Origin of the sequence: Zavarzinia marina, from assembly GCF_021568905.1 — a bacterium.
Taxonomy (GTDB): domain Bacteria; phylum Pseudomonadota; class Alphaproteobacteria; order Zavarziniales; family Zavarziniaceae; genus Zavarzinia; species Zavarzinia marina.
Window position 1 is genome coordinate 1 of record NZ_JAKGSB010000010.1, and the last position, 56,509, is coordinate 56,509.

Consider the following 56,509-nt stretch of genomic DNA (forward strand, 5'->3'; position numbering starts at 1 on the left):
TCGACAGCCCCTACGAACCGCCGGAAAACCCCGAGATCCGCATCGACACCACCACCCAGTCCGTCGAACAGGCCGCCGACGCCATCGTCAAGAACCTCGCCGAAAAAGGTCTCATCTGACGTCACGCCACGAAGCGCCGGCCGCCGTTCTCAAAAAAACGGCGGCCGGCGTCGTGATGCCGTCGAAGGTGGATTGACTTCCGCGCGGGCTGATTAATTCTGATCAGACTTGTCGAGATTTAATGCTCGAGATCAACACGTGGGGGCGTGATGGAATTCCTGGGTCTCGAAGCCTATGCGCCGGTGATCGCGCTCATCGTCATCGGCATCATGCTGGTCGGCTTCGCGACCGAGACCTATCCCCCCGCGACCGTCGCCATCATGGGCATGGCCCTGGTCCTCGTCTTCGGGCTGATCACGCCCGACGACATGCTGAAGGTCATGTCGAACAGCGCGCCCTGGACCATCATGCCGATGTTCATCCTGAGTGCCGCCCTGATCCGGACCGGGGTTCTGGACGCCCTGATCTTCCAGCTCGAACGCCTGCCGCTGCACCGGGAGGGCGTGGTGATCGCGACCGTCAGCCTGGTCGCCTGCCTGGCGTCGGCCTTCGTCAACAATACGCCGCTCGTCGTCCTGATGATCCCGATCGTCGTGGCGCTCGCCAACAAGTCCGGCGTCGCCATCTCGAAGCTGCTGATCCCCCTGTCCTTCTCGGCCATCCTGGGCGGCACGACGACCCTGGTCGGCACCTCCACCAACCTGCTGGTCGACGGCGTCGCCCAGGGCAATGGCCTCGCCCCCTTCGGCATGTTCGAAATCACGGCGGTCGGCCTGCCGGTCGCCCTGGCCGGCATCTTCTACATGATCGTCTTCGGACGCCGCTTCCTGCCCGACCACGGCCTGCTGACTGGGGCCGCGACCGGCCGCAACCGCTTCCTGGTCGAAGTCCTGATCCCGCCGGACAGCCGCATGATCGGCCAGAACCCGGCGTCGGTCCGGGTCTTCCAGGGGCCGGACCGGCGTGTCGTCGACGTCATCCGGGGCGACGAATCGCTGCGCCGGGACATGGATTCGGTGGTGCTCGGGGCCGGCGACATCGTGGTCCTGAAATCGGCGGTGGCCAATGTGCTGACCATCCGCGACCAGGTCGGGGTCGAGGTCGGGCGCGGCGCCCAGGCCGCGGCCGACGGCGAGGCCCTGGCCCCCGTCGCCAGCCGCAAGGCGATCGTCGCCGAGGCGGTCATCGGGCCCGGCTCGCGCCTGGTCGGCCGGCGCCTGCGCCAGATGCGCCTGCGCCGCCGCTACGGCGTCTATCCGATCGCGCTCCACCATGCCGGCGAGAACCAGTCGGACCGGCTGGAGGAGGTCGTGATGCAGGTCGGCGACAGCCTGCTGCTGGAAGGCGCGCCCGACGATCTCGCCCGGCTCGCCGCCGACGTCGGCCTGATCAATCTGAACGCCTCGAGCGAGAAGGCGCTGCGCCCCGGCAAGGCACCGGTCGCCATCCTCGCCCTCGCGCTCGTGGTGGCGGGCAGCGCCTTCGGCATCATGCCGATCGTGGCGCTGGCCTGGGTCGGCGTCGCCTTCGTCTTCGTGACCCGCTGCATCGACAGCGACGAAGCGTTCGCCGCCGTCGACTGGCAGATCATCATGATGATCTTCGCCATGCTCGCCGTCGGCCGCGCCCTCGAAGCGAGCGGTGCCGTCGAACTGGTGGTCCAGGCCGTCCGGCCCTTCCTGAAGGACCTGCCCCTGCTGGTGCTGCTCTTCGCCGTCTATTTCCTCGGCTCGACCCTGACAGAGATCGTCACCAACAATGCCGTCGGCGTGGTCGTGACCCCTGTCGCGATCGCCATGGCGAATTCGCTGGGGCTCGATCCGCGCCCCTTCGTGGTGGTGGTGATGTTCGCCGCCAGCGCCAGTTTCGCGACACCGATCGGCTATCAGACCAATACGCTGGTCTATTCCGCCGGTGGCTACCGCTTCATGGATTTCGTGCGGGTGGGCGCCCCCCTCAACCTGCTCTGTGGCCTCGTGACGGTCACCGCCGTCCATCTCCTCTGGTTCTGAGGGCCATTAATCCTTGCCAGGGCGAAGGTGGCGTCCGATAAACTCAACAGCGGGCCGTCGACCGCCCCGCCTTCGAAAGCGACAGCGAACACGCGATGAATGAAGCCGTCGAAGCGATTGGAATCCAATTTCGGGTCTTGAGTGCCGTCATCTTTCGCGAGGGCAAGGCCCGCATGGGCCGAAACTTCATGGGCCTGTTCGCCCAGATGGGCCAGTTGGGCGTCGCCATCACCATCTTCTCCCTGATCCGCTATTTCACCGGCCAGGGCATTCATCGCGGCATGGACATCGTCCCCTTCGTCGCCACGGGCGTCATCATGTTCTGGACGTTCCGCAACACCATGCAGCGCGTCGCCGTGACCTCGATGATGGCCTACAATGATACGTTCTTTCCGCAGGTGACGCCGCTGGACGTCGCCATCGCGCGCGGCGTCGTCAACATTACGCTCTTCGTCCTGCTGGGCTTCCTGGCTTTCGGCATCTTCATCCTGGTCGGCGTGTCGCATCCGATCTACCGGCCGGCCTATGTCGCGATGCTGATCCTGGTGTCCGGTTTCTACGGTCTCTTCGCGGGCATGATCCTGCATCCCGTCCTCCGCCGGTTTCGTCTGTTCCGGCCGGTGCTGACCGTCGTTCTCCGCGTGCTGCTGCTCACCAGCGGCGTCTTCTTCGTGATCCCGGAGATCCCTTACCTCTTCCACGATTACGCCCTGTGGAATCCGCTGCTGCACCTGAGCGACATCATGCGGCAGGAGTATTTCGGCACCTACAGCGCTGAATATGCCGATTTCGGCTATGCCATGCGCTGGCTCGTCGGCCTCATTCTCTTCGGGCTGATCACCGAACGCGCGGCACGGCGCTCCAAGAGCTTCATCTGATCCGGCGGCGGGCCGTCACCCGTAGAGCCTGCTTTCGATCGCCTGCGCCGTCGCCTCCAGGGCATCCAGCAGGGCGCGCCGGGCGTCTTCCGTGGCCGGCGACGCCTCCCCCGTCAGGGAGATGGCGGCCGTGACCCGGCCCTGGCCATCATGCAGCGGCACGGCCAGGCAATGCAGGCCTTCCGCCATTTCCGCATCGTCCACGGCATGGCCCGCGCACGCGATTTCGGCGAGCGAAGCGCGCAATTCCGCCGGATCTGTCATCGTCGTCGCGGTCAGGCGTACGAAGGGCCCGCCGGCGAGATAGCGTTCCCGCGCCGCCGGCTCCAGTCCCGCCAGCAGGACCTTGCCGATCCCCGTGCAATAGGCTTCGAGCTGCATCAGTTCGCGCGTGAAGAGCTTCGTCCCGCCGCCCGCCTCCTTCACCAGATAGGTCACCATGTCGGCCTCGAGAATGCCGAGATGGGCCGTTCGCTTCTCCTGCCGGGCGAGGCGCCGCAACAGGGGCCGGCTGGCCTGGATCAGGACGAGACGTCGGTCGGGCGCCAGATCCGCCAGCCCCATGCCGGCCAGATAATGGCCGCGCGCGCCGCGCGCGATCAGGTGCCGGCGTTCGAAGGCGGCGACCAGCCGGTGGGCGGTCGAAACCGGAATCTCCAGCCGCGCCGCCAGCCGGGCCAGCGGCGTGCGCCCGCGATCGCGCAGCACCTGCTCGAAGAGATCGAGCGCCCGGTCCAGAGCCTGGGTTCCACTGTCGCCCTTGCCTTTCATTCTCTCATAATGTGAGCAAATGAAGGCCGTGTAAATTGCCTGTCGCCCGTGCTTCGGCCAATCATCCGCCCATCCTGAACGGGAGGACACGTGATGAGCGAGAAAGTGAAAGCCGCCATCATCGGCTCGGGCAACATCGGCACCGACCTGATGATCAAGATCATGCGCAATTCGAAGGTGCTGGAGATGGCCGCCTTCGTCGGCATCGATCCCGAATCCGATGGCCTGAAGCGCGCCCAGCGCCTGGGCGTGGCGACCACCCACGAAGGCATCGACGGCTTGCAGAAGCTGCCCGTCTGGCCCGAGATCGGCATCGTCTTCGACGCCACCTCGGCCGGGGCCCACAAGCGCCACAACGAGATCTGCAAAGCGGCGGGCAAGGTCATGGTCGACCTGACGCCGGCGGCCATCGGCCCCTATGTGATCCCGGTGGTGAACGGCGACGACCATCTCGATGCGCAGAACGTGAACATGGTCACCTGCGGCGGCCAGGCCACCATTCCCATCGTCGCCGCCGTCTCCTCGGTCGCGACCGTCCATTACGGCGAGATCGTCGCCTCCATCTCGTCGAAGTCGGCGGGCCCCGGCACCCGCGCCAATATCGACGAATTCACCGAGACCACCCGCAACGGCATCGAGCAGGTGGGCGGCGCCGCGCGCGGCCGCGCCATCATCATCCTGAACCCGGCCGAACCGCCGATGATCATGCGCGACACGGTCTTCACCCTGTCGTCCGGCGCGGACGAGAAGACCATCGAGAAGGCGGTGAAGGAACAGATCGAGCGGGTGCAGAAATATGTCCCCGGCTATCGCCTGAAGCAGGAACTGCAGTTCGAGCATTTCGGCTCGAACAACCCGGTCCACATCCCCGGCCACGGCACCTTCGAGGGCATCAAGACCTCCGTCTTCCTGGAAGTCGAGGGTGCCGCCCACTACCTGCCCGCCTATGCCGGCAATCTCGACATCATGACCTCGGCCGGCCTCGCCACCGCCGAGAAGATCGCCACCCGCAAGATGCTGAAGGAGGTCGCGTGATGACGTTCGACCCGACCGAAACCAAACTCTACATCCAGGACGTGACCCTGCGTGACGGCATGCATGCCATCCGCCACCAATACGGGCTGGACCATGTGCGTGCCATCGCCAAGGCGCTGGACGACGCCGGCGTCGACGCCATCGAAGTCGCCCATGGCGACGGGTTGAACGGCGGCACCTTCAACTACGGCTTCGGCCGCCACACCGATTGGGAATGGATCGAGGCTGTCGCCGACGTCCTCGACAAGGCCGTCCTGACCACCCTGCTGCTGCCCGGCATCGGCACCATCGAGGAATTGAAGCACGCCTATTCCCTCGGTGTCCGTTCGGTCCGCATCGCCACCCATTGCACCGAGGCGGATGTCTCGAAGCAGCATATCGAGGCGGCCCGCAACCTCGGCATGGACACCATCGGCTTCCTGATGATGAGCCATATGATCGAGCCGGACCATCTGGCCGAACAGGCGAAGCTGATGGAAAGCTATGGCGCCACCTGCGTCTATGTCACCGACTCCGGGGGCGCACTGGACATGGACGGTTACAAGGCGCGCTGCGAAGCCTATGACCGCGTGCTGAAGCCGGAAACCCAGCGCGGCGTCCACGCCCACCACAATCTGTCGCTGGGCGTCGCCAATTCCATGGTCGCCGTGCAGGCCGGCGCGATCCGCGTCGACGCTTCCCTGGCCGGCATGGGCGCCGGTGCCGGCAATGCGCCGCTGGAAGTCTTCATCGCCGCAGCCGACCGCAAGGGCTGGAAGCACGGCTGCGATCTCTACAAGCTGATGGATGCGGCGGAAGACCTGGTGCGTCCCCTTCAGGACCGTCCGGTGCGGGTCGACCGCGAGACCCTGACCCTGGGTTACGCGGGCGTCTATTCGTCCTTCCTGCGCCATGCCGAAAAGGCCTCGAACGAATATGGCGTCGATACCCGCGCCATCCTCTACGAGGCGGGCCGGCGCCGCATGGTCGGCGGCCAGGAGGACATGATCGTCGACATCGCCCTCGACCTCGCGAAGGAGCAGAAGGCGGCCAACGCCTGATCGCCGAGCAAGGTTGCCTTTCCCCGTTCGCGGGGAAAGGAGCGGCGGAGAGGTATAGCGGGGGCCATGCCTCTCCGCCGTTTCCGGTCAGCCCCGCTGGACGCGCGGGGACTGGCCGAAACGCCGCCGGTAGGCCCGCGCGAAATGGGCCGGCGCCGAAAAGCCGCAAGCCAGCGCCACTTCGGCCACCGGCATCGCGGTCTGGCGCAGCAGCGACCGGGCCCGGTCCAGCCGAACCCCCAGATAATGCGCCGCCACCCCGGTCCCGAGGGCCACGCTGAACAGCCGTTCCAGCTGACGCAGCGACAGGCCGGCCAATGCGGCCAATTCGGCGCGCGGCACCGGATCCTCGATCCGCGCTTCCATGGCGGCGACGACGCGGGCCACCCGCTCGTCCGCGAGACCAAGGCGCAGGCGCGGATCCATGCGCTGGGCCCCGCCGCCCTGACGTATACCCGTCTGCAGGAACCAGTCGTTCACCCGGCCCGCCAGCGCGGCGCCATGATCGCCCTCGATCACCGCATGCATCATGTCGAGGGCGGCAATGCCGCCCGCCGAGGTCAGACGCCCGCGATCGATCTCGAACAGGGCCCCGGTCGGGAACAGGGCTGGAAACTCTTCCACGAAGGCGGCGGCATGTTCCCAATGGACGGTGCAGCGAAAGCCGTCCAGCAGTCCGGCGCGTGCCAGGACCACCGGCCCGCCGGAGACGCCGGCCATGGCCACCCCCCGCCGCGCGAGCCGGCGCAGCCGACCCAGCGTCGCCGCTTCCGCGAAGTCGATGCGGTCGCCACCGGCACAGACCACCAGCATGTCGAGATTGCCCGCCGCCGACAGGTCGCCGTCCACCGGCACCAGCGCCCCGGTCGATGAGGCGACCGTGGCCCCCGCCGGCGAAAAATGGCGCCAGTCGTAGACGGCCCTGCCGGCCAGCCGGTTGGCGGCGCGCAGCGGCTCGATCGACGAGGCATAGGACATCAGCGCGAAACCCGGGATCAGCAGAAAGCCGATGCGGCGCGGTGACGGAATGTCGCTTCTTGATCCGCTCATGACGCGAACAGTCAATAACGACGACCGGTTCCGGTCAATCCTGTCCCTCTCGCCGCCGGGACATGCCATGCGCCGTTCGATCTTCAGCCTCGCCCTCAATGCGCTGACCGGGCACCGCCTGTGGCGGCCGACCTGGCGCGATGCCGTGCCGAAACCCGAATACGACGTGATCATCATCGGCGGCGGCGGCCATGGCCTGGCGACGGCGCATTACCTCGCCAATGTCTTCGGCATTCAGCGTGTCGCGGTGCTGGAGAAATCCTGGATCGGCTCGGGCAATGCCGGGCGCAACACCACCATCATCCGTTCCAACTATCTGCTGCCGGGCAACAACGCCTTCTACGAGCTTTCCATGAAACTGTGGGAAGGGCTGGAGCAGGAGCTGAACTACAACGCCATGGTCAGCCAGCGCGGCATCGTGAACCTCTATCACAGCGACGCCCAGCGCGACGCCTATGCAAGGCGCGGCAATTCCATGCGCCTGCATGGCGTCGACGCGGAACTGCTGGACCGGGACCAGGTCCGTGCCATGGTCCCCTTCCTCGATTTCGACAATGCGCGCTTTCCGGTGAAGGGCGGCCTGTTGCAGCGGCGCGCGGGCACGGCGCGGCACGATGCCGTGGTCTGGGGCTATGCCGCCGCCGCCAGCCGGCGCGGCGTCGACATCGTGCAGAATTGCGAAGTGACCGGTTTCATCCGGAACGGCGATGCCGTCGTCGGGGTGGAGACGACGCGGGGCTCGATCCGCGCCCCGAAGATCGCCATGGCGGTCGCCGGGAATTCGTCGCGCGTGGCGGCCCTGGCCGGGCTGCGCCTGCCGATCGAGAGCCACGTCCTCCAGGCCTTCGTCTCGGAGGCGGTGAAACCGCTGATCCCGGGCGTCGTCACCTTCGGTGCCGGGCATTTCTACGTCAGCCAGTCGGACAAGGGCGGTCTCGTCTTCGGGGGCGATATAGACGGTTACAATTCCTATGCCCAGCGCGGCAATCTGCCGGTGGTCGAGGATGTCGCGGAGGGCGGCATGGCGCTGATGCCCATGATCGGCCGCATCCGGCTCCTGCGGTCGTGGGGCGGGATCATGGACATGTCGATGGACGGCTCGCCCATCATCGACCGCAGCCCCCTGCCCGGCCTCTATCTGAACGCGGGCTGGTGCTATGGCGGCTTCAAGGCGATCCCGGGGTCGGGCTTCTGCTTCGCCCATCTGATCGCCAAGGGCGAGCCCCATCCGACCGCCGCCGCCCTGCGCCTCGACCGTTTCGAGCGCGGTTACCTGCTCGACGAAAAGGGCCAGGGCGCCCAACCGAATCTGCATTGAGGGGATTGCGATGCGCCTTTCCTGCCCCTTCTGCGGCCCGCGCGACAGCGCCGAATTCACCATTCTTGGCGATGCCGGCGTAACCCGGCCCGACCCCGACGCGCCTGATGCGCCCGCCGCCTTCTTCGAGGCGGTCTATCTGCGCGACAATCCGGCCGGCCCGCACCGGGAATATTGGTATCACGGCGCCGGCTGCCGCCAATGGCTGGTCGTCGGCCGCGATACGGTGACCCACGAAATCTTCGACGTCACCCTGGCGAGGCGGCCATGAGCGGCTATCGCCTGCCCGGGGGCGGCGCCATCGACCGCACCCGCCCTCTCGGCTTCAGCTTCGACGGCAGGCCCTTTCAGGGCTATGCCGGCGATACATTGGCATCGGCCCTGCTGGCGGAAGGTGTCGGTCTGGTCGCGCGATCGTTCAAGTATCACCGCCCGCGCGGCGTGGTCACCGCCGGCTCGGAAGAGCCGAACGCCCTGGTCGAATTGCGCACGGGCGCAAGGCGGGAGCCGAACACCAAGGCGACCACGGTCGAAATCTACGACGGCCTGAAGGCGGCGAGCCAGAACCGCTGGCCCAGTCTCGGGTTCGACGTGGGCGCGGTGAATTCACTGCTCTCGCCCGTCTTCGTCGCCGGCTTCTACTACAAGACCTTCATGTGGCCCGCCGCCTTCTGGGAGAAGGTCTATGAACCGGCGATCCGCAAGGCCGCGGGCCTCGGCCGGGGCGCGGGCCTGCCCGATCCCGACCTCTACGAGAAAGCCAACGCCTTTTGCGACGTACTGGTGATCGGCGGTGGGCCCGCCGGCCTCGCGGCGGCGCTGGCCGCCGGACGCAGCGGCGCCCGGACCATCCTGGCGGACGAGGATTTCCTGTTCGGCGGGCGCCTGAACGCGGAACGCCTGGAGATTGCCGAAAAGGCGGGCGCCGATTGGGCCGCCGAAGCCGTTGCCGAACTGGCGTCCCTGCCCCATGTCACCCTGATGCCGCGCACCACCGTCTTCGGCGTTTATGACGGCGAGACTTACGCGGCCCTGGAACGGGTGGCGGATCACCTCGCGGTGCCGCCGCCGCATCAGCCGCGCCAGCGCCTGTGGCGCATCCAGGCCAGGCAGTCGGTGCTGGCGGCGGGTGCCATCGAACGCCCGCTGGTCTTCGGCGGCAACGACCGCCCCGGTGTGATGAGTGCCGCCGCGGTGCGCGCCTATCTGAACCGCTTCGCCGTCGCGCCGGGCCGGCGCGCCGCCGTCTTCACCACGGGCGACGACGGCTGGAAGACCGTCGCCGACCTGATCGAGGCCGGGGTCGAGATCGCCGCCGTGATCGACGCGCGTACCGGCATCGCCCACGATCACGAGGCCCTGGCGGCCGCCCATGACATCCGTCTCTTCGCCGGCGCCGTCGTCACCGGCACGCGGGGCGGCCGTGCCCTTCACGCCGTCCAGATCCGCGATGCCGGTGGCGGAACGCGCACCATCGCCTGCGACCTGCTGGCGGTGGCGGGCGGCTGGAATCCCAATGTCGCCCTCTCCACCCATCTGGGCGGCAAGCCCGAATGGCGCGCGGATATCGCCGGTTTCGTGCCGGGCCCCGCCCTGCCCCCGGGCATGGCCGTGGCCGGTGCCTGCGCCGGGCGCATGAATCTGGGCGACTGCCTGGCGGATGGTTTCCGCCTGGGCGCCGCCGCCACCGGCACCACCCCGCCCGAAGCACCCGAGACCGGGCCCGACGCCACCACCGCGACGCCGCTGTGGCGGATCGCCGGCACGCGCGGCAAATGTTTCGTCGATTTCCAGCACGACGTGACCGACAGGGATGTCGCGCTGGCGGCGCGGGAAGGCTTTCGCTCGGTCGAGCATCTGAAGCGTTACACCACGCTCGGCATGGCGACGGATCAGGGCAAGACCGCCAATCTGAACGGCCATGCCCTGATGGCCGCGCTGACCGGGCGCGGCATCGCCGAGACCGGCACCACGCGCTTTCGCCCGCCCTATGTCCCCGTCGCCATCGGCGCCCTGGCCGGGCCCCATCGCGGCCCCGACTTCAAGCCGACGCGCCTGACCGCCGCCCATGGCTTCTCCGCCGAAATGGGCGCCGTCTTCACCGAGGCCGGCCAATGGCTGCGCCCGCAGTATTATCCCCGGCCGGGGGAGAGCGACTGGCTGGAGAGCGTGACGCGCGAAGTGAAGGCGGTGCGCGGCGATGTCGGCATCTGCGACGTCTCGACCCTCGGCCGGATCGAGATCCAGGGGCCGGACGCGAGGCATCTGCTCGACCTCGCCTATTGCAACATGTTCTCGACGCTTGCCGTCGGCAGGGCGCGCTATGGCGTGATGCTGCGCGAGGATGGTTTCGTCATGGACGACGGCACCACGGCCCGCCTGGGGCCCGAACATTTCGTGATGTCGACGACCACCGCCAATGCCGCCCGGGTGATGCAGCATCTCGACTTCCTGCGCCAGGTGCTGCGCCCCGAATGGGATGTGCAATGTGCCTCCGCCACCGAACATTGGGCCATGTTCGCGGTGGCCGGGCCGCGCTCGCGCGCCCTGCTCCAGGATCTGCTGGGGGATGCCTTCGATGTCGCTGGCCTGCCGCACATGGGCGCCGCCGAATTCCGCTGGGGCCGTGCCCGGGTGCGCCTGTTCCGCCTCTCCTTCTCCGGCGAGCGGGCCTATGAGATCGCGGTGCCGGCGCGCTTCGGCCAGGCGCTGATGCGGCGCATCTGCGACCTCGGCGCGACACCCTATGGCACGGAGGCCCTGGGGGTCATGCGAATCGAGAAGGGCCATGTCTCGGGGCCGGAGCTGAACGGCCAGACCACGGCCGCCGACCTCGGCCTCGGGCGCATGATGTCGAAGAAGAAGGATTTCATCGGCCGCGTGCTCGCCGGCCGGCCGGGCCTCTGCGATCCCGCCCGCCCGGCCCTGGTCGGCCTGAAGCCGGTGGACAGGGGCCGGCGGCTGCGCGGCGGCGGCCATTTCCTCCGCCCCGGCGCCGCCCCCGTGATCGCCAATGCCGAGGGCCATGTGACCTCCGCCGCCTATTCGCCCGGGCTCGGCCATTGGATCGCGCTCGGCCTGCTGGCCCACGGCCCGTCGCGCCATGGCGAGACCATGCTGGTCCATGACCCGCTGCGCGACGGCGATACGCTGGTCGAGATCTGCGACCCCGTCTTCCTCGATCCGGAGGGGAGCCGCCTCCATGCCTGACCTCTCCCCGCTCGAGGCGCGCGACGCCTTCTCCGGCCTGTTCCGGCCCGTGGGCGATACCGCCACCGCGCGTCTGACGGTGACGCCGCTTGCCGGTCTCGGCATCGCCGGCTTCACCACTCGCCCCGGCCGGATGGCGGAAGCCGCCGGGCGTATCGCGGCGCGTTACGACGGCCTTGCCCTCGTGCCCGGCCCGCACGCCGCCTTCGCCGGGCCGCTCACCGTGGTCGGCACGGGGCCGGAGAGTTTCCTCGCCCTGATGACGGACGGTGCCGACGATTTCGCCGAAAGCCTTGCCGGCCTGCTGGGCGATACCGCCTCGGTCACGGATCAGACGGACGGTTACGCCACCCTCCGCCTCTCCGGTCCCGGCGCGATCGAATGCCTGAACAAGGGCATCGCCATCGACCTGCACCCCACGGTATTCGGCCCCGGCGCCGCGGCGGTGACCAATGCCGGCCACATCAATGTGATCCTGTGGCAGGTCGATGAGACCCCGGGCTTCCAATTGGCGGTGTTCCGCAGCCTGGCCGCCAGTCTGGCCCGTTTCATCACCGAAAGCGCCGCGGCGGGCGGCATCGCCGTCGCGGGGTAATTCGCCTTTCCTCCTGCATCATCCCGGCGGAGTCCGGGACCTCATGACGGTGAAGGCGCCTCTTCCGTCGGAAGATCCCGGCCTTCGCCGGGACGACGATTCTGGGCGGCCACGGCCAGATCCTTGCGGCAGAGATCGATGAAGGCGTCGACCACCTTCAGGGCGGTCGCGATCGTCTCTTCACGACTGACGCCCGGCGTTCGCAGCCACCATTCGGAACCGGCCTCGGCGGCGCCCAGCAGGGCATAGGCATAGGCGCCGACGATGCGCCGCGCGACCGCGTCGGGCATCGGCGGTACCCGCAGTTCGGCGAGGGTGATCAGGCTCAACTGGATCAGGGCGGAACGATAGCCGCGCGCCTTTTCGGCCACGGGGCCATCGCCGCGCACCGCCGTCAGCACCACCTGCCAATTCGCCGTCTCGGCATAGAGTTCGCCGATCAGGGCGCGCACCGTGGCACGGAGGCGGGCGGCCGGATCCGTTTCCCCCACCTGGGCCGCGAGGACGGTGAGCAGGCGGTTGCCGGTCCGTTCGAGAAGGGCGGTGATCAAGCCGTCCTTGGAGCCGAAATAGGAATAGACCATGGGCTTGGTCACGCCGCAGGCCGCCGCCACATCATCCATCGAGGTGGCGTGATAGCCCTGGGTGGCGAACAGGCCGGCCGCCGCCTTCAGCATCTGCGCCTCGCGTTCCGCGCGCGGCACGCGGCGCTGCGGCCGGCTTCTCACGCTCTCCTCCTTGATCACGGCGCCTCTCGAAAAGCCGTTGACATGACATTACTCACCAGTAACTTACCCCAGAGTAATAAGTACCGCATCAGGAAACGCGCGTCATGGCCATTGCCGTCGACATTCACCGTGCCCGCCGAGAGGTGATCCCGGCCGACTACGGCCGCATGCTCGCCCTGCTGGACGATCTGCCGGCGACCCTCGCGCATTTTCCCGCCCTCGACAATCTCGTCGCCGTGGCGCCGGATCATTTCCACTGGCACCTGGCGCCCATCGGCCCCGCCGCCTACCGCATGCCCGTCGATTTCGCCACCCGCTTCACCATCGAGCGGACGTCCGGGCGCCTGCGCTTCGAGCCGGTGAAGGGTATCGGCAATGCCAGTATCGGCGGCCGAATCGCCCTTTCGCCCGAAGGCACCGACGCCACCTCGCTGGAGATGACCATCGCCGGCACCGTCAAGGTGGCCGTGCCCTGGCTGTTGAAGACCCTGGCGGCGCCGGTGGTCGCGCGCGAATTCAACGCCCTGGTCGACGGCTTCGTCGCCAACCTCAAGTCCGCCCATCTCGATCCGGAGCCCCTGGCATGACCGTTCCCGACGAGGCGACCCGCCTCGACGCCTTCCGCAAGGCGCAGCATCTCGCCTATGCCGCCGCAGAGGCCGCGGCGGCCGAGCTTCGCCCCGGCATGACCGAGCGCGAAGCGGCGAAACTGATGGATACCTACGCCCGCGACAATGGCGTGAACGAATGGTTCCACCAGCCCTTCGCCTGGTTCGGCGACCGCACCGCCTTTCGCGGCCCCATCGCCTGGACGGCGCTGCGCGGCTTCAACCCGGCGTTCTTTCCCGGCGGCCGCCGCCTCGAGGAAGGCATGGCCTTCATCCTGGACTGCGCCCCCGTCGTCGAGGCGGCGGTGGCCGACATCGGCTATTCCGGCGCGCTCGGCGAAAACCCGGTGGCCGAACAGTTGATGGACGACCTGCAGGCCCATCGCGCCCTGATCGTCGATCGCCTGAATCAGGGCGCCACCATGGCCGAGGTTTCCCGCGCCGTCGACGCGCTGTGCCGGCGCCAGGGCGTCGAGCCGCGCCACAAGGCCTATCCCTACAATGTGCTGGCGCATCGCGTCGAAGTGCTGCCCGGCAAGCCCTCCGGCCTCGGCATCGCCCGTTTCGGCCTGCGCTCGGTCCGCGAGTTGCGCCGCCAGGTGGCCCAGGGCCGGGCCGAGGGCTGGTCGCCGCTGTGGTCCAGCGCCGAACGCTCCGACCATCCGCCGGTGCCGGGCCTCTGGGCGGTCGAACCGCATCTCGGCTTTCGCGACGTCGGCGCCAAATTCGAGGAACTGCTGGTCATCGACGCCGAGGGCCGCGCCCGCTGGCTCGACGACGATCTGCCCCACGTGCGGCGCTGGAACGCCCGCAAGACGGCACGAAAGGCCGCCTGACCATGATGCCCTTCCACGTCGCCAGCGGCGAAGTCACGCTGCACGGCCATGCCGGCGGGCCCGAAGGCGCCCCCACCGTCGTACTGATCCACGGCTATCCGGACGACAGCACGGTGTGGGACGGCGTCGTCGCCGATCTCGCCGCCGATCATCGGGTCATCACCTATGACGTGCGCGGCGCCGGCGAGTCCACGGCGCCCGCCTCGACGCGGGGCTATCACCTCGACCGGCTGATGGCCGATCTCGCCTCGGTCCTCGACCAGGAGGCGCCGGCGGGCAAGGTCCATCTGGTCGGCCACGACTGGGGTTCCATCCAGGGCTGGCAGGCCCTGGTCGATCCCCGCACCCGCCAGCGCATCGCCTCCTATACCTCGGTCTCCGGGCCGTCGCTCGACCTCGCCTTCGGTGCCATGAGCGATCGCCTGCGCGCGCAGAAGCTCGGCGCGCTGCCGCCCATGCTGAACCAGTTGATGCGCTCCTGGTACGTCATGGCGTTCCATGTTCCGGCCTTCGCGCCCCTGGTCTGGCGCGCCGGCGCCGCCCGCCTCTGGCCCCGCCTGCTGAAGCGCACCGACGGCATCGAGATCGAGGCCCGTCCCGGCCAGCTTCGCGACAGCCTGAACGGCATCAATCTCTACCGCGCAAATTTCCGCGAGCGCATGATGCACCCGAAACGCCAGCGGATCGAGGTGCCGGTGCAGTTGCTGGTGCCGGCCGACGACCCCTTCGTCGGTCCCGCCGTCTTCGACGACCTCTGCGATTACGTGCCCCATCTGATGCGCGAGGAGGTGGCCAGCGGCCATTGGCTGCCGCTCCGCGATCCCGCCCTGTTGGCCGGGCGGATCCGCCGCTTCGTCACCCATGTCGAGACCGGCGTGGACGATGCCGCCCTGGCCCAGGGCCGGCGCCGCGCCGCCCGCCACCGCGGCGACGCCGGGCCCTTCGCCGGCCGCCTCGCCCTGATCACCGGGGCGGGCAGCGGCATCGGCCGCGCCACCGCGCTCGCCCTCGCCGAGAAGGGCGCCGACGTCGTCGTCACCGACATCGATCTGGAGGCGGCGGAACGCACCGCGACCCTGGCGCGCCTGATCGGCGTCGATGCCCATGTCCGCCAGGTCGACGTCGCCGATCTGACCGCGATGGAGGCGCTGGCCGCCTTCATCGACGAGAAGGTCGGCATCGTCGACATCGTCGTCAACAATGCCGGCATCGGCATGGCCGGCGATTTCCTCGACACCACGGAGGAAGACTGGCGCCGCGTGCTCAACGTGAACCTCTGGGGTGTCATCCATGGCGCGCGCCTGTTCGCGAAGCGCATGGTGGCGGCCCGCGTGCCGGGCCATGTGGTGAACGTCGCCTCGGCCGCGGCCTATACGCCGGCGCGCGGCATGTCCGCCTATGCCGCGACCAAGGCGGCGGTGATGATGATGAGCGCCTGCCTGCGCGCCGAACTGTCGGGCCAGGGCATCGGCGTCTCCACCATCTGCCCCGGCCTGATCGACACCGGCATCACCGACCGCACCCGTTTCGTCGGCGCCAGCGAGGACGAACAGGCCCGCAAGCGGGCCAGCGCGTCCCGCCTCTATGCACGGCGTGCCCTGACCGCCGAAGCGGTCGCCGCCGACATCGTTGCCGCGATCGAGGAAGACCGCGCCGTCGCCCGCACCGGGATGGAGGCCGTCGCCTTCGACCTGATCGGGCGTGTCTCGCCCGGTCTCATGCGCATGATCGCCCGCGCCGACCTGATGCCGAAGTGAGGGAAGAGCCATGACGACCCCGCACAAGATCAAGCCCCGCAAGGTCGCCTTCGACTGGTCGAAGACCGATCCGCAATGGATCGAGGGCGAGGCCTTCGTCTCCCATCTCGCCAATTCGACCCATATCCTGCTGCCCATCGTCGAAGCCTGGTTCTGCCAGGTGTTCAAGGATGCCCTGCCCCAGGTCACCGACGACAAGCTGCGCGACGACGTCATCGCCTTCATGCGCCAGGAAGCGATCCACGGCGGTGCCCACCGCCCGGTGGCCGACGTCTTCAAGGAGAAGGGCATGGACATCGGCGCCGGGATCGCGCGGACCCAGCGCCTGATCGATTTCGCCCTGGGCAATCCCGCGCGGGTGTTCGGCCTGCTGCCGACCAGGCGTCTCGGCCTCGACAAATGGTGGCTCGGCACCCGGGTCGGCGTGATCGCCGCCGGCGAACATTTCACCTGTATTCTCGGGCGTTTCATCCTGGAGAACCGGGAGCTCGACAAGCTGCCCCACGATCCGGCCATGATGGACCTGCTGCGCTGGCACGGCGCCGAAGAGGTGGAGCACCGCGCCGTCGCCTTCGATCTCTACAAGCACCTCACCGGGGCGCCGCTGACCAACCGCCTGCTGGTCATGGGTTTCATCGTGCCCATGCTGACCTGGTACTGGATCCGTTCCACCCAGTATCTGATGCGGCAGGATCCCTCGATCGCCAAGACCCCCGGTTTCTTCCGCGAATGGCGCCGGGCGGCGAAGCGCAACCTGATCCCGACCGCCGCCGATCTGCTGGGCGGAAGCTGGCGTTTCCTGATGCCGGGCTATGATCCCGAAAAGGAAGCCGACACGGCAATCGCCCTCGACTATCTGGCGAAATCGCCCGCGACCAAGCGGAAGGTCGGGGCCGCGGGCTGAGGCGCGCGGCCCACCTCCCGCCCCTCACCCCGCCTTGGCGACGAGGCGCCATTTGTGCAGCAGGGGCTCGGTATAGCCGCTCGGCTGTTCACGGCCCATGAGCACCAGGTCGACGGCGGCCTGGAAGGCGACCGACGCCTCATAGGCCGGCACCATCGGCTTGTAGAGCGGATCGCCCGCGTTCTGGCCGTCGACCACGGCGGCCATGCGGCGGAAGGTCTCCATCACCTGTTTCTCGGTGACGACGCCGTGATAGAGCCAGTTCGCCATGTGCTGGCTGGAGATGCGCAGCGTAGCGCGGTCTTCCATCAGGCCGACGTCGTTGATGTCCGGCACCTTGGAACAGCCCACGCCCTGGTCGATCCAGCGCACGACATAGCCGAGGATGCCCTGGGCATTGTTGTCCAGTTCCGCCTGCACCTCTTCCGGCGACCAATTGGTGTCCTTGGCGACGGGGATGGTCAGCAGCGCATCGGTGTAATCGACCTTGGGCTCGGATTCGAGCCCGGCCTGGACCGCGAAGACGTCGACTTCGTGGTAGTGCAGCGCATGCAGGGTGGCGGCGGTCGGCGACGGCACCCAGGCGGTATTGGCGCCCGCCTTGGGGTGCCCGATCTTCTGCTTCAGCATTTCGGCCATCAGGTCCGGCATGGCCCACATGCCCTTGCCGATCTGGGCCTTGCCGCGCAAGCCGCAGGCCAGCCCGGTCTGGACGTTGTTCTTCTCGTAGGCGGCGATCCAGTCCATGCCCTTCATGGCGCCCTTCCGCACCATGGGGCCTGCCTCCATCGAGGTGTGGATCTCGTCGCCCGTGCGGTCCAGGAAGCCGGTGTTGATGAAGGCGACGCGATGTTTCGCCGCCTCGATGCAGGCCATGAGGTTCAGGGTCGTGCGGCGTTCCTCGTCCATGATGCCGAGCTTGACCGTGTAACGCTCCAGCCCCGCGATGTCCTCGGCGCGCGCGAAAAGCTCGTCGGCGAAGGCGACTTCGTCCGGCCCGTGCATCTTCGGCTTCACGATATAGACGGAACCGGCGCGGGAATTGCGGCGCATGCCCGTGCCCAGCAGGTCGTGCTTCGCGATCATGACCGTGACCGCCGCATCCATGATGCCCTCGGGGATCTCGCTGCCGTCTTCCAGCAGGATCGCCGGATTGGTCATGAGATGGCCGACGTTGCGGACGAACATCAGGGACCGGCCCGGCAGGGCGAAACTGCCGCCTTGGGGATCGGTATAGGTGCGATCCGGGTTCATCGCGCGGGTGAAGCTGCGCCCGCCCTTGCTCACCTCTTCGGTCAGGGTGCCCTTCATCAGGCCCAGCCAGTGACCATAGGCGACCACCTTGTCCTCGGCATCGACGGCCGCGACCGAATCCTCGCAGTCCATGATGGTGGTCAGGGCCGCTTCCATCAGAAGATCCTTGATCCCGGCGGGATCGGTCTTGCCGATGGGATGATCGCGGTCGATCTGGATCTCGATATGAAGGCCGTTGTTGGCGATCAGGATCGCCGAGGGATCGGCCATGTCGCCGACATAGCCGACGAATTGCGACGGATCGGCAAGGCCGATGGCGCCGTCGCCCATGATCGCGGTCAGCACGCCGCCCTCGATCGAATAGCCGCGCGCATCGCCATGGCTGCCGCCGGCGAGCGGCGCCGCCAGGTCCAGCACGTCGCGGGCGAAGGCGATCACCTTCTCGCCCCGGGCGGGATTGTAGCCCGTGCCCTTCTCCGCCCCGCCGTCCGCCGGGATCGCGTCGGTGCCGTAGAGCGCGTCGTAGAGACTGCCCCAGCGGGCGTTGACCGCATTGAGGGCATAGCGCGCGTTCATCACCGGCACCACGAGCTGGGGCCCGGCCTGGGCGGCGATCTCGGTGTCGATCTTCGAGGTCTCGATGGTGAAGGGTTCCGGCTCCGCCACCAGATAGCCGATGCCGCCCAGATATTCCCTATAGGCCGAGGGATCGCTGACGCCGCGGTCGCGGTGCCACATGTCGATCTTCACCTGCATGTCGTGGCGGATCGACAGCAGCGCATGGTTCTTCGGCGCGAGGTCGTGGGCCATGGCGTCGAAGCCGGCCCAGAAGGCGTCGGCGGTGATGCCGGTGCCGGGCAGCGCCTCGTCCTCGATGAAGCGCGCCAGTTCCTCGGCGACCTGGAGACGGTTGCGGGCGACGCGGGCGGTCATGGGCGGATCTCCGGATCAGAGGCCGAGGGCGGCGATGCCGGCCTTGGCGATCTGCGCGTCCTCGACCGACTTGACGCCCGAAACGCCGACGGCGCCGGCGCATTCGCCGTCCACCATCACGGGCACGCCGCCCTCGAGCAGGCCGGCCAGCCCCGGGGCCGAGAGGAAGGAGACCCGGCCACCGTTGATCATGTCCTCGAAGGCCTTGCTTTCGCGCCGGCCGAGAGCGGCGGTGCGGGCCTTTTCTCGGGCGACGTCGGCGGAGAAGGTCGGCGCGCCGTCGAAGCGCGACAGACCCATCAGATGGCCGCCGTCGTCGACCACGGCGATCGTCACGGCCCAACCGTTGTTCGTGGCTTCGGCGCGCGCGGCGGCGAGGATGGTGTCGACGTCGACTTGGGTCAGGACCGCTTTGGTCTTCATGCCGGGAACTCCTGGGCAACCGTGATGGCGAGCAAGCTCGAACCATAGTGGTGGCGCGGTGGGGCGTCCACCCGCCGCCGCCGGAAGCACTATTCGGGCTTCGCAGAAAGTCGCCGCCAGGGAATCACATGGGCCTCGCCCCCCGTGCCGCCGCGCAGGGCCTCGATGTGATAGGCCTCGGACAGATGGCCGTCGGACAGGACCTCGGCCGGGGCGCCGGCGGCCAGCACCCGCCCGCCCGACAGCAGCACCAGACGGTCGCAGAAGCGCGCCGCCAGCGTCAGATCGTGCAGCACGACGACGACGCCGGCCCCGTCCCGCGCCACCCCCTGCAGCAGCTCCATGGTCTGGAGCTGGTGATAGGGATCGAGGGCGGCGACCGGCTCGTCCGCCAGCAGCATCCGCGCCTCGACCGCCAGGGCGCGGGCCAGCAGCACGCGGAGCCTTTCCCCGCCCGAAAGCGTATCGAAGCGCCGTGTCACCAGATGCAGGCATTCGGTCGCCGTGAGCGCCCGTTCGACCGCCGCCCGGTCTGCCGCCGTCTCGCCGCCGAGGGGCCGGCGATGCGGCAGCCGGCCGAGGCGGACGAGCTGATCGACCCGGATCGGCCAATGGGCATCGGCATCCTGCGCCAGATAGGCGAGGCGCCGGGCGAGCGCGGGCCGCCCCACCGCCTTCAGGGTCTGGCCGTCGTAATGGACCGCGCCGGCCGCCGGCACCGCCAGCCCGGCCAAATGGCGCAGCAGCGTGGTCTTGCCAGCCCCATTGGGCCCGATCAGGCCGACCATCTCGCCGGTACCGAAGGCGAGATCGACACCGGCGAGGATGGTGGCATCGCCCGCGCGGCAGGTCAGGTTCTCGGCGGAAAGCCGCATCACGCCCCCTCCCGGCGCAGGCGCCAGATCAGGGAGAACAGGAAGGGCGCGCCGACGACGGCCGTGACCACGCCGAGCTTCAATTCCGGCTGAATCGCGATCAGGCGGACGGCGATATCGGCCATGAGCAGCAGGACGGCCCCGCCCAGCCCGCTGGCGAACAGCAGGCGGCCGGGCCGATGGCCGACGAAGGGCCGCAGCACATGGGGCACGACGAGGCCGACGAAGCCGATCGCCCCGGTCACTGCCACCGCCGCCCCGACCGACAGCGCCGTGCCGCCGACCAGTTTCAGGCGCAGCCGCTTCAGATCGAAGCCGAGCGACGCGGCGGTATCGTCGCCCAGCGACAGCCCGTCCAATGCCCGCGCCGAGGACAGCAGCAGGGCCCAGCCCACCGCCATCAGCGGCAGCGCCAGCAGGACATGGTCCATGCTGCGATCGGTCAGCGACCCCATGAGCCAGAAGGTGATCTCGACCACCGCGTAAGGGTTGGGCGAAAGATTGAGGGCGAGCGCGGTCAGGGCCCCGGTGAAGGCCGATATGGCGACGCCCGCCAGGATCAGGGTGGTCGTCCCCGCGCCCCGTCCGACCATGGCATAGAGCAGAATGGTGGCGAGCAGCGCCCCGGTGATGCCGCCCATCGGCAGCGCCAGGGTGAAGGCCCCGGCCAGGCCCGAATAGAACACCAGCACGGCCCCGAAGGCGGCGGCCCCGGAAACACCGATCACCCCCGGCTCCGCCAGGGGATTGCGCAGCAGGCCCTGCATGGCGGCGCCGGCAAGCCCCAGGGTGAAGCCGGTCATCACCCCCATGGCGGCACGCGGCAGGCGCAGTTCGGCCAGGATCAGGGCGGAGAGCGTGTCACGCCCCGCCAGCAGATCGGCGAACCCGGCCTGAAGATCGAAGGGCGCATAGCCGATCGCCACCGAAGCGGCGGAAAGCCCGGCGACCAGCAGCACGAGGACGGCGATCAGGCCGCCATAGGAAACTTCACGGATCACGGCACGTCCGGGGACACGGGCACGGGCACGGGTGCGGCGGCCAGGACCGGCGGCGCCACCTTGCGCCCGGCGACGGCAAGGGTTTCGACGGCATCGGCGATCGACGGCCCGGCGCAGGTCCAGAGGCGCGACGGCAGGCTGGCCGCCGTCATCCGCCAGGGCAGATGGCGCAGCACCGGATGGCGCAGCACCTCATAGGCAAGGGCGGGGGCCGGCGCCTCTTCCTCGTCCAGGATGACGAGATCGGGGCGGGCCCGGACCAGGGCTTCCATCGGCAGTTCGCGATAGGTGGCGAGCGCCGGATCGGCCCCCAGGTTGACCAGCCCGGCCCGGCGCATCAGCGTATCGACCAGCGAACCGTCGCCGACGGTGAAACCATTCGGCCGCAGCACCAGGGCGCGCACGGGCCGGGGCGCCGGCTCGATCGCGGCGAGGCGGGCGTCAAGATCCGCGACCATCGCCGCCCCCCGCTCCGGGTGGCCGAGCAGGGCGGCGACGTCCAGGATCTGGCGCTTCACCGCCTCGATGGTCACCGGCGCCTCCAGTTCGACGACCGGCAGGCCGACGCGTTTCAGAAGGGCGACGGTCGGCCGCGTCGTATAGCGCCCGGCCAGGATCAGGTCCGGTTCGGCCGCGATGATCTCTTCCGCCAGGCCGTGGTTCACCGGCACGTCCGCCGCCAGTGCCGCGACGTTGGAACCGCCCGGATCCCGCGACAGAAAGGAGATGGAGACGACCTGGGCGCGATCGGCGAGCTGCAGCAGCAGTTCGTCGGCGCAGAGGTTGATGGAGACGATGCGGCGCGGCGCTTCCCCCGCGCTTTCGGCGCGCCCGGCCGCCGGCAGCGCGAGCGCCGCCGCGAGAACCAGGCCGAGGAAGGCGCCGCGCCCCATGTCAGAACGTCGCCTTCACGCCGGCAACGGCGAGCCGCCCGTCGCTGCCGAAGGAATAGACGTTCTCGTAATCCTCGTCGAACAGATTGTCGACGCGGCCGTAGAGCTGGAAATTCTCCGTCAGGTCGAAGGACGCGGCCGCGTTCACGACCGTATAGCCGTCCATGTCGACATTGCGGCTGGCGAAGCTGCTGTCGAACACCCGGTCGGTGAACTCGCCCTGGCAGACGACGCCGATATTGGCGAGCGCACGATCGTCGAGGAAGCGATAGGTGACGTCGACACTGCCCGCATGGGCGGGCCGGCGCACCAGTTCGACACCGGCCGCGTCTTCCGTATCCATATAGGTATAGGTGCCGCGCAGCGTGAGGCCCGTCACCGGTTCCACCGTCGCCTCGAATTCGATGCCCCGGATCTTGGAGGTACCGGCCAGATTGATCGGCCGCGAAACCCCTGGCGCCACCGACTCGCTGCTGATCAGATCCGTGATCGACTGGCGGAAATAGGTCACCCCCACCATCACCCGGTCGTCCCACAGCGCCTGATCGACGCCGACGTCGAAGCCCCGTGCGGATTCGGGCTTCAGGTCCGGATTGCCGATGAAGGTATTGCTGTAGCCGTGCAGTTCGAGGAGCGTCGGGTTCTTCACGCCCGTGCCCTGGGAAACATGGAACTTGGTGCCCCAGGCATCGACGAAATAGGCCGCCGTCAGGCGATAGGTGTCGGCATCCTCGAAACGGTCGTTCTCGTCGTGGCGGACGGCGGCGGTCAGGGACAGGGCATCGAACAGGCTGACCTGATATTGCCCCGTGTAACCGTCCTGATCCATCGAGGTTTCGAGGTAGGAGCCGAAGGCGCTCCAGATCCGGGCGTCGTCTTCCCGTCGCTCGGCCGCGAGCGTGATGGTGTGGGTGGCATCGGCCAGGGACGGTGTCTCGAAGCTGTAGTCGGTCTGATAGTCGTAGCGGGTGGTGGTGCCCCGCGTGGTGAAGGTCGGCGTGCCGCCCGCGATGTCGCCGTAATAGTCGACGTCGCTGTCCGCGCGGCTGATGCCCAGGCGATGGGTCCAATGGCCGTCCAGCAGGGAAAAGCGGGTCTGGCCGCGCAGGAAGGATTGCCGGCCCTCGCCGCCCGCCGGATCGTCCAGGGTGATGCTGATGCCGGTGCCCGGTTCGATGCCGAAGCCTTCGTCGCCCTCGCGGCGGAATTCGGTGGCGCGGGCGACAAGGTCGAAGCCCAGCTCCGGCAGCGGATCGAAGGACGCCTTCAGATAGGCCGTGCCGCTGTTGTAGCCGTCCCGCTCGGTGGCACCCCGGGCCTCGGAGGCGGAGGAGAAGCCGGAGGTCACGCCCCCGGCGACGCCGGCGAGGATGCTGTATTGCTCGCCCCCTGCGTTGAACGAGAAACTGCCGGCGGCGGTGCCCCGGCTGCCGCCCTCGGCGCTGAGGGAGACGGAGGGTTTGCCGGTACCGCGCTTGGTTACGATGTTGACGACGCCGCCGACGGCATCGGAGCCATAGAGCGCCGACTGCGGCCCGCGCAGCACTTCGATGCGTTCGATGTCGGCGGTCAGGATATGGGCGAAATCGACGCTGCTGTCGGCGGCCGGGTCGTTGACCACCACGCCGTCGATCATGACCAGGGTCTGGTTGGTCTCGGCGCCGCGAATGCTGACGCCGGTCAGGCCGCCCGTGGTGCCGGTGCGGGTGACGGAAACGCCGGGCACCAGTTTCAGCGCGTCGGAGACGCGGCGGATCTGTTTCGCTTCCAGCATCTCGCCGGTCAGCACGGTGACGGTGCTGCCCACTTCGGTCAACGGCGTGGCATCGCCCCGATTGGCGGTCACCGAAACCATGGGCAGCATCACCGACTCTTCGGCCTGTGCCGCGCCGGCGACGGCCACGGCGGACGCCGTGACGAGAAGAAATGCCTTCGACCGAACCATGCCCCAAACCTCCCGCGGCGCCGCGCGCCCCTGGCTGACCGAGGACATCGCCGCAGGCGGAACAAGCGCCTGGATTCGTGGCTGGAAGGAAAGCCCGCCGCGACAACGTCCGTGACGCATCACCGCAGCGGTTGGCCCGCTACCGCAGGCTCGCCCGGCCTTCGGTAGAGTGATGCCCCTGGCGGCAGGTCTCCTGGCTCGCGGGTTATGGCCCTGTACCGTCTTCCCGACCCCATCGGGGATCAGTGACGTCTGGTACGGGCTCGCCGCTCACAGTTGCGGGGACAGCCACGGTCGGGCGCGAACGCCTTCCGTGTTCCCTTTGAATCCCATGGGGGAACCGCCAAAGATGGCGCAGTTGAAGCGCGGCCGGGGCTTCGTGTCAATGGCGTTGCGGCTCACCGGCGCAGAAGCCGGTCCGACAGGGGCGTTCGCGCCTGCCAGCCGTGGCGTTCCAGTTCCGCGTCCTCGTGTTCCTCCACCGGATAGCCGATGCAGAGATAGGCGATCAGATGCCAGTCGGGATCGCAGTCGAGATCGGCGTTCACCGTATCGGGGTCGAGAATCGACACCCAGCCCAGGCCGACGTCATGGGCCCTGGCCGCCAGCCACAGGGTATGCACCGCCGTCGTCGCCGAATGCTCGATCGTCTCGGGCATGGTGCGCCGGCCGAGACCGTGACCCTGCGGCGGCGCCATGTCGGCGAAGACCGCCAGATGCACCGGCGCCTCTTCCAGTCCCGAGAGTTTCAGGCGGGCATAGAGCGCCGCCTTCTCGCCCGCGTAATCGGCCAGGGCATCGGCGTTGGCGCGGCGGAAATTGGCGCGGATGCGTTCCCGACGATCAGGATCGTCCACGGTGACGAAGCGCCACGGCTGGCTGTTGCCGACCGAAGGCGCGAGATCGGCGAGTTCGAGGAGACGCATCAGGAGACCGGGCGCCAGCGGCGCGCGGCGAAAGCGCCGCACGTCGCGGCGCCAGCGCAGCAGATCCTCGAAACGGGCGCGGAAAGTATCGTCGAAGACGGGCGGCCGGGTCATGACAGAACCCCCGCCAGCCGCGCGAAACCATCGTCGTTCCCCGGCACGCCGAGGCGCAGCCAGTCGGGCCGGAACGGAAACGGCCGGGTCAGGATGCCGGCCTCGGCGAAACGCTGGAACCAGGCGCCGGCATCGTCACGGGCGAACAGGCGGAACAGGCGGCAGCCGCCGATCAGGGTGAAGCCCGCCGCCGTCATCAGCGCATCCAGCCGCGCCGCCCGTTCGCCGGCCCGCGCCATGGCGCCGAGGCGCCAGCGCCCGTCCGCCAGCGCCCGTATGCCGACGGCGATGGCGGGCCCGGAGACCGCCCAGTCGCCGAAGCTGGCCCGCAGCCCCGCGATCATGTCCGGCGACGACAGCGCGAAGCCGAGACGCAGCCCCGCAAGCCCATAGGTCTTGCCGAAGGAGCGCAGCACCACGAGCCCGCCCAGGGGCAGGAAGGGCGCGACGCTCACCCCCGGCTCCAGATCGGCGAAGGCTTCGTCCACCACGAGGAGGCCGCCCCGCGCCGCCATCCGTGCCGCCAGCGCGGCGAGATCGGCGGCCGGGATCACCCGCCCGTCGGGATTGTTGGGATTGACCAGAACGGCGTAATCCGCCGTCTCCAGCGCCGCCAGGGTCTCGACCGGGCGGACGCGATGGCCGGCCCGGGCCCAGGCCGGACCATGGCCGCCATAGGTCGGGCCGAGGACGGCGACGCGGCCGGGGGTCACCAGATGAGGCAGGATCTCGATCAGGATCTGGGTGCCGGGCGCGGCCATCACCAGGGCGGGATCGGCGACGCCATAGGCTTCGGCGGCGACGGCTTCGAGGCGGGCGCAATCGCCGGGTTCGGGCAGGCGGGTGAAGACTTCGGGCGGGAGGTCGCCGATCGGATAGGCATCCGGATTGATGCCGGTCGACAGATCCAGCCAGGGCGTGGGCGCCATCGGGAAACGCGCCCGTGCGGCGGCCAGACGCCCGCCGTGGACCGCCAATGGGTCCGACACCGAAATCCCTGACGCGGCGGGCTGTTTCATGCTAGCGGTGCCGGCATCCATGATGTTCGACCTCCTCCCCCTCCTGTTGCTGGCCGCCCTCGGGATCGAGGCCGCCGTCGGCTATCCCCCGGTGCTGCTGGCGCGGATCGGCCATCCGGTGATGTGGATCGGCGGTCTGATCGCGCGATTCGAACAAGCCGCGAACCGCCCGACCATGCCGAACCGGCGCCGCAGGCTCAATGGCGTTGCCACCATCATCCTCGTCGTCGCGACCGTGGCGCTGCCCGCGCTGGCGCTCCAGATCGCGGCGTTTCGTCTGCTGCCGGTCTGGATCGCCCTGCCCCTGCTGGCCCTGATGGCCTCGAGCCTGATCGCCCAGCGCAGCCTGCACGACCATGTCGCCGCCGTCGCCCAGTCCCTCGAAACCGACGGGCTTCCGGCCGGGCGCCAGGCGGTTTCCATGATCGTCGGCCGCGATACCAGCGTGCTCGACGAAGCGGGCGTCGCCCGTGCCGCGATCGAAAGCCTGGCGGAGAATTTCTCGGACGGGATCGTCGCCCCCGCCTTCTGGTGCGGCATCGCCGGCCTGCCGGGCATCGCCGCCTATAAGGCGATCAATACCGCCGACAGCATGATCGGGCATCGCAACGACCGCTACCGCCACTTCGGCTGGGCCGCCGCCCGGCTGGACGATCTGGTGAACCTGCCGGCATCCCGCCTCGCCGGCCTGTGGCTGGCGCTCGCCGCCGGCCCGGCCGGTTTCGCCGCCGCCTTCCGCGCCGTCTTCCGGGATGCCCGGCACCACCGCTCGCCCAATGCCGGCTGGCCCGAAGCCGCCATGGCCGGCGCCCTGGGGCTGCGCCTGAACGGCCCGAAACGCTATGGCGACGCCTGGAGCGACGACCATTGGATGGGCGACGGAAGAGCCGAATGCGGGGCCGCCGACATCCGCCGCGCCCTCGCCCTCTATCGCCGGGCCTGCCTGATCCAGGCGGGCGCCGTCGTTCCGATCGCTGCCTCGCTCCTCGCCTGATCCCGGTCCTTGCGACAAGGCGCGCGGGCTGGTGTATCATGGCCGAAACGACAAGGGCCATTCAGCCCGACCCATGAGGGAAGACGCATGTCCACCGCCTTTCGTCTGAACGACGCCTTCAGTCGTGACGAGATCCGCCGTTTCTCGGCCAAGTCGGACCTGGCCGGCTGGTGGGCGGTCGGCGGCACCTGGGCGCTGATCGCCGCGAGCTTCGCCGTGATGGCGATCTGGCCCCATCCGCTGACCGTGCTGCTCGGCCTGATCGTGCTGGGCGGGCGGCAATTGGCACTGTCGATCCTGATGCATGAAGGCGCGCATTACAGCCTGTTCAAGACCCGCGTGCTGAACGACATCGTCGCCGACTGGCTCTGCGCGCGGCTGGTCTGGAACGATGTGAAACGCTATCGCCGCCACCACATCCAGCACCATTCCCATACCAATTCCGATCTCGACCCCGATCTCTCCCTGGTCGCCCCCTTCCCGACCACGCGGAAGTCGCTGCGCCGGAAGATCGTCCGCGACCTGATCGGGCGGACGGCGCTGAAACGCGTGCTCGGCCTCTTTCTCATGGATATCGGCGCCCTGACCTATACGGTCTCCGGCGGCGCCCGGCTGGTCCCGCGGAACGGCCGCAGCATCGCCTCCTACGCGGCGGAAGGCTTGCGCAACATGGGGCCGATGCTGGCGACCAATGCCGCCCTCGCCCTCGTCTTGTGGGCATTCGGCGCGGGCTGGACCTATTGGGTCTGGATCGCCGCCTATATGACCACCTACAGCCTGTTCATCCGCATTCGGGCCCTGGCGGAACACGCCTGCACCGAGATGAGCGACCACCCCCTGCGCAACACGCGGACGACGCGGGCCGGCATCCTGGCCCGGCTGACGGTGGCGCCAATCCATGTGAACTATCACCTGGAACACCACCTGATGCCCTCCGCCGCCTGGTATCACCTGCCCCGCATGCACAGGGTGCTGCGGGAACGGAACAGCATCGGCCCGGCGCCTTCCTATCCCGACGTCCTGCGCACCGTGACCGCCAAGGCGGGGTGACGCCCGTCATGCCTGACGTGCCAGCGCGATCAGCCGGTCTATGTCGACATGGGCTTCGAGATGGGCGGCGAAACCGTCCAGGACCGCCTCGATCATCGCATCGTGATCGAGGCCGCTTCCGCCCGCCCCGAGACGCCTGAGCCAGGCGCCGCGCTGGCCGTTGTCGGCGAACAGGCCATGGACATAGGTGCCGAGCACCAGACCATCGGCGCTGACCGCGCCGTCGATACGGCCGTCACCCAGATCGACCAGCGGGCGGGCGCAGTCGGCACCTTCGGTCCGCCCCATGTGCATCTCGTACCCCTGGAACGCCATGCCGTCGGCGACGGTCCGGCCGGCGACGGCCAAAAGCCGCTTGTCCCCGGTCAGCACGGTTGTGACGTCCAAAAGGCCGAGACCGTCCACACCGCCGGCCGGGCCTTCGATGCCCGCCGGATCCTCGATCCGGCGGCCCAGCATCTGATAGCCGCCGCACAGCCCGAGCACGGCACCGCCCCGGCGCCGGTGGGCCTGAATGTCGATGTCCCAGCCCTGGCCGCACAGCGCCGCGAGATCGGCGATCGTCGCCTTGGAGCCAGGTAGGACGATCAGATCCGCCGGCGGCAGGGCCCGGCCCGGCCGGACCATCGCGAGGGACACGCCGGGTTCCGCCGCCAGGGGATCGAGATCGTCGAAATTGGCGATCGCCGGGAGTACCGGCACCACCACCCGAAGCCTGTCGCCCTCCCCTGCCGGCGCGGGGCGCGACAGGCGTTCCGCGAGATCATAGGCGTCTTCCGCCGGCAGCTTGCCCGCCGCCTCGAAATGCGGAACGAGGCCGAGGGCGGGCCAGCCGGTGTGACCGGCGATGATGCGCATGCCCTCGGCGAAGAGGCCGGCATCGCCCCGCATGCGATTGACGATGAAGCCCCGGATCATGGCGGCGTCTTCGGGCGGCAGCACGGTCCTGGTGCCGACCAGGGCGGCGATCACCCCGCCACGCTCGATGTCGCCGATCAGGATCACCGGCACGTCGGCGGCACGGGCGAAGCCCATGTTGGCGATGTCGCGGGCGCGGAGATTGACTTCGGAGGCACTGCCCGCGCCTTCGACCAGGACGAAGTCCGCATCGCGCTTCAAACGCTCGAAACTGTCGAGCACCGCGGGCATCAGGTCGCCCTTCCGGGTCTGATAGTCGCGCGCGCCGGCATGGCCCACGACCCGGCCCTGGACCACGATCTGCGCGCCGTTGCCGCCTTGCGGCTTCAGCAGCACGGGGTTCATGTGGACGCTGGGGGCGACGCCGCAGGCCCGCGCCTGCAGCGCCTGGGCGCGGCCGATCTCGCCGCCGTCGGCGGTGACGGCGGCATTATTCGACATGTTCTGCGGCTTGAACGGCAGCACGCCATGGCCGCGCCGGACCAGGACGCGGCACAGGCCGGCCACCAGCAGCGACTTGCCGACGTTGGAGCCGGTCCCCTGGAACATGAGCGTGCGGGCCATCGGATTCGGTCCTGGACGAAGCGGCGGCCAGCATGGAGAGCCCATGCCGGAACCGCAAGCCGGGGCTCGCGTCCGGCGGGCTTTGCCCTATTCTCGCGTCATAGGAAATGCCGATCGGAGCCCGTCCCATGCCTCGCAAACTCCACCCCGCCGCCGGCGGCACCGCCCTCGGCCTGATCGCCTGCTTCTGGGTGGCGACGGTGATCGCCGAGATCGGGGGCGACGCCCAGGACATCTATCGGGTGAAGACCGGCATTCTCTATGCCCTTGTGCTGCTGATCCCGGCGATCGTCTATGCCGGCCTGAGCGGGCGGCGTCTGGCCGGCCGCTCCCCCGATCCGCGCATCGCGGCCAAGAAGCGGCGCATGCCGGTGATCGCCCTCAACGGCGGGCTGGTGCTGGTGCCCTGCGCGATCTATCTGCAGATGCGGGCGGCGGTGGGCGATTTCACCGGCGCCTTCTGGTGGGTGCAGGGCCTGGAGCTTGCGGCCGGTGCCCTGAACATCACCCTTCTCGGCCTCAGCCTGAAGGACGGCAAGGCCATCGCCCGGCAGCGGCGCCGGGCGATGGCCTGATGCCTCACATGCCGGCGAGTTTCTTCAACTCGTCGATCTTCCAGGCCGAGAACAGCGCCTTCACCTGATCCGCCGGCACGCTGCTGGATTCGGCGTTCAGCAGCATGCGGCCACCGATCGCCATCATGATCTGCACGCTGCCGCCGTCGTCCTTCACCATGGCGTCCATGCCGGAGACGCGCATCCGCTTGTAGCCGGCCTGGGCCGCCATCATGGGATTGCCGAACAGCATGCCCATGGACTGCATCAGCGGGCTGTCGACCGACAGCGTCAGGCGGACGGAATTGCCGTCGGGCGCGGTGTAGTCGCGGGTGACGTTCTGGCCCATGCCCATCATGGACTGGCTTTCCGGCTCGTCGGCGCTCCAGCCCTCGGGTGCGTCGGGCATGGTCTCGCCATAGGCGGCGCTCAGCTTGGCCTGGATCTCGGCGGTGGCGAAGGCGAGTTCCTGCAGCGCCCCGCCCAGGTCGCCCGCGCCATAGAGTTCGCCCGCCTTGGCGATGCCGTCGCCGACGTCGTCGGCGCGCGCGGGGCCGAGGCCCGACAGCATCACCCCCGCCGCCAGCACGGCCGCACCGAGAATCTTTCCGCTCTTGTTCATGATCTTCCTGCCTTGCTTCTTCAGGCGCCGAAGTCCCCCCGGCGCGGACCGGACCTTGCCCCGGATCGCGACCCGGGCAAAGCTCAAAGGGCCGCCGGCGTGACGCCGGTCACGGCAGCCCCCTCAATGCACGGGCCCTCAATGCAGGGACCCTCAGTGCAATGGTCTGGCATGCAGGATCCCGTCGATCTCGGCGCCGACGCTCAGTTGCGGGCCGGAGCTGCGCATGCCCTCGACCTTTTCGCGCCGGTCGACGCAGACCGCCGCCGCCCGCGCCAGGGCGGGAAAATCCCGGGCCCGGTCGAATTCCTGGAGCACGCATTGGTCGAAATAGGGATATTTCGAGTCGACGCCGCAGCCGAAGGAGGGGCGGTCGGGCCGTGCCGCCGTCATCACCATCGTATCCGGCGCCGCCAGCCGCCTGACGAAGATGCCGGAATAGCAGGCCGAGATGACGACGATCTTGGGCCGCCCGGCGCAAGCCACATCGAGGAGGTCGGCGACATGGTCCGGTCTGACGCCATGGCGGCCGACGAGGACGACCTCGTCGTTGCCGTGGGACGTGACGTAGAGCAGACAGCCGGCGCTGCCCCGCGCGACCGTCTTCAGGGCCGCCGCCATGTCGTGGAAATCGGCCCCCGTGGCGTCCGCCGTCGCATCCGCCCGCGGCCGGGACGAGATCTGGCGCATGCGCGCCGCCGGAAAGCCGATGCCCGCCAGCTTTGACGCGATCGCGCGGCGCGCATTGTCGAAGGTCTCCGTCGGCTCCGAAGCCCCGGACCGCCAATCCCCCGCCACGATCACCGACGCCCAGTTCTGATACCCGGTGCCGAGCGGCGCGGGATCCTGCACCGCGACCGCCGGCGCGGACACGGCCGCAGCCTGGCGCTGTCCCGGCGGCGCGCCGGCACAGGCGGCCAACACGAACGCCGCGATCAAGAGCATGATGTGACGGATCATGGTTTTCCCCCGGACCATGGAACCAGGGTCCAGCCTAACGCCATCACGGGAACGATGAAAGCGGAGGGGGGGGAAAGCGGGGATGGCCCCGAGGGCCGAAACTGGAGCGGGCGATGGGAATCGAACCCACGACATTCAGCTTGGGAAGCTGACGTTCTACCTCTGAACTACGCCCGCCCACGGCGGCCGTGCAGGCCGCGCGACATCCCGCCGATCAGCAGGAGGCCGTTCTTAGCAACGAAAACAGGGGCCGTCAACGCGGCCGGAATTCGGAATATGCCCCGCCATCCACGAGGGTGACCCGCCATCCGCCCAGAATTTCCTCGATGCGCGGATCCAGCGCCAATATGGCATCGGCCATCATGAAGGCGTAGCCCGCCACGCTGGTCCCGATGACGTCATCCCGGCTGAAACCGGGTCTGACGTCATCATTCTTCGCAAATGGTCGCGTGTCGGCGTCGATCACGATGAAGCCGGGGCCGGTCTCGAACAAGCGGTAGTCCAGGGCGACCAAGAACTGGTCTTCATTTGTCGCGCCTTCGCCGAATTCGCCGAGAACCAGGTCGAAGTTGGCGCCGTACTCGGCAACATGCCCCACGGTCCAATGGACATTGTACATCGCGTAGGCGTCGCCATCGGCATAAACGAAGCCGGAGACGACGCGCGATGTGTGGCCGCAGCAGGGACAGACACCAGTGTCGCGCGCTTTATCCAGTTCGATCTCGATCTTTTCGGCCATGACCGTCGGATCTCCTTCTCGGCCACCCATTCCCCGAAACGACCTTAGACGACACGATCGCACAACCGAAAGAATTTCCCGCCCCAGGACACGCCACCGTGCCGGGCGAAAGCAGGAAGGGCGGCTTCCCCGTCCGGCCTTGCATGCGCCGAACGGAAGAGCCGCCCTCGTCGCTCCTGCCGCGCCGCCGATGGGACGGCGCGCTGTCAGGTGATCACAGCGAGTTGTTGATCCACTCCACGATCTTGCCCTTGGGCAGGGCACCGACCTTGGTGGCGGCGACCTTGCCGTCGCGGAACAGCATCAGGGTAGGGATGCCGCGCACGCCGTAGCGGGCCGGGGTATTGGGATTCTCGTCGATGTTGATCTTGGTGATCGTGACCTGCTGGCCCAGTTCCTCGGCGATTTCCTCGAGGCTGGGGCCGATCTGCTTGCAGGGGCCGCACCATTCGGCCCAGAAGTCCACGACGACGGGGCCGTTCGCCCCAAGCACGTCCTCGGCGAAGGAAGTATCGGTCACCTTTTTGGTGGGCATGTTCAACGCACCTTTCATGGTCGGGGGCCGGTCCTCATCCAAAGCGGGGCCCGCCGACATCCAATCCGTTCGGCCCACAAATCTAGGAAGAGCCTTCGGCAGCGTCAACCGTGGCCGTCGCGCCGGTCAGACCTGCAAGACTTGCATCCAGCCCCTCCCCCGGTACCGGCATCAGGCGCGGGGTCTCGGTCCAGAGCAGCGCCGCCTCGACCGGCAGACGGGGATAGAGCCGGGCCACCACCGCGCGATAGAGCGCGAGCTGGCGGACATAGCCGGGCGCCACCGCCCGCCAGTCCGCCGGCGAGGGGCGGTCGGTCTTGAAATCGACGATCAGCACGCGGTCGGGCAGCACCACCAGGCGGTCGATCTGGCCGACCACCGTCTCCGCCCCGATCACCGCCGCGACCGGCACTTCCGGCCGGCTGCCCGGCCCGAAGACGGGCGCGAAGCCGGGATGGTCGAGCACCGCCAGAATCTCCCCCCTCAATGCCTCGCGCTGGCCGGCATCGAGATCCGGCGCCCGCGTCTCGAGGAAGCGGGCCGCCGCCGCGCCGCGCCTCGCGGGATCGAGGTCCGGCAGCAGTTCGAGCATCCGGTGGACCAGGCGCCCGCGCAGGAAACGTTCCGCCCCCGCCAGCACCAGGGGGCTGGCGACCCCGAGATCGGCATCGGCCGCGCGCGACGGGCTGAGCGGATCGGAGGGTCGGCGCTCCACCGGGGCCGGTCGCAGCGCCCAGTCCGGCAGGGGTCGGGCCGGGGGGGCCGCCGCCGCCAGATGGCGCCGTTCCGCCGCCGTCTCGCCCGGGGCCCGGACCAGGCGACGCGCGGTGAACCCGGGCAGGATCTCCTCGTCCGCCGCGTCCGCCGGGAAGGCGGCGGCGATCAGGTCGTACCACGAATCCGGGGCATGGCCCCCGTCGCCCCGACCGGCCCAGCCGCAGACCACCAGCCGGTCCTCCGCCCGGGTCAGCGCGACATAGAGCAGGCGGCGGTATTCGCGCAGGTCCGCGTCGCGCATGGCGTCGCGCACGCGGGCCACCTCCGGCACCGCCATGGCGCCCTTCAGGGCCCAGACCGGCAGGCCGCCCTCCGACCACAGCAGGCCGTCCGGCTGTTTCGGCAGGGCCGTCGTGTCCGGCAGAATGACCACCGGCGCCTCCAGCCCCTTGGAGGCGTGGACGGTCAGGATACGCACCTCGTCGCGGCCCCGATCCAGGTCGCGCTTCAATTCCGTCTCGCCGCTTTCGACCGCATGGAGGAAGGCTTCGAGGGACGGCGCCTCGTCCGCCTCGTGGCGAAGGGCATGGGCGAGGAATTCCTCCACCGGTTCCACCGCCTCGCGCCCCAGACGGCCGATCAGGCGCCGGCGACCGCCGTCCTCGTCCAGCAGCCGCGTGAAGAAGGTGAAGGGCGTGACGTAGTCGGCCCGCGCCAGCACGGCCGCCAGCGCCGCATGGGCCGCCGCGAAATCCGGGCGCTCCGCCGCCCGCTCCGACAGGCTGCGCCACAGACGCCCCCCGGGCGGGCGGTGATGGGCGAGATCGAACAACGCCTCCTCGTCCAGGCCGACGAAGGGTCCCTTCAGCACCGTCGCCAGCGTCAGGTCGTCCTCCGGCAGCAGGGCGAAACGGCCCATGGCGATCAGGTCGCGGACGCCCAACTGGCCGGCGAGACGCATGCGGTCGCTGCCCGCGACCGGCACGCCGCGCGCCTTGCAGGCACGGGTCAGGGCGTCGACGAAAGGAGTGCGCCGCCGCACCAGGATCATGATGTCGCCGGGCCGCATGGCCCGGCCGCGCGCCGGCAGCATCTCGCCACCGTGCAGCCAGCCGGCAATGCGCGCCGCGATCCGTTCCGCCAGCGCGATCTGGCCGCTGCGGCCGCGCTTCGCCTCCGCCACCGGGGTCCAGCCGTCCGGCTCATCCACCACCTCGCCCGCCTCGATGGGCCAGAGTTCGATGTCGCCGCCCGCATGTTCGCGATGCGCCTTGTGCTCCAGGACCTCGCCCTCCACCACGCCCGGCTTCGCGGCGTCGCGGGCATAGACGGCGTCGACCAGGGCCAGCACCAGCGGCGCCGAGCGGAACGACCGGTCGAGCGGCACGGAACGAAACGGCTTTTCCGCCGCGCGGGCGGCCGCGTCGACACGGCGCCGTTCCTGGCCGAAGACTTCCGGCGCGGCACCCTGGAACGAATAGATCGACTGTTTCACGTCGCCGACGGCAAAGAGCGTGCGATGGCGCCCGTCGTCGGTGCCGGCGAAGAATTCCCCGGTCAGGGCGCGGATCAACTGCCATTGGGCGGGACTGGTGTCCTGCGCCTCGTCGATCAGCAGATGGTCGATACCGCCATCCAGCTTGTAGAGCACCCATGCGGCGGCGGCGCCCCGGGTCAGCAGGTCGCGCGCCTTGATCACCATGTCGTCGTAGTCGATGGCCCGGCGCAGCGCCTTCGCCCGGTGATAGCGATCGATGATGGCGGTGCCGACGATCATCAGGGCGCTGGAGGCCTGATGGACCTCGGCCCGCATGGCGGCCTCCTCGACCGCCACCAGTTCGACCGCCTCGCCACGCATCCAGTCCTGAATGTCGGGACGGGTCGCCCCCAGCTTTTTCGTGATCGGATCGACGCGGGGCACGCCGTCGCCGGTCAGGAAGACGGAGGCATAGGTATCGTAGTCGAAGGCTCGGCAGCAGGCGGCTAGGCGATCCGCCATCTTCACATCGGTCTTGGTGCCGCCCTGAAGCACGGCCATCGCCGCGCGCACCGGCGCCATGTCCGCCGTCCGCGCGGCGACGAAGGCGGCGACCGCTTCCGGCCGCCCGCCCGCCGCATCCGGCCGGCGACCCAGCAGGCGGGCGAGATCGGCCAGGTAACGCTCCAGGGTCGCCGAAGCCAGATCTTCCGGCAGCCGCATGCGGCCGCCCACGAAGGATTGCACCAGGCCGTCGAAATGAACGTCGGACGCCAGAGCGGAAAGCCGCCCGACGGCGGCCTGCACCGCCGCGTCCGGACTGGCCAGCACCTCCGCCGTCGCCTCCGCCAGAAGGGCGGCGGCGGCTTCGTCGTCCAGGGCCGTGAAACCCGGCGGCAGCCCCACTTCCACCGGAAAGCGGCCGAGCAGGGATTGGCAGAAGGCGTGCAGGGTCTGGATGCGCAGGCCGCCCGGCGCGTCCAGCACCAGGGCGAACAGGCGGCGCGCCCGCGTGATCGTCTCCACTTCCGCCGGCTCGCCGGTCAGCCGCGCCAGGGTCGCCGCGAGACGCGCCGTCGGCTCCACCGCCCAGGCCGCCAGTTCGTTCTGCAGGCGATTGGCCATTTCGGCGGCGGCCGCCTTGGTATAGGTCAGGCACAGGATGCGTTCCGGCGCCGCCCCGTCGAGCAGGAGGCGCAGCACCCGATTGGTCAGCACATGGGTCTTTCCCGTGCCGGCCGAGGCGGAGACCCAGACCGAGGCGGCGGGATCGGCGGCGGCCTCTTGTTGCGCGGTCATTCGCCGCCCTCCCCGCCGTCCCATTCGCCCACCCGGGCGAGGTGGTCGTAGTCGCCATAGCTGCGGCGGTTGGGGTTCGGCGTGGCCAGATAGGGCTGGGCGGCATCGGCATAGCGCCCGAACATCGTCTCCGCCCCCTCGAGGGCGCGGGCGACGAGCTTCGCGGTTTCCGCGCCCGCCGTGATCGTGCTCACCTCGCCCGGCGGGCGCCCGCCCTTCAGTTGCCAGACCTCGATGGTGCCGACCGGAAGGGCCGCCACCCCTTCGAACCCGCCCTTCGAGAGGATCGCCGCCTCCAGCGGCAATTGCGGGCGATAGCCGCTGACCATCTGGGGCTTGGTCGGCTTTTCACCGGTCTTGTAGTCGATCACCGTGGCATTGCCGTCGACGTCGAGATCGATACGGTCGGCGCGGGCGGTCACCAAATGGTCGCGACCGCCGGCCGTCACCACCATGCGCCCGTCCCGCTCGACCGCCAGGGGTTCGGTCCCGGCGGCGCGGCGCTTCGTCTCTTCCTCGACGAACCAGCGCGCGATCGCCTGGAACCGGGGCCACCAGAAGCGGCGCACCGCCGGCCGGTCGTCATAGGGCCGGAACGCCTCTCGTCCCAAGGCTTCCAGGCGCTCGACCGCATCGGCCGGCAGGGGGCCATGCAGATGCTCCGCGACGAAACGGTCCAGCACATGGTGGATGATATTGCCCCGATCGGCGGCGCCGGGGGCGGCGTCGATCGGCTCCAGCGGGCGCAGGCCCAGCACCCGCTTGGCGTAGAGGGCATAGGGATCGCGCGCCAGCAGTTCGACGTCCGAGACCGAGAAGGTGACGGGCCGGGCCGCGACCGGCGGCCGGGGCCGGGGCTCGGCGCAGGGCGTGCCCTCCCCCGGGTCGAGGGACAGCGCCCAGCCCGGCGCCGGCCCCGCCTGCCAGCGCCCGGCCTCCACCAGGGCATCGAGCCGGCGCAGCCAGCGCGAGACCACGGTCGGCGACAGATCGACCTTGGCGGCCCGCGTGAGCACGACGCGCGGCGCGCAGGCGAGGGTCGCGAAATCATGGGCCGCCTGACCGAGGCGCCGTTCCAGGGGCGGCAGGCCGAGATCGTGACGCATCCGGCGCGAGGCCCAGGGATCGGCCGGCGGTTCCGCCGGCCAGCTGCCCTCGTTCAGGCCGCCCAGGATGACCAGATCGGCGCTTTCGAGGCGCGCCTCCTGCGGGCCGAGGATGCGCAGCCGCGGGTGGCTGCCATAGCTGGGCCGGACCGGCACCGCCATCGCCAATGTCTCGAACAGACCCGCGTAATCGCCCGCCCGCAGCGGGCCCAGGGTGGCGGCGGCCGCCATCATATCCTCGATCAGGCCCGCCGCCGCCTCGCCGGCGTCGCCACGCCAGAGGATCTCGGCACCGGGCCCGGCGTCGCTGTCGGCGATCGCCTCCGCCGCCGCGACATGGTCCTGGACCAGGGCGGCGAGATCGCCTTCCCCGTCCGCCAGGCGCGCGGCGAGTGCCGCCGTCGCCCGCGTCAGGCGCGCGATCAGATCCGCGAGATCGCCATCGTCCCCCGCCAGCACCCGCAGGCTGTCCAGCCCCGGCGCCGGGCGCACGCCCCGCAGCACCTTTCGTTCCAGCCGGCGCAGGCGCGCCAGCATGGTGCCGCGCCGCAGGCCCAGCGCGGCGAAGGGATGCTTCAGGCAGGCGAGCAGGTCGAGGGGCGCGAAATCCGCCGCCACCATGGCCAGCACGAGGCGCAGGAAGGCGCCGGGGACCGAGGCGCCCAGGTGGCTGCCGGCGCTGTCGTCGACCTCGACCGACCAGCGCGACAGTTCCGCCGCCACGCGACGCGCCAGGTTGCGGTCGGGCGTGACCAGCATGGCGGTCGCCGCCGGCACCTCCAATTGCTCGCGCATCAGAAGGGCGATGGCGCGGGCTTCGGCCGGGCTGTCCGCCGCGTCGATCCGGGTGACGCCTTCGAGGGCGGTGTCGAGGTCGAGCGTGCGGCGGCTTTCGGACCAGCGTTCCGTGGTTTCGGCCGGCGCCATGGCTTCGGCCAGCAGCGCCGCGCGCGGGGCGGGTGCCGGCACCGGTCCGCCACCGGGCCAGAGGCCGACGTCGTTTCGCGTGCAACGCATCCGTTCCAGCAATTCGTGCAGGGTCCATTGCGGATGGCCGGGATCGAGGCGGGACCAGTCGTCGTCGGCCATGGCGAGATCGATGCCGGGCAGGATCACCGCCCCCCGTGGCAGGCGGGCGACGACGCTCATCAGCCGCGCCGTCGCCGGGATCGAGCCGGTGGAGCCGGCGACGATGACCGGATGGCCGGGCGGGTTCAGGCGCCAGGCCTCGGCCTGCATGAGGAGGAGATGGTTGCGCCGCGCCGCCGGATCGAGGGCACCATGGGCCTCGCGGATCCGGGGCCAATAGTCGCGCGCCGCGATCTTCAGGAAATCCAGGGTCGCCTGCCAGTGCCCGGCGAGCGCATCGGGCACGACGGTATCGAGGGCGTTCCAATCCGCCCCCTCCGTCTCCATCTCGTCGATCAGGCGCGCCAGTTCGCCGGCATGGGCCAGCGCCGCGCCGACGTCGCCGCTCTCGCCGCGCGCCCGCCACCAGCCGAGCACCAGCCGGGCGAGAAGGAATTTCCGCGTCAGGGGTTCGATCGCGGGCGGCAGGTCGAGCAGCGCCTCATTGCCCGAAAGCGCCAGTTCCTCTTCATCCGCATCGCCGAGGGGACGCATCCGGGGCAGCAGCACGGCACGTCCCCCGGCCCGGCGCAGGAAGGCTTCGCGCAGGGAGCGCGCGGCCCGCCGGGTCGGCACCAGGATCAGGGTCGCGGCGAGTTCCAGGGGATCCTCGCCCGCCTTTTCGAGCAGACTGTCCGCCAGGGCATCGACGAAGGAGCGGCCGGGCGGCAGCGTGAAGAGATGCGCCGGCCCCGTTACCGGCGGCAGGCGGTCGATCCTTATGCGGTCATCCGAGGTCGGCAAGGGCCGCCTCCGCCTCGGCGATGGCGGGGACCGTGCCGACATGGAGGAATTGCCCGTCGAGGCGGGCACCGAACAGGCGCTCCTTCTCGATCGCGCGGTCCCACAGCAGGTTCAGGGAAAAGGCGCCGTCCGGCAGGTCGGTGAAGAGATCGGCCTTCATGACGGCGCAGCCGGCATAGACGAAAGGCGCCACGCGGAGTTCCTGGCGGCGCGACAGGCGGCCGTCCGCGTCCATGGTGAAATCGCCGGGACCGTCGTAACCGACGGCGGTCACCGTGGGCGCCACCATCAGCAGGCAATCCATGACCGCGGGATCGAAGGCATCGAGCATGTCGCGCAGCGGGTCGCCCATGCCGCGCCGCCACAGGGTGTCGGCATTGCAGACGAGAAACGCATCGCGTTGCAGCAGGGGTAGTGCCCGTGCCGTGCCGCCGCCGGTTTCGAGCAGGACGTCGCGCTCGTCCGAGACCAGGGTCTCGGGCGCCCGGCCCTCGGCGCGGCGTTCGGCCAGACGATCCTCGATCTGGTCGGCGAGATGGTGGACGTTGACGACGGCGCGCGCGATGCCCGCCGCCGCCAGCCGGTCGAGCAGGCGGTCGAGGAGGCTGCAGCCCGCGACCTCGGCCAGGGGTTTGGGCTTGCGGTCGGTCAGGGGGCGCATGCGCCGGCCTTCGCCGGCCGCCAGCACCATGGCGGTGTCGATCCTCAGGGTCTTACCGATCCGGGAAGCTGTATCGATCATGGTCATGCCGCAAGCCTCCGCACGCCGGCGCGCAGATCCTCGCCCGGCATGTAGTGGTCGTACCAGGCCCGCAGATTGGCCAGCGCCGGATGGCGCAGGTCGCGCTCCAGCAGGCGCCAGACCCGGGGCAGGAAATCGAGATAGCGCGCCTTGCCGTCGCGCTTCCACAGCCGGACGAAGACGCCGGCGATGCGGCTGTTGCGCTGGGCCGCGGTGATGGCGCAGGCCATCTCGAAGCCCGCCCCGTCGAAGGCGGGATCGAGCCGCGCGGCGCCGGCGGCATAGCGCGCCTTCAATTCGTCGGCGAAGGCGGGATCGACGTCGCGCCGCGCATCCTCGACCAGCGCGATCAGGTCATAGGCGGCGGGCCCCAGGGTCGCGTCCTGGAAATCCAGCAGCCCGACCCGCGCCACCCCCTTCCGCCCCGGCAGCCACAGCAGATTGTCGGCGTGATAGTCGCGCAGCATCAGGACCGGCTTCTCGCGCGGCAGGGCGCGCCAGAGATCGGCCCAGATCGAGGCATAGGCGGCGCAGGCGTCCGGCTCCAGATCGAGGCGCAGCACCTTGGCATGCCAATCGAGAAGGACGGCGGGCCCGGCGGCGAAGGCGGCGGCGTCATAGGGCCGGACCCTGTGTTCCGTTCCGTCGGCGAAACGCGTGCGCCCCGGCGCCGGCGCCATGCGCAGCGCCAGCAAGGCATCCACCGCCGCCTCGTAGAGATGGACCGTCATCGAGGGGTCGACCTCGAGCACGCGGTTGAAACTGTCGTCGCCCAGGTCCTCGATCAGCATCAGGCCGTCTTCGACGTCGGGCGCCAGGATCGCCGGCGCCGACAGGCCGATGCGCGTCAGATGCCGGGCGACGCCGATGAAGGGACGGATGTTCTCCTTCGGCGGCGGCGCATCCATCAGCACGGCGGTGCGCCCGTCCGGCTTCTCCACCCGTTCGTAGCGCCGGAAGGAGGCATCGCCCGCCAGATCGCGGCGGGCGGCGTCGCCCCAGCCGGCGCGCGTCAGGAAGTGGTCGATGGCTTGATTGCGCAGGGTCATGGGATCACGCGGGGTCGGGAAACAGTCCGGCAAGTCTGGAAAGCCAATCCCCCAGGGCCTGGAGACGGGCGGTGCGGCGGCCCTCGGGACCGAGGGTCAGGGTGACGTCCAGGCGATCGGCCGGCAGGCGCGGGCCGGCCCGCTCGGGCCATTCGACGAGGACGATCCCGTCGTCGAGCGCGGCCTCGAAGCCGATCTCGTCCAGGTCGCTTGGCGATTCGATCCGGTAGAGGTCGAAATGGGCGACGGGGCCGAGGTCGGTGTCATAGGGTTGCACGATGGCGAAGGTCGGGCTGGGCACGTCTTCCGAAACCCCGGCGGCGCGGAGGAAAGCACGGGCCAGTTCCGTCTTGCCGGCGCCCAGATCGCCATGGAGCGCGATACAGTCGCCAGGCCTCGCGGCCCCTGCCAGCGCACGGCCGAGCGCCGCCGTCCGCGCCAGATCCGGCAGATCGAGGCAGAGGCTCTGGTCGTCCGATTCCGGTCGCGCGCCGGGCATGCTTTGGCTGGGCATGGCGACATTTAGCCCAACCCCGGCCCCGGCCGCAACGCGCACGGGCGACCTCCTGCGCATTGCGCGACTTGAATCGCGCCACGGCGGGCGCCATCTTGGCCGGCGCCAAAGGGAAGGAGCATCCATGTCCGACATTCTGACCACCGACATCGCCGTGATCGGCGCCGGCCCGGTCGGCCTCTTCACCGTCTTCGAGGCGGGCATGCTGGGCATGAAATCCGTGGTGATCGATGCGCTGGACGGGATCGGCGGCCAGTGCAGCGCGCTCTATCCCGAAAAACCGATCTACGACATTCCGGCCCACCCCTCGATCGACGGCCAGACCCTGGTCGAGCAGCTCGAGGCCCAGGCCGCCCCCTTCGCACCCTATTACCTGCTCGAACAGCAGGTCACCCACCTGGAACCCCAGTCGGGCGGGCGTTTCCTGCTCCGCACCTCGACCGGGGCCCGGGTCGATGCCGGGGCCGTGATCATCGCGGCGGGCTGCGGCGCCTTCGGCCCGAACCGCCCGCCGCTGGACGGATTGCCCGCCTATGAGGCCACCAAGGGCGTCCAATACATGGTGCGCCGGCGCGAGGATTTCCGGGGCAAGCGGGTGGTGATCGCCGGCGGCGGCGACAGCGCGGTCGACTGGGCCCTGTCCCTGCCGGAAGTCGCGGCCTCCGTCTCGCTGGTGCATCGCCGGCCGAAGTTCCGCGCCGCGCCCGAATCGCTCCGCCAGCTCGACGAGATGGCGAAGGCGGGCAAGGTCGATCTGGTGGTGCCCTATCAACTCGACGGGCTGGAGGGGGCGGACGGCACCCTGAGCGGCGTCGTGGTCTCCACCCTGGACGGGCAGAAGAAGGTGCTGCCGGCCGATGTGCTGCTGCCGTTCTACGGTCTTGCGATGACGCTCGGCCCGATCGCCGACTGGGGCCTCGGGCTGGAGGACAGCCGGATCGGCATCGACCAGGCGACGGGCGCCACCAATGTCCCCGGCATCTTCGCGGCCGGCGACATCGCGGTCTATCCCCACAAGCTGAAACTGATCCTGTCCGGCTTCGCCGAGGCGGCCAGCGCCTGCCATTCGGCCCATGCCCATATCCACCCGGACAAGGTGGTCCATTTCGAATATTCGACCACCAAGGGCGTGCCCGGCGCCGCCTGAGACGCCGCTTTCAGTTGGCCAGGGACTGAGCCGGCCCGGCGCGGTCGCGGTGAGCGGCGACGACGGTGTCGCCCGGGACCGCCGCGAGGTCGTCGGCATCGGAGGACCAGGGCATCAACCCCAGGAGAACGGCCGCGAGCAGCAGGCCGGCAAGCCCCGTCGGCAGCCCGAAGGCGAGCATGCGGCGCATCAGGCGCAGCCGATGCCGGCGCCGCAGTTCCGCGATCAGCGCGGCGCGGCGGGCTGCCCGTTTCTCGTCCCGGTTCCGCGCCCGATAGGTCTCGAAGGCGGGGGGATCCATGTCCGTCGGCGTTTCCATGACCGAAGCCTGCGCCCGTCGGGTTAACAACGCTTTAGCGCCGGGCAACGCGGGTCATTCGGCGATCAGGGCCCGGGCCTTGGCGTCGAGCGGCGCCCCCAGGGCATCGAGCGCGCGGAGCAGGCGGATCGCCTCGTCCCGGTCGGTGAAATTGGCGCTGAAGACGCGGATGCCCGCCTTTGGCTCCAGGCTCACCATCTGGCCGATGGCCCGCCCCGTCGTCACCCGCGCCAGATCGGCGACGGCGAGACGCGTGCGCCTGATCACGCGGATCACCACCGCATCGCCCTCGATCGACAGCAGGGGATTGATGGCGTTCCGCGTCAGCGCCAGGAAGGGCACGCGCTTCAGGCCGGTGAAACAGGCCATGGGATGGAATGTTTCGGGTTTCGAGTCGGTCATCGGAATTCGCCGGTATCGAGGAACTGTTCGAGGCGGGCGCGGTGGGGCGCGATGTCGATGCCCTGGGCCGCCAGCCAGTCCGGATCGTAATAGGTGCCGGCATAGCGATCGCCGCCGTCGCAGATCACCGTGACCAGCGCGCCTTCGCGGCCCTCGCGCATCATCCCGGCGGCGAGCCGGCAGAGCGCATGGAAATTCGTTCCCGTCGACGCCCCGACCCGGCGGAACAGCCGTTCCGACAGGACATGGGCGGCGGCGATGGAGGCGGCATCGGGCACGCGCATCATGTGATCGATCACGCCCGGGATGAAGGAGGGTTCGACGCGCGGCCGCCCCACCCCCTCGATCCGCGACGGGCGATCGCAGATGACGCCCATGTCGCCGGTCATGAAGGCATCGTAGAAGGCCGAGAATTCGACATCGGCGACGCACAGCCGGGTGTCGAGATTGCGATAGCGGATGTAGCGCCCGAGGGTGGCGGAGGTGCCGCCGGTGCCGGCGCTCATCACGATCCAGTCGGGGACCGGATGCGGCTCCTGGCGCATCTGCTCGAAGATCGAGACGGCGATATTGTTGTTGCCGCGCCAATCCGTCGCCCGTTCGGCATTGGTGAACTGGTCGAGGTAATGCCCCCCCGCCTCCTGCGCCAGACGCGCGGCGACGCCGTAGACCTCGTCCGGCCGCCCGACCAGGTGGCAGCGCCCGCCGAAGCGCTCGATCGCCTCGATCTTGGCGGGCGAGGTGCTGCGGGTCATGACCGCGACGAAGGGCAGGCCCAGCAATTGCGCGAAATAGGCTTCCGAGACGGCGGTGGAGCCCGACGAGGCCTCGACCAGGGTCGTGCCCTCGCGGATTTTCCCGTTGCAGATCCCATAGAGGAACAGCGAATGGGCCAGGCGGTGTTTCAGGCTGCCGGTCGGATGGGTCGATTCATCCTTCAGATAGACCGAAATTCCCGGCAATCCCTTGAACACCGGCTTCAGCAGATGGGTATCGGCCGAACGGTGGCGATCGCCCTGCAGGATCTCGATCGCCCGCCGCGTCCAGCCGCGATCGGCGCATTCGGGCAGGGCGAACTCGTCTGTGGTCATGCGGCACAATCTCCCCTCGCTCGCGTCGCGGCAGAGGATAGAGCGGAACCGAGGGCTTTGTGAACGGCGCCGACACGGAGGCCCGGCCCCTCAGGCCGAACCCGGGAGCGGGCGGCCGGTGCGGAAGGGCGTCTCCTTCATCGCGCCCCGCCCTTCCGGCGCCGGTTCGCCGCCGGCAGGATTTCCAGCAGATCACCGTAGTCCTTGAGGATGCCGTCGCGAGGGTCGACGAAGAAGCTCCGCCCGCGATGCCAGGGGTTCGACGCCTCGATGATCCTGCCGTCGGTCATCCATTCGCCATGACGCCCGACGGAGATGCGCGAGACGACGAAATCGTCGAGGTGAAGCCGGACATGGATCTTCACCGCGCTCCGCGTGTCGAGAACCGCGCAGATCTCGCTGAACACATCATCCCAGCGCCGGCCCCGCCGGCTGCGCAGAAAACGCACCAGGGGCGCCAGATTCTCGTTGAGATACTTCTGGTCGCGCGCGGCGATACTGACATGCCGCAGATGCCCGATGTGCTTGAGGCCATCATCGCGGCCCGGCTTCAGTTTCGGCGCCTTGGCGTAGCGCGACCCCATGCGCGGCCGCTCCACGATCACCTTGAACATGTCATCACGCATCGCCGGCCTCCCCCTTGCGGAAGAAGGCCTGCGGCGCCTGCACGCCCGGACCATCAATGTAGAAGAATTCGCCGGCCCTGAGCCCAAGCGAAACGATCAGGCGAAATGCTTCGCCCGAGACGGGATTGCCCATGCCATTCGTCCCTGAATGCATTGGAAAGTGAGATGTGTCGCGTGTCTGTTCGACGCTGCGTGCATGACGTTCTCCTTTCCATTCGCAGGGACTGGCCAAAATCGGCGAGCGCGGAAACTACGGCAATTCGCGCGGGAATTCAAGGAGGTGGGCGACGGAGCTAAATGGCACAAAATTGCGGGACACTATACAGCCAATTTTCAGGTATGAATTTGGGGTGCGCAACCCTGAAAACACACCTACTGGAAAGCGCCATCAGGAAGCGTGACAATATTTTCCGGTTGCCCCCATTCAGCGAACGAGACATTACGAAATGCCGATGGAGAGCAAATCCTGTGAAATCGAACGCAACTTCGAAGATATTCCCGCAGATAAAATTACGGAATCTGAGCAAACCGCGTACCTCATGGATTTGGGATGGCACAAAGGTATTAATTGGACTACTTTATTAGAATCAAAACGTGTCCTCATTATCTCCGAAGCCGGGGCTGGCAAAACTTATGAATGTCGAAAAAAAAGAAATGAGCTTTGGTACGATGGGCAGCCTGCCTTTTTTATAGAATTATCGACCCTTGCAAATGGAAATTTGCGTGATCTTTTTTCTTTTGAAGAGGAAAATCGCTTCGATGCTTGGCGTGCAGCGCGGTCTGATGTTGCTACTTTTTTTCTCGATTCGATAGACGAACTGAAGCTGACCCTCGGCTCGTTCGAGCAGGCACTGAAACGTTTGGCCAAAGCAATCGACGGTCAGCTTGGCCGAGTGCGCGTCATCATTACGTCGCGCCCTATTCCAATTGACGAACAGCTCTTTCGCCAAATCCTGCCAATACCCGATTTGCCGGAACCTGATGCAACAGAGGATGAGTTCGCCGATATTGCTATGGGGAATGCGAAGGCACAATCCTCGGAGGCCGAGTTCAATCGGGACTGGCGCAATGTCGCGCTCCTGCCGCTGTCGACCGAGCAGATAGCGGTCATTGCCAGCAATGAAGGGAGCCCAGATTCTGATGCACTGCTCGGCGACATAAAAAAGCGCAATGCAGAGGATTTTGTGCGCAGACCACAAGATCTGATCGAACTATGCGCTGACTGGCGAGAGCATCGCCGCATCCGCTCCCACCACGATCAGGTTGCGAGCAACGTAGCGGTCAAACTGAGGCCCCGTGATGACCGCCGAGAACGAGCGCCTCTATCTGCGGACAAAGCGTTGGAGGGTGCGCGCAGATTGGCACTTGCAGCAACGCTTAGCCGCAAGCTCACTATTCGACACAGTGCCGAAGCAGATCGCACAGGCGATCCAATCGAAGCGCCGCTTGATCCTTCGCGCATTCTCCACGACTGGTCGCAAGAGGAATGCACCACATTGCTCGAGCGACCACTCTTTGGCATGGCTTCATATGGCCGCGTTCGCTTCCATCATCGTTCCGTAGTCGAGTATTTGGCCGCTGAATACCTTCTTGCCCTGCGCGTGCGGGGAATGCCGGCCAAATCGATCAAACGTATCTTATTCACGACGGCGCAAGGTGATGCCGTGATCAAGCCATCGTTGCGGCCGGTTGCCGCGTGGATGGCGCTTCAGGACGACGTAGTTCTAGAGGAAATTCTTGCTCGGGAGCCAGATGTACTCTTGAACCATGGCGACCCGGAATCACTTCCGCTCGCACAGCGCCAGCGGGCTCTGCGGGCCTATGTTGAACGGCATCGCGCAGGAGGTTGGCGAGGGCTGCTTGTTCCTCGAATCCAGCTTCACCGGTTTGCGTCGCCCGACCTGGGCCCGGAAGTAAAACGCCTTTGGACGGCCGGTATCGAGAACCACGAAGTTCGCGAGATTCTGCTGGAATTGGCGGGGCTAGGGAAAATGGATGATTGCGCAGATATTTGCCACGACGTGGCGATGAATGCGCTTGCCAGCCAAAGTGAGCGGATCGAGGGGCTAAAAGCCCTCATCCAAATCGAAGAGCCACGCCTTACAACGATTGCGTCTAGCGTAGCCGACAATGAGTGCCTATGGCCCGATCGCCTCGCACAGATTGCATTGCTTCGCCTCTTCCCATCCCATCTCTCTGTAGAACTTCTCTGCAGAATTCTGAAGCGCGTCACCGCGCCCGAGAGCAGGGCCTCTGACCTATCATGGACTCTTCCCCGACTGGCCGAAAAGGTCGATCTCTCACCGGCGGAGCTAGATGATTTCCGTCGCCGGATTACCGAGTTGGCTGAGGAAGGGCCTTGCTGGGAGAAAGACGAATGGCCTCATCTCGCCAGTAAACGTCAATTTCTATTGCCCGTATTGGCGGCAATCTGCCTCCGCATGATGACAAAAGGATTTATTTCGCCTGATGTTATGCACTCTGTTGTAATAGCGTTGTGTATGACAGAAGGCACATATGACGGCACAGATCAGGCAAAAGCTCTCGCCACTGCATTCGCTGAAGCGCCGCTCGATGCTCGTCGCCTGGCTTTTGAGGCGCAAGACACAATCTTTCAGCGGTATAGCCCTGAGCCGAACGCCCGCCAGAGATATGCACGCCTGGCGTACAATGATCGGCCAGTCCAGCTCGGACCTTCCGATATGCCGTGGATCGTTGTTTCGCTTTCGGATCGCAATCGCCCTGCGGACTACCGCGCTATGCTGCTGCAAGCAGCGATCTCCGGCCGTGACGACAGCGTTTCGTGGCTGGATCACCTTGCATCGTTGAAGCCATGCGTCGCCGATCTGAAAGAATTAGTCGACCAACTCGACGAATATGCAAAACCGCCCCCTCCTGACCCCAATACCGAGCAATTACGCGCCCGGATAAAAGCATTGCGAGAACAAGAACGGCGTCGCGAGGCGAAATCTCGTGCTAGTTGGCAGATGTTTCGCCGCAACATCATCGTCGATCCGGAAAAATTTTTAGGACCAGATCACGCAGAGAATACTGCACGAAATCTTTGGCGAGTAATGTATAATGGTGATAGTGGAAGCCGCGCGTCTGGCTGGAACAGGCGTCTCATTGAACGGCATTTCGGCAAGGACACTGCCGATCGTTTGCGCACCGCTTTTATGGCGTATTGGCGTGCTAACCGTCCGGAGTTACGGAGCGAACGCGCAGAAGCGGACAAAAATAAATTCTTTGAGCATTGGCTTTTCGGTCTTGCCGGAATCGTCGCAGAATCTGAAGATTCCGAATGGGCGAAAGCACTTAGCAATGAAGATGCAAAATTAGCCCTGCGTTACGCCCCCCTCGATTTGAATGGTTTTCCGGCATGGCTCGACGATTTAGCGGCGGTCCATCCTGAAGCACTCGACGATGTATTGGGTGTGGAACTCACGGCTGAATTGGCCGAGCCTGCGTCCTCTCATTCAGTATTGCTTCAAAGCGTTCGACATGGAACGGATACAGTAGCGCGGCACTTCGTACCCCGCCTTCGCGATTGGTTGGATGCTCGCAATTGGTTACAGGACCATGAAACTGAAAGCGTCCACACGAGCCGACTGACTCAGGTTCTGCAAATTCTGCTGCGGCTTGGAGACACAGCCACTTTAGACCATGTGCGCGCCCTCGCACGCGCGGAGTTGTCGGAAGGGGTGAAAAACTCCTCAATCGAGGAATGGCTTCCAGTTCTGATGCACCTCAGTCCGTCAGATGGAATCGAAGCACTTGAGAAGACTCTACTTCAATGCCCGCCGTCAAAATTCGGGACGGCAACAGAGTGGTTCAGCAGACTCTTCAGCTTCAGGCGCCGTACTGATGAAGGTCAGACTTCCGTTTCACGTCTACCACCTAACTTGCTGCTGCGGTTGGCACGTCTTGCATTTCGACATATCCGACCAACGGATGATATGAACAGGGGGCCGGGGCATTTTACGCCCAATGTGCGAGACCATGCTGAGGATGGTCGCAGTAACATCATTAACGCTCTATTTGCGACAAAGGGCCCCGAAGGTTGGGCTGCGAAGATCGAGTTCGCTCATGATCCACTTTTCGCCGATTACAGAGATCGGGCGATCTCGGTCGCCCGGGAGCGGGCCAGCGAGGACGCAGACGCCCTTGCCTATTCGGAAGGCGAAATATTAGCGCTTGATCAGCGTGCTGAACTGCCGCCGCTGACGCGCGACGACATGTTCACGCTCCTGTCGGATCGGCTTGAAGACTTGGCCGATTTGCTGCTGCGCGATGATTCCCCACGCGCCGCATGGGCGCTTATTGAGGATGAGACAATTATGCGCCAGCAAATTGCTCGCGAATTGCGACGCGATGCCAATGGCGCATATACGGTCGACCAAGAGGCGGTAACGGCCGAGCAAAAGGAAACAGACATCCGCTTGCGCTCTACCGGTTCCGAGCAGGAAGCGGTCATCGAGCTAAAAATTGGTGAAAAAAATTATTCTGCGGCCGATCTGACGGCAACGCTAAGAAACCAGATCGTCACGAAATATCTGGCCCCGGAACACAGGCGGTGCGGCTGCCTACTCATCACCGTCACAGAACTTCGTACCTGGCGGCATCCGGTCACTAAGGCAATATTAGACCTGGACGGCCTCATGGCCATGTTGAACGAAGAAGCCTCCAAAATTGAGAAAGAGATGGGCAACGGCCTTCGCCTGATCGCACGCGGTCTGGACCTTCGACCGCGCTTGTCGACCGAATCGGCTCGGGCTGCGAATCGCAAGGATCGCGTTCGGTAACAAGGCGCAACGCGGCCTGAGACTGTTGGCTCGCGAATACACCAAACCCCGACTTCCTCCGGCAATTGTGAGGCACATAAAAAAGGCGGCGCCTTGCGGCGCCGCCCTCGTCCGTGCCGACTGATCCTCGATCAGTAGCGGTAGTGTTCCGGCTTGTAGGGGCCTTCGACCTTGGTGCCGATGTATTCGGCCTGGGCCGGGCTCATGGCGGTCAGCTTGACGCCGAGCTTGGCGAGATGCAGGCGCGCGACCTTCTCGTCGAGGTGCTTCGGCAGCATGTAGACCTTGCGCTCGTAGCTCGCGTGGTTCTTGAACAGTTCGATCTGGGCGATGACCTGGTTCGAGAAGGACGCCGACATGACGAAGCTGGGATGGCCGGTGGCGCAGCCGAGGTTCACGAGGCGGCCTTCGGCGAGCACGATCAGGCGCTTGCCGTCGGGGAAGACGACTTCGTCGACCTGGGGCTTCACGTTCTCCCAGGGGTAGTTGCGGAGCGCGTTGATCTGGATCTCGCTGTCGAAGTGGCCGATGTTGCAGACGATGGCGCGGTCCTTCATGGCGCGCATGTGCTCGATCGTGATCACGTCGATGTTGCCGGTGGTGGTCACGAAGACGTCGCCCTGGGGCGCGGCGTCTTCCATGGTCACGACCTGATAGCCTTCCATCGCCGCCTGCAGGGCGCAGATCGGATCGATCTCGGTGACGAGGACGCGGGCGCCCTGGCCGCGCAGCGAGGCGGCCGAGCCCTTGCCCACATCGCCGTAACCGGCGACGACCGCGACCTTGCCCGCCAGCATGACGTCGGTCGCGCGCTTGATGCCGTCGACGAGCGACTCGCGGCAGCCATAGAGATTGTCGAACTTCGACTTGGTGACGCTGTCGTTCACATTGATCGCCGGCACCTTCAGGGTGCCCGCCTTCCACATGTCGTAGAGGCGGTGCACGCCGGTCGTGGTCTCTTCCGAGAGGCCGAAGACGCCGTCCATCAGTTCCGGGTATTCGTTGTGCATGAGGACGGTCAGGTCGCCGCCGTCATCGAGGATCATGTTGGGCACCCAGCCGTCCGGCCCCTTCACGGTCTGGTGGATGCACCACCAGAATTCCTCCTCGGTCAGGCCCTTCCAGGCGAAGACCGGAATGCCGGCCGCCGCGATCGCCGCCGCCGCCTGATCCTGGGTCGAGAAGATGTTGCACGACGACCAGCGCACCTCGGCGCCGAGCGCGGTCAGGGTCTCGATCAGGACGGCGGTCTGGATCGTCATGTGCAGGCAGCCGGCGATGCGCGCCCCCGCCAGCGGCTTGGCCGCGCCATATTCCTCGCGCAGCGCCATCAGGCCGGGCATCTCGGTCTCGGCGATGGCGATCTCCTTGCGGCCCCAGTCGGCGAGCGAGAGATCCTTGACCTTGAAGTCGGTGAAAGCGGCCATTGGCGGAATCCTTGGTAGTCGTGTCTCGACGACGGTCGTGGGGACGATGGTCGTGGGGCGGCGCGCGGCAAGGCGCCGGCACCCGCATGGCGTGCCCTCTTCTAACAGCCCGCCCCGCCCGGCGCAAGGGTCGATATAAAGATATCCTTATGTGTTGATATTTTGCGGTGGCGCCTGTTCGCGGGCTCTGTTCGCAGCCTCTGGCGGCGGCCCCCGGTGCCGGCTAGATTCGGCCGATGATCGACTATGTCGCCGCCCTGGCGCCCGCACCGCTCGACTGGATCGCCGCCGGCCTGTTCGTCGCGGCGTGGTTCGGCTACGAGCCCTTTCTCGGTCTCATCGGGCGGCGCTATCGCACCATCAACTTCCTGATGAAACTGGTGCGCCGGCACTGGATGGAGAACATGGCCCGGCGCGACATGCGTGTCGCCGATGCCGCCATGATGGGGCACGTCATGCATTCGGCCGCCTTCTTCGCCTCGACCACCGTGCTGATCTCGGCGGCGCTGGTCGGCGCCCTCGCCTCGATCGATTCGATGCAGGCGACGGTGGAGGCGCTGGATTTCGCCACCCGTTCGACCCGGGCCCTGTTCGAGGTGAAGGTGCTGCTGCCCCTCGGCGTCTTCACCTCGGGCTTCTTCCGCTTCTCGTGGGCGATCCGGCAGTTCAACTACGCGATCGCCCTGATCGGGGCGACGCCCAGCCCGCAGCAGGTCGACTCGGACGAGGCCGAAACCCTGGCCGCCCTGACGGCCGAAGTCCTGTCCCAGGCGGCGCAGGCCTTCAACAGCGGCGTACGGACCTATTATTTCGCCCTGGCGGCCCTGTTCTGGTTCGGCGGGCCACTGGCCTTCATGGTCGCGACGGTCTTCGTGATCGGCATCCTGCTGCGGCGCCAGATATTCTCCCGCACCGCGATCGCCATCCGAAACGAGGCAAGAAAGCTGACCCGTTATTGAGGCCCTGGGGCCCCGAACGCAAAAGCCGCGCGGCAGGCACCGCGCGGCTCGAGGCGATCAGGGCGGCGGCGCGCCCGCGATCAGGCGGCGACGCCGCAGTTCTGATGGGCCCAGATCGACCCGGCCAGGGTCTTCAGGGCAATCTCGTACTCACCCTTCAGGGCGAGTTCCTGCGCCTTGCGCTCCGCCCACTTCAGGTGACGCGCCTCGAAGCTCTCGGTCGCGGTCACGACGTCGGTGGCCAGCACGCGGTCATTCTGTTTCAGTTCGATGATCATTTCCGACTCTCGACTTCCAAGGATACAGCCAGCAACGGGTACCGGCGGCCCGAACCGGAAACAGGGACAGAAAGACTGTCTCAATTCCGGCCTTGCCGTCATCAACCCATCTCGACGAAACGGGTTCCGTACCCAGTCTGGCACGGCTCATTATCGCACTGCAATATTTCGCCCGCATGACCGTGACCAAGATGGGACAAAAAGCACGAGGGGCGCGCCGGAAGACCCGGCGCGCCCCGCAGTCGGAAACGATCGAGAGAGGGTCCGCCCGAAGGCGGGCCCGAGGCCAGGTCAGAAGCGATAGCCGAGACCGAAGCCGATCAGGGTCGGGTTGATGTCGACATCCGCCTTCACGGCGCCGTTGATGGTCACGTCGGTCGACAGGAAGACCTGCTTCACGTCGACGTTCATCGACCAGTGATCGTTGATCGGAATGTCGACGCCGGCCTGCAGCGCCCAGCCGAAGGCATTGTCGTAATCGACGGTGGTGCCCGTCGGTTCGTCCTTGCCGTAGAAGATCGTGTAGTTCACGCCCGCGCCGACATAGGGGCGGATCTTACCCTCGGGGGCGAAGTGATACTGCAGCGTCAGGGTCGGGGGCAGCAGCCAGACCGAGCCGAGATCCACGTTCGGATTGTGCACGTTGGCGTCATGCGGGGTGGTGCCCAGGATCAGTTCGGCCGCAATGTTCGGCGTGAAGAAATAGGTGATGTCGAGCTCCGGCACGACCGAATTGTCGATGCTCACGCTCGCGCCGGGCAGCGCCGGGGAGGTGCTGTTCAGATCTTCCTGCGGCACCACGACCAGGGCGCGGCCGCGGATCATCCAGGGGCTCATTTCCTCGGCCTGGGCGCTCGAGACATCGGCGATGCCGAAACCCAGACCGGCGACGATGATGGCGGCCGCAGACAGGCCGGCCTTGGTGGTCTTCAACATTGATCATCCCTCCAGAGTGACTGAAACGTCGTCACCTGCGAGGGGAATGTCGCGCCGAAGACATGCTTAATCGTTGATTAAGGTCAATCCGTGACAACTGCGACGAAATGGACCAGCGCCGGCGCTCGAACTTGACTTGGATCAAGGCGCAAGAGCGCCGGCGCGCGGTTCCATGAGCCCATGACCGAGACGCATCTCACCGCGCGCTACCCGCGCTATACGAGCTTCCCGACCGCGCCGCACTTCCACGGCGGGATCGACGGCGAGACCTATGCCGAATGGCTCTATCGCCTGCCGGCGGATCGGGATCTGTCGCTCTACGTCCATGTGCCCTATTGCGACTCGCTGTGCTGGTTCTGCGGTTGCCACACGAAGGTGATGAACCGCGCCGGACCGGTGACGCGTCTCGTCACCGCGCTGGCGACGGAGGCCGGCCTGGTTGCCGAGGCCATGGGCCGGCGGCCCCATCTCTCGCATCTGCATTTCGGCGGCGGCAGCCCGACCATTCTCTCCCCGCGCGACGTCCATCACCTGATGGCCAGCCTGCGCAAGAGTTTCGAGATCGACGAGACGACCGAGATCGCGGTCGAGATCGACCCGCGCGACATCGACGACGCCAAGCTCGACGCCTGGGCCGAGGCGGGCATGACCCGCGCCAGCATCGGCTGCCAGGATCTGGACGAGCGGGTGCAGCGGGCGATCAACCGCATCCAGCCCCTGTCGGTCATCACCCGCGCCATCGAGGGGCTGCGCGCGCGCGGCATCACCTCGATCAACATCGATCTCGTCCACGGCCTGCCGCTGCAGACCGTGGAGGGCGTGCAGAAGACGCTGGCGGCGATCCTCGCCCTGTCGCCCGACCGCATCGCCCTCTTCGGCTATGCCCATGTGCCGCAGCTGAAGGCCCATCAGCGCCTGATCCCGACCGAAATCCTGCCCGGCCCCGAAGAGCGCCACGCCCAGGCCGGCGCCGCCTTCGACATGATCACCGCCGCCGGCTACGAGGCGATCGGCCTCGATCATTTCGCCCGGCCGACGGATTCCCTGGCCCAGGCCGCCGCCACCGGGCGCCTGCACCGCAATTTCCAAGGTTACACCACGGACGATGCCGGCGTCCTGCTCGGCCTCGGTCCGTCGTCGATCGGCGAATTGCCCCAGGGCTATGTCCAGAACACGCCCGACATCACCGCCTGGCACAAGGCGATCGGTCAGGGCGTCTTCGCCACCGCCCGCGGCATCGCGCTGTCCTCTTCCGACCGGCTGCGCCGGGCGGTGATCGAGCGCCTGATGTGCGACTATCGGGTCGACGTCGACCATGTCGCGGCGGGCCTGCGCCTGCACCCGGCACTGGTGAACGACGCCTGGTCCCGGTTGCTGCCCTATGCCGAGGAAGGCCTGATCGCCGTCGACGGCCATCGCGTCGCCATCGAGCCGGAGGCCCGCGCCCTGGTCCAGATGATCGCCGCCGCCTTCGACGACCGCTTCACCCAGCCCGAACCCATGCCCGGCCGCGCCGCCTAGGCGACTCGCCCCTCCGGAAACACCAGGCACACCGGAAATACCGGTAAAATTCAGCAGATGACCTGCGGCTCTTCCTCGCTGCAGACGATCAGATATTGGTCGCCGCACAGGATCAGGTGAAAGCCCCGCCGCTTCACCTCCGCCTCCAGCATCGCCGTCGAGGAAAATCTATCGACATTCGCGATCTTGCGCCGGATGACGCCGCCATCCCGCGCCGAATCGTGCTGAAACAATTTCTCGATCCACGCGTTCGCGGCGGGTTGTTCCTGATTTTCCATTCGCGGTCACTCCTTCTCCAGAATCGTCATCGTCATCGTCATCGTCATCGTCATCGTCAGCCGAGAAGCCTGCTTCCGGCCCATCGCCCCCTAGCCGTGCGACGCCTCGATCGCCACGCGAAGCCGGTCGGCACTGCGACGCGTGTCGGGCAGGTCCTGCACGAAGGCGAGAAAATAGAGTTGGCCGAGCGCGATCCTCGCGGCGGGCACGAGCGCCACCGGCCATGACGCGGCGAGATCGGCGAGGCGGCCGTCCCCGGCCACCGCCAAGGCCGCGATCGCCTCGTGCAGACGATAGGCGCTCTCCGCGGGTGAGGCCGGCCCGACCGTCGAGGACGGATCGCGCGCCAGCCTGTCGATCTCGCGGAGAACGGCCGTGATGTCGTCGGCCACCTCGCGGGTGTCGCCACTCATGCCGCCACCGCCTTTTCAAGATGACGGGCCGTGACATCGTCGGTAGTTTTGGCGCTGGGGTGGATGAATCGTCGCGGATTCAGGATCCACCCTCTCTGCCTATGCGGTTCGGCCAGTGTCAGTGAGTTCGGGGCACCGGAACGCGTCACGATCGCGCCCTCGCCGCGCCGCGCCCATGCCGATCGGAGGGCCGGCAGCGGGTCGAGGTCGGGGGGACAACCATGCCGACGACACGGTTCGTACAATATGGCACGGGATTCGTCGGCCATCGCCCGACGCGGCCCGGTTGCCGATATTCGGGCGCTGAACACTTGCGCGCTTCACATCTCATTTCATCACACCCACCCCGCCCAGGGTGGACACCTTGCAGTCGCAACAACGAGCGTTCGGAGGTTCGAACGGGATGAGCATA

At 67.7% G+C, this 56,509-nt stretch carries 50 protein-coding genes, 1 tRNA gene and 1 riboswitch; of the genes, 19 read left to right on the forward strand and 32 right to left on the reverse strand.

What is annotated here, in order from left to right; translation table 11 throughout:
• The first annotated feature begins 269 nt into the window (after positions 1–269).
• Positions 270–2,072 carry an SLC13 family permease gene (locus L2U69_RS18365; RefSeq protein WP_236108584.1) on the forward strand — a complete coding sequence of 601 codons (1,803 nt, stop codon included), beginning with the start codon at positions 270–272 and terminating at the stop codon, positions 2,070–2,072.
• Between the two features lie 137 nt (positions 2,073–2,209).
• Positions 2,210–2,950 (forward strand): ABC transporter permease, encoded by a 741-nt coding sequence (locus L2U69_RS18370; RefSeq protein WP_236108585.1) that lies wholly within the window; start codon positions 2,210–2,212, stop codon positions 2,948–2,950.
• 15 nt (positions 2,951–2,965) lie between these two features.
• On the opposite strand, the gene L2U69_RS18375 is transcribed toward L2U69_RS18370, so the two are convergent.
• Positions 2,966–3,721: an IclR family transcriptional regulator gene (locus L2U69_RS18375; RefSeq protein WP_236108586.1), complete on the reverse strand. Its 756-nt coding sequence runs from the start codon at positions 3,719–3,721 to the stop codon at positions 2,966–2,968.
• Between the two features lie 93 nt (positions 3,722–3,814).
• On the opposite strand from L2U69_RS18375, the gene L2U69_RS18380 reads away from it, so the two are divergent.
• Both L2U69_RS18380 and dmpG read left to right on the forward strand, forming a co-directional pair.
• Positions 3,815–4,756: an acetaldehyde dehydrogenase (acetylating) gene (locus L2U69_RS18380; protein ID WP_236108587.1), complete on the forward strand. Its 942-nt coding sequence runs from the start codon at positions 3,815–3,817 to the stop codon at positions 4,754–4,756.
• Entirely contained in the window at positions 4,756–5,796 is a 1,041-nt protein-coding gene (gene dmpG / locus L2U69_RS18385; protein WP_236108588.1) for a 4-hydroxy-2-oxovalerate aldolase, read from the forward strand. Before L2U69_RS18380 ends, dmpG begins: the two co-directional genes overlap by 1 nt.
• A gap of 87 nt (positions 5,797–5,883) precedes the next feature.
• On the opposite strand, the gene L2U69_RS18390 is transcribed toward dmpG, so the two are convergent.
• Positions 5,884–6,846 carry a GlxA family transcriptional regulator gene (locus tag L2U69_RS18390; RefSeq protein WP_236108589.1) on the reverse strand — a complete coding sequence of 321 codons (963 nt, stop codon included), beginning with the start codon at positions 6,844–6,846 and terminating at the stop codon, positions 5,884–5,886.
• 67 nt (positions 6,847–6,913) lie between these two features.
• Between L2U69_RS18390 and L2U69_RS18395 the strand changes: the two genes are divergently transcribed.
• The 4 genes from L2U69_RS18395 to L2U69_RS18410 are packed head-to-tail and all read left to right on the forward strand — an operon-like array spanning position 6,914 to position 11,969.
• A complete protein-coding gene (locus tag L2U69_RS18395) occupies positions 6,914–8,164 on the forward strand; it encodes a sarcosine oxidase subunit beta family protein (RefSeq protein ID WP_236108590.1) in 1,251 nt (416 codons plus the stop codon).
• A gap of 10 nt (positions 8,165–8,174) precedes the next feature.
• Positions 8,175–8,435, forward strand: a complete 261-nt coding sequence (locus tag L2U69_RS18400; protein WP_236108591.1) for a sarcosine oxidase subunit delta — start codon at positions 8,175–8,177, stop codon at positions 8,433–8,435.
• Entirely contained in the window at positions 8,432–11,374 is a 2,943-nt protein-coding gene (locus L2U69_RS18405) for a sarcosine oxidase subunit alpha family protein (protein WP_236108592.1), read from the forward strand. Before L2U69_RS18400 ends, L2U69_RS18405 begins: the two co-directional genes overlap by 4 nt.
• On the forward strand, positions 11,367–11,969 hold the full coding sequence (locus tag L2U69_RS18410; protein ID WP_236108593.1) for a sarcosine oxidase subunit gamma: 603 nt from the start codon (positions 11,367–11,369) through the stop codon (positions 11,967–11,969). Before L2U69_RS18405 ends, L2U69_RS18410 begins: the two co-directional genes overlap by 8 nt.
• 41 nt (positions 11,970–12,010) lie before the next feature.
• Here L2U69_RS18410 and L2U69_RS18415 read toward each other — a convergent pair whose 3' ends face one another.
• A complete protein-coding gene (locus tag L2U69_RS18415) occupies positions 12,011–12,697 on the reverse strand; it encodes a TetR/AcrR family transcriptional regulator (protein WP_236108594.1) in 687 nt (228 codons plus the stop codon).
• A 104-nt stretch (positions 12,698–12,801) separates the two neighbouring features.
• On the opposite strand from L2U69_RS18415, the gene L2U69_RS18420 reads away from it, so the two are divergent.
• Genes L2U69_RS18420 through L2U69_RS18435 form a run of 4 tightly spaced genes read left to right on the forward strand, consistent with a single transcriptional unit; the run spans position 12,802 to position 16,802 of the window.
• Positions 12,802–13,284, forward strand: a complete 483-nt coding sequence (locus tag L2U69_RS18420; protein WP_236108595.1) for an SRPBCC family protein — start codon at positions 12,802–12,804, stop codon at positions 13,282–13,284.
• Positions 13,281–14,141: a M24 family metallopeptidase gene (locus tag L2U69_RS18425; RefSeq protein WP_236108596.1), complete on the forward strand. Its 861-nt coding sequence runs from the start codon at positions 13,281–13,283 to the stop codon at positions 14,139–14,141. The genes L2U69_RS18420 and L2U69_RS18425 overlap by 4 nt, the downstream gene beginning before the upstream one ends.
• Positions 14,142–14,143: 2 nt before the next feature.
• Positions 14,144–15,898 carry an SDR family oxidoreductase gene (locus L2U69_RS18430; RefSeq protein ID WP_236108597.1) on the forward strand — a complete coding sequence of 585 codons (1,755 nt, stop codon included), beginning with the start codon at positions 14,144–14,146 and terminating at the stop codon, positions 15,896–15,898.
• Between the two features lie 10 nt (positions 15,899–15,908).
• On the forward strand, positions 15,909–16,802 hold the full coding sequence (locus L2U69_RS18435; protein ID WP_236108598.1) for a metal-dependent hydrolase: 894 nt from the start codon (positions 15,909–15,911) through the stop codon (positions 16,800–16,802).
• A 24-nt stretch (positions 16,803–16,826) separates the two neighbouring features.
• Here L2U69_RS18435 and L2U69_RS18440 read toward each other — a convergent pair whose 3' ends face one another.
• The 8 genes from L2U69_RS18440 to cobD form a co-directional block, all read right to left on the reverse strand.
• Positions 16,827–18,989: a malate synthase G gene (locus tag L2U69_RS18440; protein WP_236108599.1), complete on the reverse strand. Its 2,163-nt coding sequence runs from the start codon at positions 18,987–18,989 to the stop codon at positions 16,827–16,829.
• 15 nt (positions 18,990–19,004) lie between these two features.
• The gene (locus L2U69_RS18445; RefSeq protein ID WP_236108600.1) at positions 19,005–19,412 is read right to left on the reverse strand and encodes a GlcG/HbpS family heme-binding protein; all 408 of its coding nucleotides are present in this window, start codon (positions 19,410–19,412) and stop codon (positions 19,005–19,007) included.
• An 89-nt stretch (positions 19,413–19,501) separates the two neighbouring features.
• Positions 19,502–20,287 (reverse strand): ABC transporter ATP-binding protein, encoded by a 786-nt coding sequence (locus tag L2U69_RS18450; protein ID WP_236108601.1) that lies wholly within the window; start codon positions 20,285–20,287, stop codon positions 19,502–19,504.
• Positions 20,287–21,288, reverse strand: a complete 1,002-nt coding sequence (locus L2U69_RS18455; RefSeq protein WP_236108602.1) for a FecCD family ABC transporter permease — start codon at positions 21,286–21,288, stop codon at positions 20,287–20,289. The genes L2U69_RS18450 and L2U69_RS18455 overlap by 1 nt, the downstream gene beginning before the upstream one ends.
• Positions 21,285–22,181 carry an ABC transporter substrate-binding protein gene (locus L2U69_RS18460; protein ID WP_236108603.1) on the reverse strand — a complete coding sequence of 299 codons (897 nt, stop codon included), beginning with the start codon at positions 22,179–22,181 and terminating at the stop codon, positions 21,285–21,287. The genes L2U69_RS18455 and L2U69_RS18460 overlap by 4 nt, the downstream gene beginning before the upstream one ends.
• A gap of 1 nt (position 22,182) precedes the next feature.
• Positions 22,183–24,126, reverse strand: coding sequence for a TonB-dependent receptor plug domain-containing protein (locus tag L2U69_RS18465; protein WP_236108604.1), 1,944 nt, complete (start codon positions 24,124–24,126; stop codon positions 22,183–22,185).
• 166 nt (positions 24,127–24,292) lie between these two features.
• Positions 24,293–24,486: riboswitch (cobalamin riboswitch) on the reverse strand.
• Positions 24,487–24,524: 38 nt separating this feature from the next.
• Positions 24,525–25,166: a 5,6-dimethylbenzimidazole synthase gene (gene bluB / locus L2U69_RS18470; RefSeq protein ID WP_236108605.1), complete on the reverse strand. Its 642-nt coding sequence runs from the start codon at positions 25,164–25,166 to the stop codon at positions 24,525–24,527.
• Positions 25,163–26,206, reverse strand: a complete 1,044-nt coding sequence (gene cobD, locus L2U69_RS18475; RefSeq protein WP_236108606.1) for a threonine-phosphate decarboxylase CobD — start codon at positions 26,204–26,206, stop codon at positions 25,163–25,165. Before cobD ends, bluB begins: the two co-directional genes overlap by 4 nt.
• On the opposite strand from cobD, the gene cbiB reads away from it, so the two are divergent.
• Together cbiB and L2U69_RS18485 are read left to right on the forward strand one after the other, a co-directional pair.
• On the forward strand, positions 26,205–27,179 hold the full coding sequence (gene cbiB, locus L2U69_RS18480; protein ID WP_236108607.1) for an adenosylcobinamide-phosphate synthase CbiB: 975 nt from the start codon (positions 26,205–26,207) through the stop codon (positions 27,177–27,179). The two genes, cobD and cbiB, sit on opposite strands and share 2 nt — an antisense overlap.
• Before the next feature lie 87 nt (positions 27,180–27,266).
• Positions 27,267–28,229, forward strand: a complete 963-nt coding sequence (locus tag L2U69_RS18485; protein ID WP_236108608.1) for a fatty acid desaturase family protein — start codon at positions 27,267–27,269, stop codon at positions 28,227–28,229.
• A gap of 6 nt (positions 28,230–28,235) precedes the next feature.
• On the opposite strand, the gene L2U69_RS18490 is transcribed toward L2U69_RS18485, so the two are convergent.
• Positions 28,236–29,711 (reverse strand): cobyric acid synthase, encoded by a 1,476-nt coding sequence (locus tag L2U69_RS18490; protein ID WP_236108609.1) that lies wholly within the window; start codon positions 29,709–29,711, stop codon positions 28,236–28,238.
• Positions 29,712–29,839: 128 nt separating this feature from the next.
• On the opposite strand from L2U69_RS18490, the gene L2U69_RS18495 reads away from it, so the two are divergent.
• Positions 29,840–30,286 (forward strand): hypothetical protein, encoded by a 447-nt coding sequence (locus tag L2U69_RS18495; RefSeq protein WP_236108610.1) that lies wholly within the window; start codon positions 29,840–29,842, stop codon positions 30,284–30,286.
• Positions 30,287–30,290: 4 nt separating this feature from the next.
• Here the strand turns inward: L2U69_RS18495 and L2U69_RS18500 are convergent, their stop codons facing one another.
• The 10 genes from L2U69_RS18500 to tsaE all read right to left on the reverse strand — a co-directional run bounded on the left by L2U69_RS18500 (position 30,291) and on the right by tsaE (position 41,897).
• Positions 30,291–30,887 (reverse strand): hypothetical protein, encoded by a 597-nt coding sequence (locus tag L2U69_RS18500; protein ID WP_236108611.1) that lies wholly within the window; start codon positions 30,885–30,887, stop codon positions 30,291–30,293.
• Between the two features lie 153 nt (positions 30,888–31,040).
• Positions 31,041–31,847 carry a C13 family peptidase gene (locus tag L2U69_RS18505; RefSeq protein WP_236108612.1) on the reverse strand — a complete coding sequence of 269 codons (807 nt, stop codon included), beginning with the start codon at positions 31,845–31,847 and terminating at the stop codon, positions 31,041–31,043.
• 102 nt (positions 31,848–31,949) lie between these two features.
• Positions 31,950–32,024 (reverse strand) — tRNA-Gly (locus L2U69_RS18510).
• Between the two features lie 76 nt (positions 32,025–32,100).
• Positions 32,101–32,586, reverse strand: a complete 486-nt coding sequence (locus tag L2U69_RS18515) for a hypothetical protein (protein ID WP_236108613.1) — start codon at positions 32,584–32,586, stop codon at positions 32,101–32,103.
• 214 nt (positions 32,587–32,800) lie between these two features.
• Positions 32,801–33,121: a thioredoxin TrxA gene (gene trxA, locus L2U69_RS18520; protein ID WP_236108614.1), complete on the reverse strand. Its 321-nt coding sequence runs from the start codon at positions 33,119–33,121 to the stop codon at positions 32,801–32,803.
• Between the two features lie 82 nt (positions 33,122–33,203).
• Positions 33,204–36,614, reverse strand: coding sequence for a double-strand break repair helicase AddA (addA, locus tag L2U69_RS18525; protein WP_236108615.1), 3,411 nt, complete (start codon positions 36,612–36,614; stop codon positions 33,204–33,206).
• Positions 36,611–39,592: a double-strand break repair protein AddB gene (addB, locus tag L2U69_RS18530; RefSeq protein ID WP_236108616.1), complete on the reverse strand. Its 2,982-nt coding sequence runs from the start codon at positions 39,590–39,592 to the stop codon at positions 36,611–36,613. The genes addA and addB overlap by 4 nt, the downstream gene beginning before the upstream one ends.
• Positions 39,576–40,340: a nucleotidyltransferase family protein gene (locus L2U69_RS18535; RefSeq protein ID WP_236108617.1), complete on the reverse strand. Its 765-nt coding sequence runs from the start codon at positions 40,338–40,340 to the stop codon at positions 39,576–39,578. Before L2U69_RS18535 ends, addB begins: the two co-directional genes overlap by 17 nt.
• Positions 40,337–41,383 carry an aminoglycoside phosphotransferase family protein gene (locus tag L2U69_RS18540; protein ID WP_236108618.1) on the reverse strand — a complete coding sequence of 349 codons (1,047 nt, stop codon included), beginning with the start codon at positions 41,381–41,383 and terminating at the stop codon, positions 40,337–40,339. The genes L2U69_RS18535 and L2U69_RS18540 overlap by 4 nt, the downstream gene beginning before the upstream one ends.
• Positions 41,384–41,387: 4 nt before the next feature.
• Positions 41,388–41,897: a tRNA (adenosine(37)-N6)-threonylcarbamoyltransferase complex ATPase subunit type 1 TsaE gene (gene tsaE, locus L2U69_RS18545; RefSeq protein ID WP_236108619.1), complete on the reverse strand. Its 510-nt coding sequence runs from the start codon at positions 41,895–41,897 to the stop codon at positions 41,388–41,390.
• A gap of 124 nt (positions 41,898–42,021) precedes the next feature.
• Here tsaE and L2U69_RS18550 point away from each other — a divergent pair, with 124 nt between their 5' ends.
• Complete coding sequence (locus L2U69_RS18550; RefSeq protein WP_236108620.1) at positions 42,022–43,044, forward strand: NAD(P)/FAD-dependent oxidoreductase; 1,023 nt, start codon at positions 42,022–42,024, stop codon at positions 43,042–43,044.
• Positions 43,045–43,054: 10 nt separating this feature from the next.
• Here the strand turns inward: L2U69_RS18550 and L2U69_RS18555 are convergent, their stop codons facing one another.
• The 5 genes from L2U69_RS18555 to L2U69_RS18575 all read right to left on the reverse strand — a co-directional run bounded on the left by L2U69_RS18555 (position 43,055) and on the right by L2U69_RS18575 (position 45,615).
• Positions 43,055–43,363 (reverse strand): hypothetical protein, encoded by a 309-nt coding sequence (locus L2U69_RS18555; RefSeq protein ID WP_236108621.1) that lies wholly within the window; start codon positions 43,361–43,363, stop codon positions 43,055–43,057.
• Between the two features lie 54 nt (positions 43,364–43,417).
• Positions 43,418–43,765, reverse strand: coding sequence for a hypothetical protein (locus L2U69_RS18560; protein WP_236108622.1), 348 nt, complete (start codon positions 43,763–43,765; stop codon positions 43,418–43,420).
• Positions 43,762–44,856, reverse strand: coding sequence for a PLP-dependent cysteine synthase family protein (locus L2U69_RS18565; RefSeq protein WP_236108623.1), 1,095 nt, complete (start codon positions 44,854–44,856; stop codon positions 43,762–43,764). Before L2U69_RS18565 ends, L2U69_RS18560 begins: the two co-directional genes overlap by 4 nt.
• Before the next feature lie 137 nt (positions 44,857–44,993).
• Positions 44,994–45,482, reverse strand: coding sequence for a hypothetical protein (locus L2U69_RS18570; RefSeq protein WP_236108624.1), 489 nt, complete (start codon positions 45,480–45,482; stop codon positions 44,994–44,996).
• The gene (locus tag L2U69_RS18575; RefSeq protein ID WP_236108625.1) at positions 45,475–45,615 is read right to left on the reverse strand and encodes a hypothetical protein; all 141 of its coding nucleotides are present in this window, start codon (positions 45,613–45,615) and stop codon (positions 45,475–45,477) included. The genes L2U69_RS18570 and L2U69_RS18575 overlap by 8 nt, the downstream gene beginning before the upstream one ends.
• Positions 45,616–45,928: 313 nt before the next feature.
• Here L2U69_RS18575 and L2U69_RS18580 point away from each other — a divergent pair, with 313 nt between their 5' ends.
• Complete coding sequence (locus L2U69_RS18580; RefSeq protein ID WP_236108626.1) at positions 45,929–50,284, forward strand: NACHT domain-containing protein; 4,356 nt, start codon at positions 45,929–45,931, stop codon at positions 50,282–50,284.
• A gap of 131 nt (positions 50,285–50,415) precedes the next feature.
• Here the strand turns inward: L2U69_RS18580 and ahcY are convergent, their stop codons facing one another.
• A complete protein-coding gene (gene ahcY, locus L2U69_RS18585; RefSeq protein ID WP_236108627.1) occupies positions 50,416–51,711 on the reverse strand; it encodes an adenosylhomocysteinase in 1,296 nt (431 codons plus the stop codon).
• A 236-nt stretch (positions 51,712–51,947) separates the two neighbouring features.
• On the opposite strand from ahcY, the gene L2U69_RS18590 reads away from it, so the two are divergent.
• Complete coding sequence (locus tag L2U69_RS18590) at positions 51,948–52,670, forward strand: DUF599 domain-containing protein (protein ID WP_236108628.1); 723 nt, start codon at positions 51,948–51,950, stop codon at positions 52,668–52,670.
• An 80-nt stretch (positions 52,671–52,750) separates the two neighbouring features.
• Here L2U69_RS18590 and L2U69_RS18595 read toward each other — a convergent pair whose 3' ends face one another.
• Both L2U69_RS18595 and L2U69_RS18600 read right to left on the reverse strand, forming a co-directional pair.
• Entirely contained in the window at positions 52,751–52,948 is a 198-nt protein-coding gene (locus L2U69_RS18595) for a hypothetical protein (protein ID WP_236108629.1), read from the reverse strand.
• Positions 52,949–53,239: 291 nt separating this feature from the next.
• Positions 53,240–53,884 (reverse strand): OmpW/AlkL family protein, encoded by a 645-nt coding sequence (locus L2U69_RS18600; RefSeq protein WP_236108630.1) that lies wholly within the window; start codon positions 53,882–53,884, stop codon positions 53,240–53,242.
• A 180-nt stretch (positions 53,885–54,064) separates the two neighbouring features.
• Between L2U69_RS18600 and hemN the strand changes: the two genes are divergently transcribed.
• Positions 54,065–55,405 (forward strand): oxygen-independent coproporphyrinogen III oxidase, encoded by a 1,341-nt coding sequence (gene hemN, locus L2U69_RS18605; RefSeq protein ID WP_236108631.1) that lies wholly within the window; start codon positions 54,065–54,067, stop codon positions 55,403–55,405.
• 50 nt (positions 55,406–55,455) lie between these two features.
• Here the strand turns inward: hemN and L2U69_RS18610 are convergent, their stop codons facing one another.
• Both L2U69_RS18610 and L2U69_RS18615 read right to left on the reverse strand, forming a co-directional pair.
• Positions 55,456–55,683 (reverse strand): hypothetical protein, encoded by a 228-nt coding sequence (locus tag L2U69_RS18610; RefSeq protein WP_236108632.1) that lies wholly within the window; start codon positions 55,681–55,683, stop codon positions 55,456–55,458.
• A 90-nt stretch (positions 55,684–55,773) separates the two neighbouring features.
• Positions 55,774–56,097: a hypothetical protein gene (locus L2U69_RS18615; protein ID WP_236108633.1), complete on the reverse strand. Its 324-nt coding sequence runs from the start codon at positions 56,095–56,097 to the stop codon at positions 55,774–55,776.
• Between the last annotated feature and the right edge of the window lie 412 nt (positions 56,098–56,509).

Excerpts from the sequence above, each read along its gene's own strand:
- L2U69_RS18425 (WP_236108596.1), top strand. The coding sequence starts at position 13,281 with ATGACCGTTCCCGACGAGGCGACCCGCCTCGACGCCTTCCGCAAGGCG.
- dmpG (WP_236108588.1), top strand. The coding sequence starts at position 4,756 with ATGACGTTCGACCCGACCGAAACCAAACTCTACATCCAGGACGTGACC.
- L2U69_RS18515 (WP_236108613.1), bottom strand. The coding sequence starts at position 32,586 with ATGGCCGAAAAGATCGAGATCGAACTGGATAAAGCGCGCGACACTGGT.
- L2U69_RS18615 (WP_236108633.1), bottom strand. The coding sequence starts at position 56,097 with ATGAGTGGCGACACCCGCGAGGTGGCCGACGACATCACGGCCGTTCTC.
- L2U69_RS18610 (WP_236108632.1), bottom strand. The coding sequence starts at position 55,683 with ATGGAAAATCAGGAACAACCCGCCGCGAACGCGTGGATCGAGAAATTG.
- L2U69_RS18580 (WP_236108626.1), top strand. The coding sequence starts at position 45,929 with ATGCCGATGGAGAGCAAATCCTGTGAAATCGAACGCAACTTCGAAGAT.
- L2U69_RS18380 (WP_236108587.1), top strand. The coding sequence starts at position 3,815 with ATGAGCGAGAAAGTGAAAGCCGCCATCATCGGCTCGGGCAACATCGGC.
- L2U69_RS18465 (WP_236108604.1), bottom strand. The coding sequence starts at position 24,126 with ATGGTTCGGTCGAAGGCATTTCTTCTCGTCACGGCGTCCGCCGTGGCC.
- tsaE (WP_236108619.1), bottom strand. The coding sequence starts at position 41,897 with ATGCCCAGCCAAAGCATGCCCGGCGCGCGACCGGAATCGGACGACCAG.
- L2U69_RS18395 (WP_236108590.1), top strand. The coding sequence starts at position 6,914 with ATGCGCCGTTCGATCTTCAGCCTCGCCCTCAATGCGCTGACCGGGCAC.
- L2U69_RS18550 (WP_236108620.1), top strand. The coding sequence starts at position 42,022 with ATGTCCGACATTCTGACCACCGACATCGCCGTGATCGGCGCCGGCCCG.
- L2U69_RS18435 (WP_236108598.1), top strand. The coding sequence starts at position 15,909 with ATGACGACCCCGCACAAGATCAAGCCCCGCAAGGTCGCCTTCGACTGG.
- L2U69_RS18495 (WP_236108610.1), top strand. The coding sequence starts at position 29,840 with ATGCCTCGCAAACTCCACCCCGCCGCCGGCGGCACCGCCCTCGGCCTG.
- addA (WP_236108615.1), bottom strand. The coding sequence starts at position 36,614 with ATGACCGCGCAACAAGAGGCCGCCGCCGATCCCGCCGCCTCGGTCTGG.
- cobD (WP_236108606.1), bottom strand. The coding sequence starts at position 26,206 with ATGGATGCCGGCACCGCTAGCATGAAACAGCCCGCCGCGTCAGGGATT.
- L2U69_RS18570 (WP_236108624.1), bottom strand. The coding sequence starts at position 45,482 with ATGCGTGATGACATGTTCAAGGTGATCGTGGAGCGGCCGCGCATGGGG.
- L2U69_RS18565 (WP_236108623.1), bottom strand. The coding sequence starts at position 44,856 with ATGACCACAGACGAGTTCGCCCTGCCCGAATGCGCCGATCGCGGCTGG.
- ahcY (WP_236108627.1), bottom strand. The coding sequence starts at position 51,711 with ATGGCCGCTTTCACCGACTTCAAGGTCAAGGATCTCTCGCTCGCCGAC.
- L2U69_RS18490 (WP_236108609.1), bottom strand. The coding sequence starts at position 29,711 with ATGGCCCGCACGCTCATGTTCCAGGGGACCGGCTCCAACGTCGGCAAG.
- L2U69_RS18375 (WP_236108586.1), bottom strand. The coding sequence starts at position 3,721 with ATGAAAGGCAAGGGCGACAGTGGAACCCAGGCTCTGGACCGGGCGCTC.
- L2U69_RS18400 (WP_236108591.1), top strand. The coding sequence starts at position 8,175 with ATGCGCCTTTCCTGCCCCTTCTGCGGCCCGCGCGACAGCGCCGAATTC.
- L2U69_RS18410 (WP_236108593.1), top strand. The coding sequence starts at position 11,367 with ATGCCTGACCTCTCCCCGCTCGAGGCGCGCGACGCCTTCTCCGGCCTG.
- L2U69_RS18365 (WP_236108584.1), top strand. The coding sequence starts at position 270 with ATGGAATTCCTGGGTCTCGAAGCCTATGCGCCGGTGATCGCGCTCATC.
- L2U69_RS18575 (WP_236108625.1), bottom strand. The coding sequence starts at position 45,615 with ATGGGCAATCCCGTCTCGGGCGAAGCATTTCGCCTGATCGTTTCGCTT.
- L2U69_RS18430 (WP_236108597.1), top strand. The coding sequence starts at position 14,144 with ATGATGCCCTTCCACGTCGCCAGCGGCGAAGTCACGCTGCACGGCCAT.
- L2U69_RS18595 (WP_236108629.1), bottom strand. The coding sequence starts at position 52,948 with ATGATCATCGAACTGAAACAGAATGACCGCGTGCTGGCCACCGACGTC.
- L2U69_RS18445 (WP_236108600.1), bottom strand. The coding sequence starts at position 19,412 with ATGAAGACCAAAGCGGTCCTGACCCAAGTCGACGTCGACACCATCCTC.
- L2U69_RS18450 (WP_236108601.1), bottom strand. The coding sequence starts at position 20,287 with ATGCGGCTTTCCGCCGAGAACCTGACCTGCCGCGCGGGCGATGCCACC.
- L2U69_RS18560 (WP_236108622.1), bottom strand. The coding sequence starts at position 43,765 with ATGACCGACTCGAAACCCGAAACATTCCATCCCATGGCCTGTTTCACC.
- L2U69_RS18460 (WP_236108603.1), bottom strand. The coding sequence starts at position 22,181 with ATGGGGCGCGGCGCCTTCCTCGGCCTGGTTCTCGCGGCGGCGCTCGCG.
- L2U69_RS18405 (WP_236108592.1), top strand. The coding sequence starts at position 8,432 with ATGAGCGGCTATCGCCTGCCCGGGGGCGGCGCCATCGACCGCACCCGC.
- L2U69_RS18555 (WP_236108621.1), bottom strand. The coding sequence starts at position 43,363 with ATGGAAACGCCGACGGACATGGATCCCCCCGCCTTCGAGACCTATCGG.
- L2U69_RS18485 (WP_236108608.1), top strand. The coding sequence starts at position 27,267 with ATGTCCACCGCCTTTCGTCTGAACGACGCCTTCAGTCGTGACGAGATC.
- L2U69_RS18600 (WP_236108630.1), bottom strand. The coding sequence starts at position 53,884 with ATGTTGAAGACCACCAAGGCCGGCCTGTCTGCGGCCGCCATCATCGTC.
- L2U69_RS18590 (WP_236108628.1), top strand. The coding sequence starts at position 51,948 with ATGATCGACTATGTCGCCGCCCTGGCGCCCGCACCGCTCGACTGGATC.
- L2U69_RS18390 (WP_236108589.1), bottom strand. The coding sequence starts at position 6,846 with ATGAGCGGATCAAGAAGCGACATTCCGTCACCGCGCCGCATCGGCTTT.
- L2U69_RS18505 (WP_236108612.1), bottom strand. The coding sequence starts at position 31,847 with ATGATCCGTCACATCATGCTCTTGATCGCGGCGTTCGTGTTGGCCGCC.
- bluB (WP_236108605.1), bottom strand. The coding sequence starts at position 25,166 with ATGACCCGGCCGCCCGTCTTCGACGATACTTTCCGCGCCCGTTTCGAG.
- L2U69_RS18535 (WP_236108617.1), bottom strand. The coding sequence starts at position 40,340 with ATGACCATGATCGATACAGCTTCCCGGATCGGTAAGACCCTGAGGATC.
- hemN (WP_236108631.1), top strand. The coding sequence starts at position 54,065 with ATGACCGAGACGCATCTCACCGCGCGCTACCCGCGCTATACGAGCTTC.
- L2U69_RS18500 (WP_236108611.1), bottom strand. The coding sequence starts at position 30,887 with ATGAACAAGAGCGGAAAGATTCTCGGTGCGGCCGTGCTGGCGGCGGGG.
- L2U69_RS18440 (WP_236108599.1), bottom strand. The coding sequence starts at position 18,989 with ATGACCGCCCGCGTCGCCCGCAACCGTCTCCAGGTCGCCGAGGAACTG.
- trxA (WP_236108614.1), bottom strand. The coding sequence starts at position 33,121 with ATGCCCACCAAAAAGGTGACCGATACTTCCTTCGCCGAGGACGTGCTT.
- L2U69_RS18420 (WP_236108595.1), top strand. The coding sequence starts at position 12,802 with ATGGCCATTGCCGTCGACATTCACCGTGCCCGCCGAGAGGTGATCCCG.
- cbiB (WP_236108607.1), top strand. The coding sequence starts at position 26,205 with ATGATGTTCGACCTCCTCCCCCTCCTGTTGCTGGCCGCCCTCGGGATC.
- L2U69_RS18540 (WP_236108618.1), bottom strand. The coding sequence starts at position 41,383 with ATGACCCTGCGCAATCAAGCCATCGACCACTTCCTGACGCGCGCCGGC.